At 37.1% G+C, this 57,671-nt stretch carries 52 protein-coding genes (1 of these 52 only partly in view); 26 read left to right on the forward strand and 26 right to left on the reverse strand.

Translation table 11 applies throughout. The features are described from left to right. Nucleotides 1-1,826, reverse strand: partial view of a DNA topoisomerase IV subunit B gene (locus tag IC610_RS05845; RefSeq protein ID WP_056080892.1) — the 5' portion only. The gene continues 73 nt to the left of window position 1, outside the view; the window shows 1,826 of its 1,899 coding nt (coding positions 1-1,826); its start codon is at nt 1,824-1,826; its stop codon lies off the left edge, out of view. Between the two features lie 247 nt (nt 1,827-2,073). After that, complete coding sequence (locus tag IC610_RS05850) at nt 2,074-2,841, reverse strand: TIGR00266 family protein (RefSeq protein ID WP_191735629.1); 768 nt, start codon at nt 2,839-2,841, stop codon at nt 2,074-2,076. Between the two features lie 87 nt (nt 2,842-2,928). Between IC610_RS05850 and IC610_RS05855 the strand changes: the two genes are divergently transcribed. Further along, complete coding sequence (locus tag IC610_RS05855; protein WP_191735630.1) at nt 2,929-4,077, forward strand: methionine aminotransferase; 1,149 nt, start codon at nt 2,929-2,931, stop codon at nt 4,075-4,077. Nucleotides 4,078-4,153: 76 nt separating this feature from the next. Here IC610_RS05855 and IC610_RS05860 read toward each other — a convergent pair whose 3' ends face one another. Further along, nucleotides 4,154-4,918 (reverse strand): SDR family NAD(P)-dependent oxidoreductase, encoded by a 765-nt coding sequence (locus tag IC610_RS05860; protein WP_191735631.1) that lies wholly within the window; start codon nt 4,916-4,918, stop codon nt 4,154-4,156. 91 nt (nt 4,919-5,009) lie between these two features. Next, nucleotides 5,010-5,957: a helix-turn-helix domain-containing protein gene (locus tag IC610_RS05865; protein WP_191735632.1), complete on the reverse strand. Its 948-nt coding sequence runs from the start codon at nt 5,955-5,957 to the stop codon at nt 5,010-5,012. Nucleotides 5,958-6,229: 272 nt separating this feature from the next. Here IC610_RS05865 and IC610_RS05870 point away from each other — a divergent pair, with 272 nt between their 5' ends. Next, nucleotides 6,230-7,105, forward strand: a complete 876-nt coding sequence (locus IC610_RS05870; protein WP_191735633.1) for a hypothetical protein — start codon at nt 6,230-6,232, stop codon at nt 7,103-7,105. 76 nt (nt 7,106-7,181) lie between these two features. On the opposite strand, the gene ychF is transcribed toward IC610_RS05870, so the two are convergent. Further along, a complete protein-coding gene (gene ychF, locus IC610_RS05875) occupies nt 7,182-8,273 on the reverse strand; it encodes a redox-regulated ATPase YchF (RefSeq protein ID WP_191735634.1) in 1,092 nt (363 codons plus the stop codon). Between the two features lie 184 nt (nt 8,274-8,457). After that, complete coding sequence (locus tag IC610_RS05880) at nt 8,458-9,009, reverse strand: ferritin (protein WP_056080917.1); 552 nt, start codon at nt 9,007-9,009, stop codon at nt 8,458-8,460. A 357-nt stretch (nt 9,010-9,366) separates the two neighbouring features. On the opposite strand from IC610_RS05880, the gene IC610_RS05885 reads away from it, so the two are divergent. Continuing rightward, complete coding sequence (locus IC610_RS05885) at nt 9,367-10,560, forward strand: dicarboxylate/amino acid:cation symporter (RefSeq protein WP_191735635.1); 1,194 nt, start codon at nt 9,367-9,369, stop codon at nt 10,558-10,560. A 311-nt stretch (nt 10,561-10,871) separates the two neighbouring features. Here the strand turns inward: IC610_RS05885 and IC610_RS05890 are convergent, their stop codons facing one another. Both IC610_RS05890 and IC610_RS05895 read right to left on the reverse strand, forming a co-directional pair. Next, nucleotides 10,872-11,261: a DUF779 domain-containing protein gene (locus tag IC610_RS05890; protein WP_191735636.1), complete on the reverse strand. Its 390-nt coding sequence runs from the start codon at nt 11,259-11,261 to the stop codon at nt 10,872-10,874. A 415-nt stretch (nt 11,262-11,676) separates the two neighbouring features. Beyond that, nucleotides 11,677-13,206: an aldehyde dehydrogenase family protein gene (locus IC610_RS05895; protein WP_191735637.1), complete on the reverse strand. Its 1,530-nt coding sequence runs from the start codon at nt 13,204-13,206 to the stop codon at nt 11,677-11,679. Between the two features lie 183 nt (nt 13,207-13,389). Here IC610_RS05895 and IC610_RS05900 point away from each other — a divergent pair, with 183 nt between their 5' ends. Further along, the gene (locus IC610_RS05900; protein WP_191735638.1) at nt 13,390-14,310 is read left to right on the forward strand and encodes an AraC family transcriptional regulator; all 921 of its coding nucleotides are present in this window, start codon (nt 13,390-13,392) and stop codon (nt 14,308-14,310) included. A 158-nt stretch (nt 14,311-14,468) separates the two neighbouring features. Beyond that, complete coding sequence (locus IC610_RS05905) at nt 14,469-18,275, forward strand: fibronectin type III domain-containing protein (RefSeq protein WP_191735639.1); 3,807 nt, start codon at nt 14,469-14,471, stop codon at nt 18,273-18,275. 228 nt (nt 18,276-18,503) lie between these two features. Here IC610_RS05905 and hemL read toward each other — a convergent pair whose 3' ends face one another. The 4 genes from hemL to IC610_RS05925 all read right to left on the reverse strand — a co-directional run bounded on the left by hemL (nt 18,504) and on the right by IC610_RS05925 (nt 22,398). Beyond that, entirely contained in the window at nt 18,504-19,778 is a 1,275-nt protein-coding gene (hemL, locus tag IC610_RS05910) for a glutamate-1-semialdehyde 2,1-aminomutase (RefSeq protein WP_191735640.1), read from the reverse strand. A 76-nt stretch (nt 19,779-19,854) separates the two neighbouring features. Beyond that, nucleotides 19,855-20,904, reverse strand: a complete 1,050-nt coding sequence (locus tag IC610_RS05915) for a glucosaminidase domain-containing protein (RefSeq protein ID WP_191735641.1) — start codon at nt 20,902-20,904, stop codon at nt 19,855-19,857. Nucleotides 20,905-20,972: 68 nt separating this feature from the next. Then, nucleotides 20,973-21,875, reverse strand: coding sequence for a 1-aminocyclopropane-1-carboxylate deaminase/D-cysteine desulfhydrase (locus IC610_RS05920; protein ID WP_191735642.1), 903 nt, complete (start codon nt 21,873-21,875; stop codon nt 20,973-20,975). Between the two features lie 196 nt (nt 21,876-22,071). Continuing rightward, complete coding sequence (locus IC610_RS05925; RefSeq protein ID WP_191736220.1) at nt 22,072-22,398, reverse strand: hypothetical protein; 327 nt, start codon at nt 22,396-22,398, stop codon at nt 22,072-22,074. Nucleotides 22,399-22,441: 43 nt separating this feature from the next. Here IC610_RS05925 and IC610_RS05930 point away from each other — a divergent pair, with 43 nt between their 5' ends. Then, nucleotides 22,442-22,621: a DUF5522 domain-containing protein gene (locus tag IC610_RS05930; protein WP_056080947.1), complete on the forward strand. Its 180-nt coding sequence runs from the start codon at nt 22,442-22,444 to the stop codon at nt 22,619-22,621. Between the two features lie 5 nt (nt 22,622-22,626). Next, entirely contained in the window at nt 22,627-23,157 is a 531-nt protein-coding gene (locus IC610_RS05935; protein WP_191735643.1) for a DUF4136 domain-containing protein, read from the forward strand. 94 nt (nt 23,158-23,251) lie between these two features. On the opposite strand, the gene IC610_RS05940 is transcribed toward IC610_RS05935, so the two are convergent. Together IC610_RS05940 and IC610_RS05945 are read right to left on the reverse strand one after the other, a co-directional pair. Further along, a complete protein-coding gene (locus tag IC610_RS05940) occupies nt 23,252-24,064 on the reverse strand; it encodes a T9SS type A sorting domain-containing protein (RefSeq protein ID WP_191735644.1) in 813 nt (270 codons plus the stop codon). Between the two features lie 210 nt (nt 24,065-24,274). Continuing rightward, nucleotides 24,275-25,183, reverse strand: coding sequence for an SPFH domain-containing protein (locus IC610_RS05945; RefSeq protein ID WP_056032003.1), 909 nt, complete (start codon nt 25,181-25,183; stop codon nt 24,275-24,277). 233 nt (nt 25,184-25,416) lie between these two features. On the opposite strand from IC610_RS05945, the gene IC610_RS05950 reads away from it, so the two are divergent. The 3 genes from IC610_RS05950 to IC610_RS05960 are packed head-to-tail and all read left to right on the forward strand — an operon-like array spanning nt 25,417 to nt 31,677. Further along, on the forward strand, nt 25,417-28,263 hold the full coding sequence (locus IC610_RS05950; protein WP_191735645.1) for a S8 family serine peptidase: 2,847 nt from the start codon (nt 25,417-25,419) through the stop codon (nt 28,261-28,263). Between the two features lie 6 nt (nt 28,264-28,269). Next, nucleotides 28,270-30,084, forward strand: a complete 1,815-nt coding sequence (locus tag IC610_RS05955) for an amidohydrolase family protein (RefSeq protein ID WP_191735646.1) — start codon at nt 28,270-28,272, stop codon at nt 30,082-30,084. A 3-nt stretch (nt 30,085-30,087) separates the two neighbouring features. Beyond that, entirely contained in the window at nt 30,088-31,677 is a 1,590-nt protein-coding gene (locus tag IC610_RS05960; RefSeq protein WP_191735647.1) for a hypothetical protein, read from the forward strand. A 1-nt stretch (nt 31,678) separates the two neighbouring features. Here the strand turns inward: IC610_RS05960 and IC610_RS05965 are convergent, their stop codons facing one another. Further along, entirely contained in the window at nt 31,679-33,034 is a 1,356-nt protein-coding gene (locus tag IC610_RS05965; protein WP_191736222.1) for a deoxyguanosinetriphosphate triphosphohydrolase, read from the reverse strand. 70 nt (nt 33,035-33,104) lie between these two features. On the opposite strand from IC610_RS05965, the gene IC610_RS05970 reads away from it, so the two are divergent. The 10 genes from IC610_RS05970 to IC610_RS06015 all read left to right on the forward strand — a co-directional run bounded on the left by IC610_RS05970 (nt 33,105) and on the right by IC610_RS06015 (nt 40,860). Further along, a complete protein-coding gene (locus tag IC610_RS05970; protein WP_191735648.1) occupies nt 33,105-33,839 on the forward strand; it encodes a DNA-formamidopyrimidine glycosylase family protein in 735 nt (244 codons plus the stop codon). A gap of 698 nt (nt 33,840-34,537) precedes the next feature. Further along, nucleotides 34,538-35,038, forward strand: coding sequence for a MepB family protein (locus IC610_RS05975; protein ID WP_191735649.1), 501 nt, complete (start codon nt 34,538-34,540; stop codon nt 35,036-35,038). 39 nt (nt 35,039-35,077) lie between these two features. Beyond that, nucleotides 35,078-35,785 carry an AAA family ATPase gene (locus tag IC610_RS05980; protein WP_191735650.1) on the forward strand — a complete coding sequence of 236 codons (708 nt, stop codon included), beginning with the start codon at nt 35,078-35,080 and terminating at the stop codon, nt 35,783-35,785. A gap of 158 nt (nt 35,786-35,943) precedes the next feature. Next, complete coding sequence (locus tag IC610_RS05985; RefSeq protein WP_191735651.1) at nt 35,944-36,651, forward strand: DUF2071 domain-containing protein; 708 nt, start codon at nt 35,944-35,946, stop codon at nt 36,649-36,651. A 141-nt stretch (nt 36,652-36,792) separates the two neighbouring features. Then, complete coding sequence (locus tag IC610_RS05990; protein WP_191735652.1) at nt 36,793-37,443, forward strand: DUF4919 domain-containing protein; 651 nt, start codon at nt 36,793-36,795, stop codon at nt 37,441-37,443. Between the two features lie 82 nt (nt 37,444-37,525). Then, complete coding sequence (locus IC610_RS05995; protein ID WP_191735653.1) at nt 37,526-38,023, forward strand: DUF6678 family protein; 498 nt, start codon at nt 37,526-37,528, stop codon at nt 38,021-38,023. Nucleotides 38,024-38,105: 82 nt separating this feature from the next. After that, nucleotides 38,106-38,423 (forward strand): hypothetical protein, encoded by a 318-nt coding sequence (locus tag IC610_RS06000; RefSeq protein WP_191735654.1) that lies wholly within the window; start codon nt 38,106-38,108, stop codon nt 38,421-38,423. A 210-nt stretch (nt 38,424-38,633) separates the two neighbouring features. Next, nucleotides 38,634-39,194: a hypothetical protein gene (locus IC610_RS06005; RefSeq protein WP_191735655.1), complete on the forward strand. Its 561-nt coding sequence runs from the start codon at nt 38,634-38,636 to the stop codon at nt 39,192-39,194. A 213-nt stretch (nt 39,195-39,407) separates the two neighbouring features. Beyond that, nucleotides 39,408-39,776: a hypothetical protein gene (locus tag IC610_RS06010; RefSeq protein WP_191735656.1), complete on the forward strand. Its 369-nt coding sequence runs from the start codon at nt 39,408-39,410 to the stop codon at nt 39,774-39,776. A gap of 352 nt (nt 39,777-40,128) precedes the next feature. After that, a complete protein-coding gene (locus IC610_RS06015; RefSeq protein WP_191735657.1) occupies nt 40,129-40,860 on the forward strand; it encodes a hypothetical protein in 732 nt (243 codons plus the stop codon). A 538-nt stretch (nt 40,861-41,398) separates the two neighbouring features. On the opposite strand, the gene IC610_RS06020 is transcribed toward IC610_RS06015, so the two are convergent. Next, nucleotides 41,399-44,401: a LamG-like jellyroll fold domain-containing protein gene (locus tag IC610_RS06020; RefSeq protein ID WP_191735658.1), complete on the reverse strand. Its 3,003-nt coding sequence runs from the start codon at nt 44,399-44,401 to the stop codon at nt 41,399-41,401. 496 nt (nt 44,402-44,897) lie between these two features. Here IC610_RS06020 and IC610_RS06025 point away from each other — a divergent pair, with 496 nt between their 5' ends. The 5 genes from IC610_RS06025 (at nt 44,898) to IC610_RS06045 (ending at nt 47,766) form a co-directional block, all read left to right on the forward strand. Beyond that, a complete protein-coding gene (locus tag IC610_RS06025; RefSeq protein WP_228462854.1) occupies nt 44,898-45,674 on the forward strand; it encodes a LuxR C-terminal-related transcriptional regulator in 777 nt (258 codons plus the stop codon). A gap of 350 nt (nt 45,675-46,024) precedes the next feature. Beyond that, complete coding sequence (locus IC610_RS06030) at nt 46,025-46,597, forward strand: hypothetical protein (protein ID WP_191735659.1); 573 nt, start codon at nt 46,025-46,027, stop codon at nt 46,595-46,597. A gap of 7 nt (nt 46,598-46,604) precedes the next feature. Further along, nucleotides 46,605-46,868 carry a hypothetical protein gene (locus IC610_RS06035; protein WP_191735660.1) on the forward strand — a complete coding sequence of 88 codons (264 nt, stop codon included), beginning with the start codon at nt 46,605-46,607 and terminating at the stop codon, nt 46,866-46,868. Beyond that, complete coding sequence (locus IC610_RS06040; protein ID WP_191735661.1) at nt 46,865-47,077, forward strand: hypothetical protein; 213 nt, start codon at nt 46,865-46,867, stop codon at nt 47,075-47,077. The genes IC610_RS06035 and IC610_RS06040 overlap by 4 nt, the downstream gene beginning before the upstream one ends. A gap of 26 nt (nt 47,078-47,103) precedes the next feature. Beyond that, complete coding sequence (locus IC610_RS06045) at nt 47,104-47,766, forward strand: hypothetical protein (protein WP_191735662.1); 663 nt, start codon at nt 47,104-47,106, stop codon at nt 47,764-47,766. A 209-nt stretch (nt 47,767-47,975) separates the two neighbouring features. On the opposite strand, the gene gcvP is transcribed toward IC610_RS06045, so the two are convergent. Continuing rightward, nucleotides 47,976-50,834 carry an aminomethyl-transferring glycine dehydrogenase gene (gene gcvP / locus IC610_RS06050; RefSeq protein WP_191735663.1) on the reverse strand — a complete coding sequence of 953 codons (2,859 nt, stop codon included), beginning with the start codon at nt 50,832-50,834 and terminating at the stop codon, nt 47,976-47,978. A gap of 459 nt (nt 50,835-51,293) precedes the next feature. On the opposite strand from gcvP, the gene IC610_RS06055 reads away from it, so the two are divergent. After that, nucleotides 51,294-51,449: a hypothetical protein gene (locus IC610_RS06055; RefSeq protein WP_191735664.1), complete on the forward strand. Its 156-nt coding sequence runs from the start codon at nt 51,294-51,296 to the stop codon at nt 51,447-51,449. A gap of 48 nt (nt 51,450-51,497) precedes the next feature. On the opposite strand, the gene IC610_RS06060 is transcribed toward IC610_RS06055, so the two are convergent. The 9 genes from IC610_RS06060 to IC610_RS06100 form a co-directional block, all read right to left on the reverse strand. Then, nucleotides 51,498-52,145 carry a DnaJ domain-containing protein gene (locus IC610_RS06060; protein ID WP_056080995.1) on the reverse strand — a complete coding sequence of 216 codons (648 nt, stop codon included), beginning with the start codon at nt 52,143-52,145 and terminating at the stop codon, nt 51,498-51,500. A gap of 382 nt (nt 52,146-52,527) precedes the next feature. Beyond that, nucleotides 52,528-52,797, reverse strand: coding sequence for a hypothetical protein (locus IC610_RS06065; RefSeq protein ID WP_191735665.1), 270 nt, complete (start codon nt 52,795-52,797; stop codon nt 52,528-52,530). 194 nt (nt 52,798-52,991) lie between these two features. Further along, nucleotides 52,992-53,330 carry a hypothetical protein gene (locus tag IC610_RS06070; RefSeq protein ID WP_191735666.1) on the reverse strand — a complete coding sequence of 113 codons (339 nt, stop codon included), beginning with the start codon at nt 53,328-53,330 and terminating at the stop codon, nt 52,992-52,994. 12 nt (nt 53,331-53,342) lie between these two features. Beyond that, nucleotides 53,343-53,897 (reverse strand): RNA polymerase sigma factor, encoded by a 555-nt coding sequence (locus tag IC610_RS06075; RefSeq protein WP_128414330.1) that lies wholly within the window; start codon nt 53,895-53,897, stop codon nt 53,343-53,345. 352 nt (nt 53,898-54,249) lie between these two features. Next, nucleotides 54,250-54,693: an SRPBCC family protein gene (locus IC610_RS06080; protein ID WP_191735667.1), complete on the reverse strand. Its 444-nt coding sequence runs from the start codon at nt 54,691-54,693 to the stop codon at nt 54,250-54,252. A gap of 93 nt (nt 54,694-54,786) precedes the next feature. Then, a complete protein-coding gene (locus IC610_RS06085) occupies nt 54,787-55,215 on the reverse strand; it encodes an SRPBCC family protein (RefSeq protein WP_191735668.1) in 429 nt (142 codons plus the stop codon). 35 nt (nt 55,216-55,250) lie between these two features. Further along, nucleotides 55,251-56,084: an SDR family oxidoreductase gene (locus IC610_RS06090; protein ID WP_191735669.1), complete on the reverse strand. Its 834-nt coding sequence runs from the start codon at nt 56,082-56,084 to the stop codon at nt 55,251-55,253. Between the two features lie 316 nt (nt 56,085-56,400). Then, nucleotides 56,401-57,264, reverse strand: a complete 864-nt coding sequence (locus IC610_RS06095) for a VOC family protein (RefSeq protein WP_191735670.1) — start codon at nt 57,262-57,264, stop codon at nt 56,401-56,403. 157 nt (nt 57,265-57,421) lie between these two features. After that, nucleotides 57,422-57,658, reverse strand: a complete 237-nt coding sequence (locus IC610_RS06100; protein WP_228462855.1) for a DNA-directed RNA polymerase subunit alpha C-terminal domain-containing protein — start codon at nt 57,656-57,658, stop codon at nt 57,422-57,424. Nucleotides 57,659-57,671 lie beyond the last annotated feature (13 nt).

The raw sequence follows: 57,671 nt of genomic DNA on the forward strand, positions 1-57,671 counted from the left end.
AAAGTCTGTCTGTCGGGTGTATTTTTTCCCATGTAAAATTCCAGAAGCTGATCAATTGTCTGATCTTTGCCGAGTACAACAGGCTCCAGACGGATATCTTTTCCGATAAAATTTTTAAATTCATCAGGTGAAATTTCTCCTAAACCTTTAAATCTCGTTATTTCCGGATTCTTTCCTAATTCGTTCAGTGCTTTTACCCTTTCCAGTTCAGAATAACAGTATCTCGTTTCTTTTTTGTTACGCACTCTGAAAAGTGGAGTCTGAAGAATGTATAAATGTCCGTTTTTAATGACATCAGGGAAAAACTGAAGGAAAAAAGTAATCATCAGCAGTCTGATGTGCATTCCGTCTACATCGGCATCGGTAGCAATAATCACCTGGTTGTATCTGAGGTCTTCAAGACTTTCTTCAATATTTAAAGCAGCCTGAAGAAGGTTAAATTCTTCATTTTCGTACACTACTTTTTTGGTCAGACCGTAGCAGTTTAAGGGCTTTCCTTTCAATGAAAATACTGCCTGAGTTTCTACATCTCTAGATTTTGTAATCGATCCGGAAGCAGAATCACCTTCGGTAATAAAGATTTGAGTTTCGGCTTTTCTTTCGGCTTTCTGGTCGTTGTAATGCTGTCTGCAGTCGCGGAGTTTTTTGTTGTGAAGCGAAACTTTTTTCGCCCTTTCACGTGCAAGCTTCTGAATTCCTGAAAGTTCTTTTCTCTCTCTTTCAGAAATTAAAATTTTGCGTTGAAGCGCTTCTGCAATTTCAGGATTTTTATGAAGATAATTATCAAGTTTATTTTTTAAATAATTGATAACGAAAGTCTTAATCGTCTCCAGTTCTTTACCGTCCTTGTCCTGCCCCATCGTAGCAGATCCCAGTTTGGTTTTGGTCTGAGACTCGAAAACAGGATTTCCAACATTGATGTACACCGCTCCGATAATGGCTTTACGGATGTCTGTAGCTTCAAAATTTTTATTGAAAAACTCACGGATTGTTTTCACATAAGCTTCTTTAAAAGCGTTCAAATGCGTTCCACCTTGCGAAGTATATTGTCCGTTAACAAATGAAAAATAAGTTTCAGACTGAGATTTATCTGAATGGGTAATTGCCAGTTCCATATCTTCATCTTTGATATGAATGATCGGATATACGATTTCGCCGTCAATTTCCTCTTCCAGTAAGTCTTTCAAACCGTTTTGAGATTCGTAGACTTCTCCGTTAAAGTATATTTTTAAACCTAAATTAAGATAAGTATAATTCCTAAGCATTTTTGCAACATATTCATTTCTGAATTTGAAGTTGATAAAAATACTTTCATCCGGCAGAAAAGTAATTTCTGTACCGTTTCTTTCAGAAGTTTCGGCTTCGTCGTGAAGAATATCAAGTCTTCCTTCGCGGAATTCGGCGATTCTCATTTTGCCTTCTCTTACCGATTTCACTTTGAAATAAGTCGATAAAAAGTTAACAGCTTTTGTACCCACACCATTTAACCCGATTGATTTTTTGAAGGCGCCGTCATCATATTTTCCACCGGTATTCATGATGGAAACTACATCAACAATTTTCCCCAAAGGAATTCCACGGCCGTAATCACGTACGGTAACAGTGCCATCCTTGATTTTTACATCAATTCTTTTCCCGGCCTTCATTCTGAATTCATCGATGGAATTATCTAGAACTTCTTTCAGCAAAATATAGATACCATCGTCCACAGATGAGCCGTCCCCCAGCTTCCCGATGTACATTCCGGGTCTTAGGCGCACGTGCTCTCTGGGCTCGAGAGTCCGGATATTTCCTTCGTTATAATTCGACTGTAAATCTTGTGACATATATAAAAATCAGTAAACAGACAAAAATACGACATTGACGAAAAAAATCCGAATTTTTAAGTCATAATTTTCTATGATTTGTAAAAAATAATAAAAAAGGGTTATGTTTAAATTAAATTTAAAAACTCTGCTGAAATTAGCTGTAAGAATTTCTCGTGAATAATTAAAACAGATAAAAAATTTGAAACTAAGCAAAAAAAGACGCAACTTTCAGTTACGCCTTCACATATTTTTTCTGATAAAATATTTACTCTAAAATACTTCCCAGACTGCCTAAAATACCGCCTTCTTCTTTGCGGCCGCTTCCGAACTGCAAAATTTTTCCGGCAAGACGTGAAATGGGTAAAGTTTGAATCCAGACTTTCCCCGGACCTTTCAGCTGTGCAAAAAACAATCCTTCACCACCGAAAAGCGTATTTTTTACGCCACCTACAAACTGAATATCGTAATCCACATTTTTTGTAAAGGCGACGATGCAGCCTGTGTCAATTTTCAGGATTTCGCCAGGCAGAAGTTCTTTTTCCATCACATGACCGCCACTGTGCACGAAAGTCATCCCATCCCCTTCCAGTTTCTGCATAATGAAACCTTCACCACCGAAAAGTCCGGTTCCCAGTTTTTTCTGAAACTCAATACCTACCGAAACCCCTTTGGCTGCGCAGAGAAAAGCATCTTTCTGACAGATCACTTTTCCACCGAGAGCGCTCAGATCCAACGGAATGATTTTCCCTGAGTACGGTGCTGCAAAAGTCACCTGCTTTTTGGTCTTGTCAATGTTGGTAAATACGGTCATAAAAAGGTTTTCACCGGTCAGCATTCTCTTTCCGGCAGAAAAAAGTTTTCCCATCAAACCTTTCTCATTTCCGTCACCAAACATGGTTTCCATTTTTATCCCTTCCGTCATCATCATAAAACTGCCGGGTTCTGCGATAACGCTTTCCTGAGGATCAAGCTCAATTTCTACACACTGCATTTCTTCGCCGTGAATTCTGTAGTCAATTTCGTGATTGTTCATGTTTAATTTTATTCTTATTTGGTTAAATTTTTCTCTCTTTTATTTAAAAATGCCCTAATTTTAGATATTCAAATTAAAAATTGCCCGATGATACAACTTCCTTTATCTAAACTTTCCAATGTTGGAACCACCATTTTCAGCCAGATGACACAGCTTGCCAATGAAAACCAGGCAATTAATCTCTCGCAGGGCTTCCCGGATTTTCCGGCTGATCCTGAACTGCTCAGTCTGGTGGATCAATACATCAAAAAAGGATTTAATCAGTATGCACCGATGGGCGGAATGTTACCTTTAAAAGAAGAAATTGCAAAAAAAATAGAGAAATCCCATCAGGCAGTTTACCATCCGGACACAGAAATAACCGTTACTGCCGGCGGAACTCAGGCCATTTTCACAGCCATTGGAACTTTAGTAAAAGATGGTGACGAAGTAATTATTTTTGAACCCGCTTACGATTGCTACGAACCAACTGTAGAGCTTTTCGGAGGAATTGTAAAGAGATTTAAAATGACAGCTCCCGATTATTCCATAGACTGGAATGAGGTGAAAAAACTGGTTTCCGATAAAACAAAACTGATTATTTTAAACAATCCCAACAATCCGGCAGGTAAGATTTTGAATGAAAAAGATCTTCAGGAACTGATTTCTATCGTCAGGGGAACCTCGATTTTTATTCTGAGCGATGAAGTATATGAAAATATTGTTTTTGACGGCAGACAACATCTGAGCGTTTGTAAATATCCTGAACTCAAGGAAAGAAGTTTTCTCGTCGCTTCATTTGGAAAACTTTTCCATGTCACAGGCTGGAAAATCGGATATTGTGCTGCTCCGAAAAATTTGACAGATGAATTCCGAAAAGTACATCAGTTCAATGTTTTTTCTGTCAACACACCCATTCAATTAGCCTTTGCTGATTACATGAGAAATGAGGAAAATTATTTAAACCTCAGTCAGTTTTTTCAGCAAAAAAGAGATTTAATCCGAAACGGACTTTCGGGAACTTCATTTGAACTTTTGGATTGTGAAGGAACCTATTTTCAGGCTGTGAAATATGATAAAATTTCAGATAAAAAAGATATTGATTTTGCGCATGAACTGACTATAAATCATAAGGTCGCCACGGTTCCGTTCTCGTCATTTTATAAAGATAAACTGAATGAAAATGTGATCAGACTTTGCTTTGCCAAAAAAGATGAGACTTTGGAAAAGGCTTTGGAGAATTTAAGTAAAATTTAAAATAAAAATCCCGCAGATTAAGCAGATAAAAATCTGCTCAATTTGTTTAATCTGCGGGGAAATTTAAATCTTTGATCTAAAAGAACATTCCTCCTGAAACTTCAATTCTCTGAGCCGTGATCCATCTTGCTTCTTCCGTGCAAAGGAAAGCGACTACTCCACCAATATCATCTGGCAAGCCGGCTCTTCCCAGAGCAGTATTATTAGAAACCATCGCATTCACATTTTCATCGTCTCTTGTTCTTCCACCACCGAAATCGGTCTCAATAGCACCCGGAGCAACTGCATTGACTTTAATTTTTCTTGCTCCCAATTCCTTCGCCATATATTTACTCAACTGATCAACTGCCGCTTTCATAGAGCCATAAACTGACGACCCCGGCATTGCAAATCTCGCCAGACCTGACGAAAGATTGATGATTCCGCCACCATCATTCATGAATGGTAAAAATTTCTGAGTCAAAAAGAAAACACCTTTGAAATGAATGTCTACCATATCATCCAGCTGCTCTTCTGTAACATCTGCAATCGGCTGATACAAAGCAGTTCCGGCGTTGTTGATTAAGAAATCAATGTTTCTGCTCCCAGTATTTTCTTCAAGATGATCTCCCACGTTTTGGATGAATTCATCAAATGATTTTACGTCTTTCGTATTCAGCTGAAAAGCAATCGCTTTTCTTCCTAACTTTTGAATTTCAGCAACGGTTTTGTCGGCTTCTTCTTTATTTGAATTGTAGGTAATGATAACGTCCAGACCTTTTTCTGCAATTTTTAATGCAGAATTTTTTCCTAATCCGCGGCTTCCGCCTGTTACTAAAGCAACTTTTGTACTTGTTTCCATTTTTTTATTGATTGTTTTTGATGTTACAAAATTGAGACAATTTCAGGCAGAAATTTTTGTCTTAATCAAACCTAAATTTGCAAAATTCAAATCACATGCGAAATTCCAGCGGGGCAAGTGACGTTTTCTTTTTAAAGAAATTTGAAAAATGGGCAATTTCTTCGAAACCTAAAGCGTAGGCAATCTCAGAAATACTCCAATGGGTTTGTTTTAAAAGGATTTTAGCTTCCTGAATTACCCTTTCGGCTATAATTTCGGTAGTGGTTTTTCCTGTACTTTCTTTCAGTTTCTTATTTAAATAATTAACGTGAACGGCCAGTCTGTCGGCAAAATCTTTCGCAGATTTCAAATGAAGTCTTTGTTCTGAGGTTTCGATCGGAAACTGTCTTTCGAGCAGTTCCAGAAACAGAGAAACCACTCTCATTGAAGAATCATTTGAGGTTGAAAGCTTTGATGAAGGTTGTAATTTTTGTCCGTAATGAATCAGTTCCACCACGTAATTTCTTATTAAATCATATTTAAAAATATAATCAGATTCAATTTCACTTTTAATTTTATTAAATAAAATCTGAATTTCATCAGCCAAAATATCATCAATTTCAAAAACAGGAATGTTTCCTGGCTGGAAAATCGGTAATTCCTGAAGACTGGCGTGTGAAAGGTTTTTAAGGAAAAAATCTTCTGTAAAAACACAGAAAGTTCCAGCCTGATCATCATCTTCCGGTACATAATGATAAGGAACCTTTGGTGTTGCGAAAAGCAGGGCATTTTTCTGAATGGAAATCACTTTGTCTGCATATTCGGCTCTGTTTTTTCCGCGGATCAGACTTATTTTGTAATATTTCCTCCTGTTGTAAGGCATTTCACAAGTCGTACGGAGCCGTTCGATTGTCTGCGCAATATCAAAAACATTGAAGTGACCGATGTCCTTCTGCAGACCTTTTGGAATAAGGGCTGTCACATCTTTTCCCATTTTTACGGCAATTTCTCTGTAAAAATCTTCGAGGGAAGCGTAAGAAGTATGTGCGGATTTTTCCATGATTGAGATTTGTAAAAATCAAATGTAGTGATTTTGATAATATAAGCATCATTTATTATCAAAATGCATTTTCAATCCTTTATTCTGAGAAGGATGATGTGAGTTAGTTAATTTTATTTTGTCAGGAAAAATATTCCCTGATTATTTGAGTTACTTATTTCATTGTCTACAACTTGCTATAAAATTGCTTGATTCAATCAAAAATGCCCCTTTTGGGGGATTTTAAGATCATCTGTTTAATTCTAATTTTATACAATAAAAAATTAATAACTATGAAAACTTTTACCAAAGCATTACTTATTGCTGCATTATCTGCAGGCTGGATTTCAGCATTTGCGCAATTGAATTTTAAAGATGAAAAGCTGAAACTCTTAGATGAATTAATATCCATTTCTAAAAATGATATCAAAAGTGTCCTGAAGGAAAAGGGATATAGCTTAAAAGAATCAGCGGATATGAATGGTTCATCTATGTATCGGTTTGCCAACTCATCAAACAAACAGAATATAGCATTAGCATATATCAACAAAAATAAGCCATACGGAATCACATTGGAAACACAAAACAGTATCTCAGGAGCGGAATCTGAGCTTAAAGAAAATCGTTTTCAAAAGGTTGATAATTCTGATAATGAATATAAAAAAGAAGGTTATAAAAATTTCTACCGTGTATATTCAGATAAAGAAGAAAATTCAATCATGATGCTGACGCAGGAATATTACGAAACAATCCCTTCAAAAAGCGACAGACCTGTTACTTACAGTAAAATGAAAGATTTATTAGGACTCAACAATCAATCCGTGAAAAAATCTCTGAGTAATAAAAAATACTACTATCAGCAAGACATGGACGAAAAAGATGGAAGACTAAATTATGAATACTTTTCTGATCAGGATTTTGATCTGGATGTTAAAATCGCCTTTGATGCAGGAAATTCTGTCGGGATTGAAGTTGATGGAATCACAAAAGAAGAATACAACGCTTTTGAATCATGGGCAAAAACAAATAATTTTATTAAAGGGGAGTCGAGCGGATTAACCACAAAACAGGTTATCTGGAAAAGTAAGGATATGATGGCTGTTTTTAGGTATGCGATAGGATATGGTGATAACACACCCATAAGTATCGGATTGTACAATTTCAATTAAAAATCCGTAAACAAAAAACGCTTCCAAAAGCAATTGCGGAAGCGTTTTCTATATAACTAACTTTTACTAGGTCTTCTTAAACATTGAATCTGAAATGCATAATATCGCCGTCTTTTACGATATATTCTTTTCCTTCAACTCCTAATTTTCCGGCTTCCTTGATTTTCGCTTCAGAACCGTACGTCATGTAGTCATCATACTTGATTACTTCTGCACGGATGAATCCTTTCTCGAAATCTGTGTGGATTACTCCCGCAGCCTGAGGTGCCGTCCAGCCCTGTCCGATTGTCCAGGCTCTGACTTCTTTTACACCAGCTGTGAAATAAGTCTGAAGTTTTAATAAATCATAAGCTTTTCTGATCAGACGGTTTACGCCAGGTTCAGTTAAACCTAATTCGTCAAGGAAGATTTCTCTTTCTTCGAAAGTTTCCAACTCGTTGATATCTGCTTCGATCTGTGCTGCCAATACAACAACCTCAGCATTTTCAGCTTTAGCCATTTCTTCAATTTTAGCGATCCAGTCGTTTCCGTTTTTGATTGAATTTTCGTCTACGTTACAAACATAAAGAACCGGTTTGTTGGTCAACAGCTGAACTTCACCGATCACAGCTTTCATACTGTCATCACTGGCAAATTCTCTCGCGTTTTTCCCATCCTCCAAATGTTTCTGAAGATTCTGAAGCGTTTCGTACGCCAACAAATCTTCTTTTTTACCGGATTTGATGAATTTTTTAGCCTTTTCAACAGCTTTTGCAACCGTCTCCATATCTTTTAACTGAAGCTCGATGTCAATAATTTCTTTGTCACGCATAGGATCCACAGAACCTTCAACGTGAACAATATTTCCGTTGTCGAAACATCTCAAAACATGAATAATCGCTTCACATTCTCTGATGTTTGCCAAAAACTGATTTCCAAGACCTTCACCTTTGCTTGCACCCTTCACCAAACCTGCGATGTCAACAATCTCTACCACTGCAGGAATTACTTTCTCAGGGCTGATGATTTTTTCAAGCTCGAAAAGTCTTTGATCCGGCACAGAAACCGTTCCCAAATTGGGCTCGATAGTACAGAAAGGATAGTTTGCTGATTGCGCTTTTGCATTGCTCAGACAGTTAAAAAGAGTTGATTTACCTACATTTGGCAAGCCTACGATTCCACATTTCATAACGAAATTTTATTTTAAATTATTTAAAATTTAAGATTAAGAATTTAAAATATTCATTGAACATTGAATTTAAAACCTTGAATTTTAAGTGTGCAAAGATAAAGAAATAATACAGAGAATCATAACAAAAAAAATCTGCCAAAAACTGACAGATTTCCGTGAAATAATATTATCACATTATGTTTTATGGGTTTGGCCCTGTAGCGTCCTGCGCCAGCTCGGCATCATCCGGAAGCGTTTCCAAAGTCTTGTCAAGCGTGAATAATGATTCGTCACTTGCTCTGTCTCCACCAGCGATTTTTAATTTATCGATCAGATTCATTGCAAATGTTTCTTCCTCGATCTGTTCTTTTACAAACCACTGAAGGAAATTCCACGATGCCCAGTCTTTCTCATCAAATGCGATATTTACGAGATTATAGATTGCTGTTGTGTTGTCTACTTCATGCTGAAAAACAAGATCAAAACAGTTGGTAAGGCTCGTTGGCTCAGCACCCGGAGATTCCAGTGCTGTAATTTTAGGTTTACCTCCTCTGCTGAGGACGTATTGCATAAATTTTACTGCGTGATCTCTTTCTTCCTGCGCATGACGGAAAAGGAAATTTGATATTCCACCATACCCTTTGTCGGCTGCCCAGATTCCGTATGAAAAATAAACTCTTGACTGTAAATCTTCTGTATTCATCTGGTCACTTAAGGCCTGCTCGAGTCTTGGTGAAAGTCTGTTGGTATTCATAATTGTATATTTTTTAGTGATGCCTAAAGAGATACAAAAATAGTTCCGTGAAAGTGTTTTAAAGCGAAAAGGCTTAATTTATAGTTATTCTAAAAAGTAGTTCTGTTGATCCATCTTTAATTACATCAAAATTTCTGCAGATTGATACCACAAAGTTTTTCACTTAAGTTGTTTTAGTTTTCGCGAATTGCAAAGCTTAACTAAAAGAGATTTTAAAATAATTATGGAAAATCAATTTTACAAATCTACTTTTTCACTCTTTATTGTGAAGACTGAAAAGATTTCATTTTAAATTTAAATGTAGACAATCCAGAAGAATAGATTTTATTGAATTATATTTGAATAAAATCACCAGAAATGCAACAGGTCTTAAAAAATTATTCGGGAATTCTGCTTTTACTTTTCGGAATTACGGTCGGCAGCATCATCGGAATTGTTGCACCCAATATTGTGGATTACCTCAAACCATTAGGTGATATTTTTCTGAATTTACTTTTTGTAAGCGTTGTTCCTCTGGTATTTTTCGCGGTTGCCAATTCCATCGCTTCCCTTGAACAACAGTCGAAATTTGGTAGAATTATGCTGATCATGGGTTTTACCTTTCTCTTTTTCATAATTACAGCAGCGGTTTTCACGATCATTGTTGTTTATCTTTTTCCGGTTTCGGGAGTTTCCGGAAGTAAGGAGATTGTGGAGGAAGCCATCGATAACGACAGTTGGGGAAACAGAATTGTAAGTTTTTTTACTGTGGGAGAATTCACCCAGCTATTCTCAAGACAGAATATGCTCGCACTTCTTATTTTCTCGTTTATGACTGGATTTTCGGCAAGGAAAGCCGGCGAAAAAGGACAGCCATTCAGATCGTTTATCGCATCTGGATATGAAGTGATGAAAGAATTGCTGTTGATGATTATGAAAATTGCACCGATTGGTTTGGGTGCTTACTTCGCATACCAGGTCGCAACACTGGGACCTCAGCTTTTCGGATTTTATGCGAAACCGCTGGGACTTTATTACATTGCAGGAATTGTTTATTTCCTGATATTCTTTTCCCTTTACGCTTTCATGGCAAAAGGTCAGAATGGAGTGAAAAGTTTCTGGACAAACGCCATTTATCCAACATTAACAGCCTTAAGTACCTGCAGTAGTTTTGCCACGATGCCCGCAAATTTACAGGCTGCGTCGAAAATCGGAGTTCCTTCCAACATCGCCAATCTGGTAATTCCTATTGGCACCACTTTGCATAAAAACGGTTCGTCGATGTCATCCATCATTAAAATTTATGTTGCTTTTTTAATTATAGGAAGAGACTTTTTTGATCCTATGAATTTACTTTTAGCTTTAGGAATAACAGTCTTTGTAAGCATTGTTGCAGGAGGCATTCCCAATGGTGGGTATATTGGCGAAATGCTGATGATTTCTGTCTACCAATTGCCACAGGAGGCAATTCCGGCAGTGATGATTATCGGGACGCTGGTAGATCCATTGGCATCTGTGTTGAATGCAGTGGGACAGCTGGTGGCGTCGATGTTTGTGAGTAGGTTTGTTTAAAATGCGAATCGCACGAATTTTTGACGAATCTGACTAATAGATGAGCGATGGATGCATGTATTAAAACAAATTCCACGAATGTTTTGCACGAATTATCTGTGAAAATCTGTGAAGTCTGTGCGAAAAAAATCAGCGCACGGACTTCACAGATTTTCACGGATTATATTCAAATTGAGTGTGAAAATTTTATTGAACCACGTTACGGTTGTGATGAGGAGTTTTCGGCTTATTCAAAATGACTGTAATTTGTGGTTATGATACATAAATCTTCGAGATAGTATCTGTGCAATTCGTGGGAAAACAATCCATTGCTATTCACTCCGCTTTACTTCTTCCAGATTCTGCAGTTCTTCTGGTGTGAAAAGTCTGTAATGCACTTTGAATGTTTTTCCCAAAGGTGTTTCCAGAGAAAATCCGCCGGGCCCGAAGCCTTCCAGTACATCTAAGGTGAAATGCGAGTACTGCCAGTATTCGAAGAGATCGCGGTCGATCCAGAATTCGTGGCCGTTGATGGTGCCGATCATGGCATCGTTCATTCTCGGGAAATAGCCTCCTTTTTCAAAACATTGTGGCTGAGTGCCTTCGCAACAACCTCCGGCCTGGTAAAACATGAGATCACCGTGTTTTTTTTCCAGTTCCCAGATCAGTTCGAGGGCTTTTTCTGTAACTGAAAGTCGCGCTATTTTATTCTGCGTTTCCATTTTTAATTTTAATTAAAGTTAAAAAAAAGTCCGGCGAAATTTGTCGCCGAACTTCAACCAAGTCTATAATTTAAGCTGCAGTGATGCTGCACGTCTGAAAAATTATTTCAGTTTAAAAATCTTGCCAAGATTTAAAATCATAACAAGGCTTGAATATTAAATATTTCACTGTTCTTTTAAAAAATAGAAATCAATGCTTTTCCGTTTTAAAAATAATAGTGAAAAGAAGATTTCCTCCCGCGTGAGGGATAGGAAGGGCGGCGAGGAACGAGCCGGTACGCAGCAAAGCGGAGTACCGAAACGAAGTGGAGCCCTGCATAGCCCGACCCGCTTGCATTGGTGGGGGAACGCTGGCAGGGTTCCGAACCCTGCCAGCGTTGTGGGTTGGCCATGCAAAGGGGCACGCCCAAATGATCTAAAAGAAACCTAATTTGTTTTTATTGTAAGAAATCAACATATTTTTTGTCTGACGATAGTGGTCGAGCATCATTTTGTGATTTTCCCTTCCGATTCCGGACTGCTTGTATCCTCCGAAAGGAGCACCTGCAGGGTATGCATGATATTGGTTTACCCAAACTCTGCCTGCTTCAATGTGGCGAGGAATGTTGTACAGCTGATGCGCATCTCTTGTCCAAACTCCTGCTCCTAAACCATAAATGGTGTCGTTGGCAATTTTCAGAGCTTCTTCTTCGTCTTTGAAGGTGGTAAATGCCAGAACAGGACCGAAAATCTCTTCCTGGAAGATTCTCATTCTGTTGTTTCCTTTGAAAATGGTCGGCTGGATGTAGTATCCTTCTTCCAGACCTTCTCCTACTTTGTTGACATCTCCTCCTACAAGCACTTCTGCCCCTTCTTCTTTCCCTAATTTAATGTAAGAGAGAATTTTATCTTTCTGAATCTGCGAAGCCTGAGCTCCCATCATTGTTGTTTTATCCAGCGGATTTCCGACTTTAATAGATTTTACTCTTTCAATTACCTTTTCGATGAAGGCATCTGCAATATCTTCCTGTACCAGAAGTCTTGACGGGGCGGTACAGATTTCACCCTGATTTAAAGCAAATAAAACTGCTCCTTCAATCGCTTTATCCAAAAACTCATCATCAGCATCCATCACGGAACTGAAGAAGATGTTTGGAGATTTCCCACCTAATTCTAAGGTTACCGGAATGATGTTTTCTGTTGCGTACTGCATTACCAGACGACCCGTTACTGTAGAACCGGTAAATGCCGCCTTATTCACTTTAGGATTGGTGACCAAAGCCCTTCCCAATTCTGCTCCGAAACCGTTGACGATGTTCACAACGCCCGCAGGAAGAAGATCGCCAATTAATTCCATTAAAACCAAAATTGAAATTGGTGTACTTTCAGCCGGCTTCAAAACCACACAGTTTCCCGCAGCCAAGGCCGGAGCCAGTTTCCAGACTGCCATTAAAATCGGGAAGTTCCACGGAATAATTTGTGCGATTACACCAAGCGGCTCATGAACGATAAGTGATACGGTATCTTTATCCAGTTCGTTATGTGATCCTTCTTCTGCTCTGATTACTGATGCAAAATATCTGAAATGATCAACCGCCAGAGGAATATCTGCAGCCAAAGTTTCTCTTACAGCCTTACCGTTGTCAATGGTTTCAACCGTAGCGAGGTATTCTAAATTCTCCTCAATTCTGTCTGCAATTTTGTTTAAAATAATACTTCTTTCCGTTGAAGAAGTGTTCTTCCACGTTTTAAATGCTTCGGTAGCTGCATTAACGGCCACTTCCAGATCTTCTTTTGAAGAATGTGCGGCCTTGGTAAAATTCTTACCGTTTACCGGCGAAACCACGTCAAAATATTTTCCGTTTACAGGCGACGTAAACTGACCGTTGATATAATTGTCATACTGACTTTTGAATTCCGGCCACTGTAATAATGTTTCTGATTGATTTTGTGTTGATGTACTCATTTTTATGTAAGATTTTAAATTTCTGTTTAGCCAAGTTACACTGATGAATTTTATCTGAATAGCAAAATCGTGCAAAAAAACTGTAAAATCATGCAACGAATAAAATTTTATGCTTTACTTAACATTTGCCTTAATTATTAAATTTTTATCTTTGAAACAGAGCACACACCAAAAATCATGATAATGAACGATCATAAATACTTATTGCAAGAGCCTGAACTGAAAGAAGAAAACAAGCTGATAACACTGGTTGAAAATCAGACAAAATTCAATCTGAGGAATTGTGAGTTCAGTATTTATGAAACCCACAAATCTGCTTTTAATGTAAAACTGCATTTTGATACAATTGCTTTCACGGCAATGCTCAGAGGCAAAAAGCATTTAAAACTGGAGAGCAAAAATCAGTATTTTGATTACTTCCCGGGAGAAAGTGTGCTGGTTTCGCCTGGAGAAACGATGGTGATTGATTTCCCCGAAGCCGATGAAACGCCTTCACAGTGTATTTCTTTAAGTTTAAATTCTGAGTTTATTGAAGATTCTTTAAATCATTTAAACTATCACCTTCCGAAAACAGATGAAACCTCAAACTGGAATTTAGATTTAAATGAATATTTTCTGTTTAATAATCAGTCTTTAGCTTCAGCAACCAACAATATTATGAGAATTGCGATGGACGACAATTCGCAGAAAGATATTATGGCAGATTTTGCTTTGAAAGAACTGCTCATCCGTTTAATGCAGACGCAGGCTCGCGGAATGGTTGAGAAAAATGTGGCTAAAAATAAATCGAGAATTGGATTTGCCGTAGATTATATCAGAAAAAATCTTCACCAGAAGCTTTCGGTGGATGCTATTGCTAAACTGGCGTATGTGAGTAAATCTAATTTCTTCAGGATGTTTAAAGATGAACTTGGAACTTCGCCTAATGATTTTATTCTGCAGGAAAGAATCAGCAAAGCAAAAGAACTTTTGGCCACTCAGAACAGCATTAAAGAGACTGCTTTCCAAACTGGTTTTTCTGATGCAAATTACTTTAACAGAGTATTTAAGCAACTCGTTGGTGACACACCTAAAAATTATCAAAAAAAATTTACTTTTCTCTAAATGTTATTTTCTGAATAACAAATAAATTAATTACGTACTAAATTCCAAATAATTAACAGCCATTTAAGAATAATTCTTCAAGGGTAAAGAAAGTGTTCAATTTTCTAATTGATTATTTTTGTTTTGATAAATAATAATTCAAAAATAATCGTACAATCATGAAGAAATTTTTTACTTCATTTATTTTTCTGTGGCTGGTATCACAGTTGGGAATTATGAGTCATCTAAAAGCTCAGACACCTGCTACGATACCTTACACGCAGAATTTTAACTCAGCAAACGATTTTACGTTTGTGAATGGTACCCAAACCAACAAATGGGCATATGGAACTGCAACTGGAAATACAGGAAGTTCTATCTATATCTCCAATGATAACGGTACGGCAAACGCTTATACTGTAAATTCTACTTCAGTTGTTCAGGCTTACCGTGAAATTACTGTACCAGCAAATACTACTATTGCCACATTATCTTTCGACTGGAAAGGTATAGGTGAAGGTTTTACAACTACCAACTATGATTATCTGAGAGTCTGGCTGGTACCTGCGACTTTTACTCCTGTTGCAGGGACACAGATCACAGCGGGAGCAGGGAGAATCCAGTTGGGTGGAAATATGAACAATCAGGCGACGTGGCTGAATTATTTAAATTCAGGTTTAAATTTAAGCAGTTTCGCAGGTTCTACGATGCGACTTGTTTTCGAATGGAGAAACGATTTTTCATCCGGTACTCAGCCTCCGGTTGCCATCGATAATGTTAATCTTTCGATTCCTTCATGTGTGATGCCAACTGCTTTGGCAGTGAACAATATCACACCAAATGGAGCAACCATCAGCTGGACAGCACCTACACCAGCGCCTGCAAACGGCTATCAGTATTATGTTACTACAACCAATACTGCTCCGGTTGCTACAACACCTCCTTCAGGTACTTCTGCTTCAACGTCAACGATTCTAGGCAGTTTGAATCCAAATACTACATACTACTTTTGGGTTCGTTCAGTATGCGGTACAAGTGATCTAAGCATATGGACACCCGGACCGTCATTTACAACGCCTCAAATTCCTGCAACAATTCCTTATACTCAGAATTTCACAGGGGGAAATGATTTCGCATTTGTAAACGGAACTCAGACCAACCAATGGGCATACGGATCTGCAACAGGAAACACAGGAAATTCAATTTACATTTCCAATAACAACGGTACTGCGAATGCTTACACAATTGGTTCTACATCAGTAGTACAGGCATTCCGTGATATCACTGTACCGGCAGGTACTACAATTGCCAATTTATCTTTTGACTGGAAAGGTATTGGCGAAGGGTTCACAACAACCAACTATGACTATCTCAGAGTATGGTTGGTGCCAATAACATTCGTTCCTGTAGCTGGAACACAGATTACCGCTGGAACAGGAAGAGTTCAGGTAGGCGGTAACATGAACAATCAGGCAACATGGGCTAATTATTTAAATTCAAATTTAAATATCACCTCTTTTGCAGGATCAACAATGCGTCTAGTTTTTGAATGGAGAAATGACAGCAGCGGTGGAACTCAGCCTCCAATGGCTATTGATAATGTAAATATATCAATCCCATCCTGTGTTATTCCTACTGCTTTGGCCGTAATTACAGTGACAGCAAACGGTGCTACAATAAGCTGGACTGCCCCAACTCCGGCGCCGGCAAACGGATACCAGTATTATGTAACGACTACAAATACTGCCCCTACTCAGACAACGCCTCCAACAGGCAACACAAATGCGACTTCAGTAACTTTGGGAAGTTTAACACCGAATACAACTTATTACTTCTGGGTACGTTCACGTTGCAATACTACCGATTACAGCTTGTGGACTGCAGGACCTTCATTTACAACAACGCAGATTCCTGCGACAATTCCTTACATTCAGGATTTCTCGGGTGCGGTTGATTTTGGATTTACCAACGGAACTCAGACCAACAAATGGGTTTCCGGTTCAGCAACAGGAAATACAGGTAATTCTATCTATATTTCCAACAACGGAACCGCGAATGCATACACCATCAGTTCAACATCTGTGGTACATGCCTACAGAGATATTGCAGTACCTGCGGGAACTACAGAAGCTCAGTTTGGTTTCGACTGGAAAGCAGGCGGAGAAAGCACTTATGACTATTTAAGAGTTTGGTTGGTGCCAGCTTCTTATCAGCCGGTGGCAGGAACTCAGATTACTGCAGGAACAGGAAGAATTCAGATTGGAGCAAACTATAATCTGCAGACTGCATGGCAGAATTTCCTTAATCCAGCCTTAAACATCGGCAGTTTTGCAGGATCTACAATGCGTGTAGTATTTGAATGGAGAAATGACGGAAGTGGCGGAGTACAGCCGCCGGTAGCTGTTGACAATGTAAAATTACTGGTTTGTAACAATGCAACACCAACAGTAACTGTAGGAACAATCACTCAGAATTCAGCAGTTTTAAACTGGAATCAGGATATCAACGGAGCAACTTACGAGATCAGATACAGACCTTTAGGAAGCACAGCGTGGCAGACTCAGTCTGTTGGTGCAGCTCCATATCCTGCAGCAACGAATACTTTTACATTAACCAATTTACTTCCTGCGACCGAGTATGAAGTGGAAATTGCTGCAGTATGTAAAAATGTACCTGGTGTTTATTCACACAATACATTTATTACAAGATGTGATCCTACTCCACCGAACGTTACAGTGACCAATATCACCTCAACTTCTGCATTAGTTACCTGGAATCCTCTGGCAGTAAATGGTACGTACCAACTGCAGTGGAGAGAAGTGGGAACAGCAGTGTGGAACACGCCGACAATTCCTCAGCCGCCTGCAAACTCTTATGTTCTTGACGGATTAAGTTCTTATAAAACTTACGAAGTTATGGTAAGAAACACATGTATTGGAGAGACAACTCCAAACCCGTGGTCAAATGCGCAGGTATTTACAACGGTCAGAGTTTGCGAAATTCCGCCTCCGGGATTAACGATTACTCAGCTTAACCCAACTTCGGCAGAAGTAACCTGGGAAGCTTACACAGGAACCGGAGCTACCAACAGTTATGTTTTAAGATACAGAAAAGTTGGAATTCCGAGCTGGACAAATATCACTGTTAATAATACGACAACATACACGATTACCGGATTAGTGGAATTAACAAAATATGAAATGCAGGTTGCAAACGTTTGTACCGGAACTCCTGGAAACTTTACACCGTTGTATTATTTTACGACTCCAACGGTAGTATACTGCCAAATGTCTTCAACAAATTCTACAACAGAATACATCAATAAAGTAAGCGTAACGCCTTATCAGAGTGCAGCAAAAGAAAATGCTTCAGGACCTTCAAACTATACAGATTTCACAGGAGATACTACAAAGTATATTACTTTAATTCAGGGATCTCAGGGGAATGTTGTTAAAGTTGATAAAACTTCTGCATCCGGTTCAAATACAGGTGTTGCTGTATGGATTGATTTCAACAGAAACGGATATTTTGATGTGAATGAAAAAATCCTTTCTAACGGTCCGAACAGTCAGACTTCTGTAAGTGCTGCATTTACCGTACCTGAAGATACTTTTGTGAGCAGTACAGATTACAAATATGTAGTAATGAGAGTGGCAATGCAGAAAGATGGTGTTCCTGTAAACTGTACGAGCTTTGCAGATGGTGAAGTTGAAGATTACACGGTAAGAATTCAAAAGAAACCGATTGTAAATGCTTTAGACCAGACTGAAATTATTTTATATCCAAACCCTGTAAAGACAGTGCTTAATATAAAAAATATCAGTGTAAAAGCTAACTATAAAATTTACAGTACTTCAGGACAGCTTGTTTCTTCAGGAGTAATTGTCAACAATAAAATTGATGTATCAAGACTGATCAACGGTCTTTACGTTATTGAAGTTGTCGATGGGAATACCACTGTTCAGAAAAAATTCATTAAAGAATAATCATTATTCAATCTAAATAAAATAGCCGCCGTAAAAAGCGGCTATTTTTTTGCACAAAAAAAGATGAAGACAACCGACTTCATCCTACTTCATTTATGAATTTCAGTTTAAATCTTCAGTTTTATGAACGGTTTAAATACAATAGCCGCCGTAAAAAGCGGCTATTTTTTTGCACAAAAAAAGATGAAGCCAACCGACTTCATCTTTTTTTATATCTGAATTTCAGTATCAAAAAGTTCTTACTGCATCCAGTGTCATATTGATTTCTTCATCTCGAATAGCATCACTGATAAAATAAGTTTCATACCCACTCGGCGGAAGATAAATTCCGTTTTCAAGCATGTGATGGAAGAATTTGTTAAATGTGTAATGATTTGCTTTCTGTGCATCATCAAAATCTGAAACCTTATCTGTATCAAAGAAAACCGACATCATCGATCCTTTTCTGTTGATCGTATGGTGAATTCCCTTTTCAGTTAAAATCTTACCTATTTCAATATCTAAAACTTCAGTAGTTTCTTCAAGTCTGTTGAAAAATTCGAAGTCATTTTTGATAAGCTGAAGCGTTTTCAAACCAGCTCTCATCGCCAATGGATTTCCGCTCAAAGTTCCGGCCTGATAAACGCCGCCTTTTGGTGCAAGATGATCCATAATTTCGTTTCTTCCTGCAAAAGCACCAACCGGCAGTCCGCCTCCAATTACTTTTCCGTAAGTCACCAAATCAGCTTTTACATTAAATAATTCCTGTGCACCGCCAAAAGCCAGTCTGAAACCAGTCATCACTTCATCAAATATCAGTAAAGATCCGTTTTCGTCACACAGAATTCTCAGTTTCTGGAGAAAATCATTTTCAGGCAATACACAACCCATATTTCCGGCAACCGGCTCGATGATGATTCCTGCAATTTCACCAGGATTTTGTTTAAATAATTCTTCAACCTGTTCAAAATCATTATATCTCGCCAGCAAAGTATCTTTTGCTGTTCCTGCAGTAACTCCAGGTGAATTTGGGTTGCCAAAAGTTGCAGCACCACTCCCCGCTTTTATTAAAAATGAATCTGAGTGACCGTGATAGCAGCCTTCAAATTTCACAATTTTATCTCTTCCCGTAAAGCCTCTTGCCAGTCTTACGGCACTCATACACGCTTCCGTTCCTGAAGAAACCATTCTGATCTGGTCAATATTCGGAACATTTTCTGTGATGAATTTTGCGATTTCTGTTTCCAATTCTGTGGGCGCACCGAAAGAAAATCCTTTCTCAGCCTGAATTTTGAGTTCCTCTAAAACTTCCGGATGCGTATGCCCTAAAATAGCCGGTCCCCACGAGTTGATGTAATCTACGTAAACATTGTCGTCGGCATCTGTAAGGTAAGCTCCTTTTGCAGATTTCATAAAAACAGGAACGCCGCCAACAGATTTGAAGGCACGTACAGGCGAATTGACTCCGCCGGGAATATATTGGTAAGCTTCATCAAATAAAGCTGAACTTCTCTGGTATCTCATTGATTGTTGGGTGATAGATGTTTGTGTGTTAGATGCTGGGTGTAGGATGTTGTATGTTAAAAACGCTCCCTTAAAACTAATTTCTAGGCTTTTTTGCAATCAGATAAATCAGCTGACCGGCAGAAGGTTTCTGGCCTTCATCCATTCTGTTTTTTGCGTAAAGTTTATTGAGTTTAATTCCGAATTTCTGGGCAATGTCGTGCATATCTTCGGAATATTCAGCTTTGTAGATTGCTGTGTTTCCATCTGAATTTTTAGATTCAAGAAAGATAATTTCGTTTTTATTTAATTGATTGGTTTCCAATTCATTCCATTTCATCAGTTTTTCTTCACTGATTTTAAATTTACCGGCTATAAACTGAATATCTGTATCTTCAGGAATCACTACATATTTCAAACCTCCGTTCGGATGGCTTTTGATTAAAATAGAATTCAGAATTTCTGATTTGGTTTTTACACGTTCCTTTTTGGGAGCTTCAGCGTAAACTTTTTTAGGAGCCGGTGCAGGCTTTGAAACTTTTTTCTTTTCAACCGCCTTAGAAGATTCCAGACTTGCCATATATGCCTGATCATCTTTCAATCCGGGATACATTTTAAGAATAGCAAAATTAACTTCTTTAGAATTCACCTGATCAAATTCGTACAATCTGTACTTTTCAATTTTGCTGATGAGAATGCCTGCATATCTTGGGTTTGTGGCGTAACCTGCTTTTTTAAGACCATGGGCCCACGCTTTGTAATCTTTCATATCGAGATTAAAAAGATTGGCGTAATACTTTCTGGTGGCTAAAAAAACTGAGTGATCTTCATAAGACTGCCTTGGGTCATCATACACTCTGAAACACTCATTTGGAGCGTCATCGGTATGTTTCATCGTCTTGCCGGTCCATTCTTCCTTACACTTTATTCCAAAATGATTTTTTCCTTCCTGAGCAAGCCGGCTCTGTCCGCCACCCGTTTCCAAAAGCCCCTGTGCAAGCGTGATTGAGGCAGGAATTTTATATTTTTCCATTTCCTCTACTGCGTATTGGGCAAATTTCTGGATGTACTGGTCATCATTCGCCCAGGTTTGGGCTGAGAATTCAGATAAAACTAAAAGGCTTACGACGGTGAAAAGTCTTTTCATCTTACTATTTTTAATGTTTAAAAGAAATATGGAACACAAAATGTGTTTCCATTTTTTCAAATTTAAATTTATATAATCAAATTTCTGTTCTGTTTCTGCAGAAGCAAGTTTGCTCCTTCAATTCCCTGCAAACCACCGGTGTGAAAACAGAGAATTTTGCTTCCCTCCGGAAAATAACCTGCATCAATCATTTCAAAAACTTTCTGCATCATTTTTCCTGTATAGATCGGTTCCAGCGGGATTTCATATTTTGCTTTAAAGTCGTTGATAAAACGTACGTTTTCGTCGTTTATTTTACCATAACCTCCAAAAGCAGCATCGGTTAGATGAAAATTTCTTTTTGATGTTAATTTTGAAATCTTTTCTTCCAAAGAATCATCTTCAACTACTTTAAAACCTATAACTTCCTGATTGTCTTCACAAAACTCTGAAAGTCCTGCAAGGGTTCCTCCGGTTCCGACTGCTGTGCAAAGATAATCAAAATCTTTTGTATCGTTATTGAGCATCATTTTAATGCCCTGTACAGCGTTTCTGTTGGTTCCGCCCTCGGGAATAATCAGTGCTTCTGGAAATTCCTGTTTTAAAAATTCTGTAAGTTTTTCTTTGTGGCGGTATTCTTCACGGGTAACGAATTTCAGATTCATCCCGTTTCTTTTTGCATAAACCAAGGTAGGATTCTCCTTCCATTTTTTCCCGATTTCCTCTCCCCGGATAATGCCTAAAGTTTTTAAATTAAACTGATTCCCAAGAGCAGAAACTGCTGAAATATGATTAGAAAAGGCTCCCCCAAAAGTGATGATTAGAGGATTTTCAGGTTTCAGATCTAAATAATTATTTATATTAAAAAAAAGTTTCCAGTGTTTGTTTCCGGAGATTTCGGGATGAATGAGATCTTCCCTTTTCATAAAGAGCTTCACCTTTTTTTCTATCGGAATTTCTACTATCGGAATCTGTATTTCGGGAACTTTCATTAATGCAAATTTCCTTAATTTTTTTTTTAAAATTAAAATGACCTTACTTTTTAAACATCGTACAAAGATCAGCACTACTTTGTCATTCGGCAGCAATCTAAACTTCTATATTTTAAGTTACCTGAGATTTTTATTTAATGACAGACAAAACTCTCAAAGAAATTAGCTTATCATTATTTATCAATGTGAATTACGATTAAATATACTTCCAGAAACCCCAGAATTTTCTTTTTTTCAGATAATTCATATCACACTCCATGGCATAGGCTTCACGCTCAAAAGATATTCTCCGGTACGCTTTATGGCTGTTTTTTAATTTGAAAAGCCAGAAGTAGTACTCAAGCAGATAAGCAATGTAAAAGAAAATAATAAGCAACTCCAATTGCTGTCGCAAATGAATTTTTTCATGGTTGATCAGTATTTTATTTTTCTTATCTTCGGGATTCCTAATAAAAATAAATGGAAAAAGTGTTATGCCACTTATTTTCAAGCGTTTTAAAGGTTTTTGGCACACAATTATCATAATTACAAATATATAGGTTTTTTGAATTTTAGCATTTAACTTTATGGCTCTATTTGACATCAAAGAGAATGAAGACTTTTATTATAACGAACAGGGATATAAAGTTTTTACAGAAAAATTTCATCTGAAGCGCGGCTACTGCTGCAAAAGCGGATGTAGACACTGCCCTTACGGATACGATAAAAAGACAGACACATTTATAAAGATCAATAAAAAAAAATAATAGAAATGAAAAGATATATTCTTATTGTACTCGCAGCGAGTTTAGGACTTTCATCTTGCAGTCCGTTCCAGGTAAGATCAGATTATGCTCAGACTGCTACTTTCAGTAACTACAGAACGTACAAACTGAGAATTGATGATTTAAAAATAAACGATATCGATAAAGACAGAGTTTTAAATGAATTATCGAAACAGCTGCAGGCAAAAGGTTTACAGTCGGGCGAAAATCCTGACGTAATAATCAATGTAAAGGCGAATCATAAAAAAATCACCGATATCAACACCACGAATCCTTACGGAGGAATGTGGGGCTGGGGCGGCGGTTTCGGTTGGGGAATCGGGATGAACAGAACCTGGACCAGCAACTACAACGAAGGGGCCATCATCGTGGATATGGTTGATGCCAAAACGCAAAAACTGGTTTGGCAGGGAATCGGAAGCGGAATTTCCGTTGACAGACCTAAAGCTAAGCAGAAGCAAATCCCTAAAATTATGATGGAAATTATGGCAAACTATCCTCCGGGAATGAAGAAATAATATTAAACTTTTATTTGTTTAATGAAAAAAGCTGGTCATCTGACCAGCTTTTTTTGTTTATAAACATGAACCTGACACCAAAAAGATTTCAATTCTATTTTTTTATAAATTTTTCTGAAAGAACTGTTGTAGACTTATCAATAAATTTGATTTTAAGATAATACATTCCTGCAGAAAGCTCAGAAACTGATATTTTTGACTGAGGAGCAGTAACAGTTTTTACTAATCTGCCTGATGCATCAAAGATTGTAATATCATTTACTTTTTGAGCTTCAGAGATCTCAACATAATCGCTTGCAGGGTTTGGATAAACTTTAAATGAAGTCAAATCTGCATCCTGAACATTTAGATTTGATTTTGGCTCCCAAACTGCATCATCCCAATAGTGTCCCGCCCAGGTAGATCCCGGATTTCTGATGGCGAGTCTTGCATTGGCAGGAACAGTTGTAGGAACATCCAATGTTCTTTCAGCCGAGCTGTCGTATGTACTGTTGGTAATCGTAAGTGATTCCAATGTAACAAAAGAATTAATATCATTCGCATCTGTCAAGTAGCCAAAATCCAGCTTTCCCGGTCCGGAATTCACTCTCACTTTAAATTTAAAATGATGAGTTCCTGCATTTATGTTGCTTAAAATAGGCATTATCACAATAGAAACCGCACCTGAACCATAACCGGTCTGATACACATTTGATCCTCCTGAAGCTGGTGTCGTGTGTGAAATAATCTGGTTTCCTGTGGAAGTACGCAGGCTGTTCCAGCAGTTGGGTACTATTCCGAAGGCACAGCACGAAAGTGTATCGAAGTTTTCAGAAAAGCTGTCAATTGCATTACATTGAGCATTGAGCTGAACTATGCTTCCAAGACTTAAAAAAGTCATAATCGAAAAAGATAAATTTTTAATCATTCTAAATAAAAATAGTTAGACAAATTTAATTTAATGTTTGAATCTGTTTAACCGATTACACATGATATTTATCAATTGGAAAATAATTAATTTTGAACACAAAAAAGACGGACCATTTTAAAAAGTCCGTCTTATACAATTTGCTAAAAATTTCCCCTTTATCCGAAATTTTAATATTCTATAATGTGTTCAGAATTTTCCAAATTCTGATTATTTTTTAGGTGGAAGATTTAAATCATCCAGATTTTGAGTAGCAGCCATCGAAACCACCAAGTCATTCAACATTGAACTCGCTGCAGTTGGTGAATTGGGCAACAGAACAAGATTACTTCTGTTATTTGCTCCAATGGATTGAAGTGTATCATAATGCTGCGTTACCACGATTAATGCAGAAGCTTCCTGTGGTTTTATATTCACAGAATTCAACATATGAACAGATTCCTGAAGACCTTTTGCTATCTCTCTTCTTTGGTCTGCAATACCCTGACCCTGAAGCTTTTTAGATTCTGCCTCGGCTTTTGCCACAGCTACAATTCTGATTCTCTGAGCTTCAGATTCATACTCGGCGGCGGTTTTTTCTCTTTCCGCGGCGTTGATTCTGTTCATCGCATGTTTTACCTGCTCATCAGGATCAATGTCGGTTACCAAAGCTTTGATAATGTCATATCCATAACTCTGCATTGCCTCCTGCAGTTCACTTTTTACCGCAATGGCTATATCATCTTTTCTTACAAAAACATCATCTAATTTTGTTTTTGGAACTTCGGCTCGCACAACATCAAATACATAGGAAGTAATTTGGTTTTCAGGATTTTCGAGACGGTAATAAGCATCTTTCACATTTTCTCTGATCACCTGATACTGTACAGAAACTTTCATTTTAATAAATACATTATCCAAAGTTTTGGTGTCAATAATAACATCCAATTGCTGGATTCTCAGATTCAGACGTTTTGCAATCTGATCAAGAAAAGGGATTTTCAGATGCAGGCCTGCGTGGCTTACCTTTAAGAATTTGCCCAGTCTTTCTACAACCGCTGCAGATTCCTGCTTTACAGTGAAGAACGAAGCAAATAAAGTGATCAGTCCAAAAAAGACCAAAATACCTAAGTAAATCATAAATTATTTTTTATCAGTTAGTTTTTAAATATACAAAAAATTAATTTTTTCTTCGAATTTTAAGCAACATACTTTATTTTTTTATACATTTACTAAAACAATAACCAAAAACTAAACATCGAGCAACTGTACAATTTCATGTCCTTATGAAAATTGAATTTTCGGCATCTGAGACCGAAAAAGCCTGTAGAATCTAAACTTCCTTACAAAAAAAACTAAACACCAAACCACTTATGTCTTTCCAGTTAAACATTCTGGATGAAGCATACGAAAGATTTACCGATGCCACCCGGAAAATAGAAACCATTAAAAAAGGGATTCAGGAAAACCGTAACGGAGAAAAATCACTCACAGAATTACAGTCTGATCCACACGCTCTGGCCCGAAGGGTTGCAGCAGAACATACTTCAATTCCTGATGCATTGGAGAGAATTAATGGTGTCCCCAACTTTCAGGACATCCATATTCTCAATAAAATCTTTAAAATTGCTGAATCTGTAGGAAGAATCACCATCAAAACCCGATACGGAAACACAGGCTACGGAACAGGATTTCTGATTGCACCGGGAATTTTGATTACCAATAATCACGTCTTTCAGGATCAGGATACTGCCAAAAATTCTACCGTTCAGTTTTTCTATGAAATGGACGGTGATAAAACCTCAAAACGTACGCTCTCCTTCAATTTCGAACCCGAGAAATTCTTTATTACCTCATCTTTCAAGACCACACCGGAAAATCCGCTTAACGGTTTGGATTTTACAATTGTTGCCGTATCAGAAAGATCGGATGAAGGCAAAAGTATTTCTGAAGTGCCTTTTACATCACTGAATGAAAATTTAGGTAAAATCATTGACGGAGAAAGCTGTGTCATCATCCAGCATCCCAAAGGCGATTACAAGAAAATCGTAATGAAAGACATCCGGATGCTGACTTTGAAAGATGACTTTCTCATTTACGAATCCGACACCCTTCCCGGCTCGTCTGGTGCGGTGGTGATTGGTTTGGGAACGGGTGAAATTGTAGCACTTCACCACAGCAGTGTACCGAGAAAAAATGCACAGGGACAGATTCTGAGAAAAGATGGCGGCGTCTACAGCAGTGGCGATCCCGATGAATCAATCGACTGGATGGGAAATGAAGGAGTAAGAATAAGTTCTATCATTAAATGCATCAGAAAATTTAAACTTCCTCAACATATGGAAGCTTTCAGAGAATCAGTGCTCAGAAGTTCTTTCACCAGACAGGAAAAAGAAACTGAATCTGACCTTGAAGAAAAAAAACAGCCAAATCCTGAAAACACCATGAAAAATTCAGAAAATAACATCGTCAATCAAAGTGTAAATATTCTGCAAAGTCCTTCTGTAGATTCAGATGCTGCGCTGCAATATTTTGAAATTGAACTGGTCAATATTCAGACGATGCAGGATGACTGGGTGGATAATTATCAGAAATTAATCCCTGAAATCGTAAGTAACGAACCTGTTTTTCCGTTTTCAACTTCCGCTTCACAGAAAAGTATTTATTATGTGACAGTACGGTCTTCAGAAAATCCATGGGAAATTTCAGCAAAACTGGAAGCGTTGCCTCAGATAAAAAATGCCACGCCAGACCTTCCGATGGAAACTGATATGCAGTTTCCAAGCAGCAGCAATATTCATGTCACCGAATCTGATATTCTCGAAACCATGAAAACAAGCAATGTCGTGGAGCGTGAAGATGATTTTAAAACCAAATGGAATTCTTCCCATTATTTTGATATCAAAACCGATACGAAAGAAGAAAGACAGAGAGGCTGGAACCGTATTGCAGTGGGTCTTACCACAAACAATGGAACTGTTGATTTCCTGAATGATACCGAAACTGATGCCGAAACCATTTTAGAAAAAATAATAAAAGCTGAGAAAGGAAATCTTGAAGAGGTGAAAAAGCGGCTGAAAAATTTAAAACTCATCCAACTCGACACCGGCTACACCGATCATTCCAAAGTAAAAGGAAGATTTAATTATGAAAATGATGAAGATTTTATCGACGGTTCAGATGCAAGAGACGAAATGATTAAAGGACTTCTGAAACATCCCGGCCACGGAACCCGCACTGCAAGCATCATCTGCGGAGGTAAAATGAATTACAAAAGCGACGGAAACTATGGCATTTTAACTGATAAAAATAAAGAACAGCTCATAGAAGTCATCCCTTACCGAATTGCAGAATCAGTTGTATTGATCGGAAGGGGCAAGAATCTGGTGGATGCCGTTAATCAGGCGGTGAATACAGGCGCAGACATTCTTTTCATGTGCATGGGAAGTTATCCGAGACTGATGATTGCTGAAACCGCAAAATCTGCTTACGAAAACGGAATTATCTGGTGCTGTGCCGCCGGAAATGAAGTGGAAACCATCGTTGCTCCGGCTCTTTATCCCGGAACGATTGCCGTAGCTGCCATCAACCCAAATCAAAAACCGTGGCGTGGTAGCAGTTATGGAAAAGCAGTTGATATTGCTGCACCCGGTGAAGACGTTTACGTTCCGTCGATGGATAAGGAGAAAAATGAAATCATGGCTTACGGAAGCGGAACAAGTTACGCAACACCACACGTAGCCGCTGCCGCCGCACTTTGGAAAGCCAAAAATTTTGATGAAATCTATAGAAAATACCAGTTCCCGTGGCAGATTGTGGAAGCATTCAGAACCTGTCTGAAAAATTCGGTTTTCAAGCCGGACAGCTGGGATACCGACAACTATGGAGCAGGAATTTTGGATATTTCAAATCTATTAAGACAGAAACTTCCGGAAGCGAAGGATTTACAGCATGCCTACACCAATTTCAGACAGACGGAATGGGATTTGGGAATTCGTGAAGGTGTTCATTTTCTCTGGAAAACTTTAATCAGAAAAGTGACTCCGGGCAAACAGTTTGAAAGTGAAATGAGCGAAATGATGATGACAGAAAGAGGTAGAATTGCTGTTTCTGCCATCACGGGAAATACCGTTTCGAGTGTGTTTGAATCTGATTCCGGAAACTCTGCACATGATTCTGAAAAGATCTTAAAAATGTATTTTGACAGCTACAAAAACTAAAACACCATGACTTCATATTTTGATTTACATCTGCATCCCATTTTCAAAAATCATATCTGCAATTACGATGAGACACTTCCGAAGGTGAACAAAAGCATAAAAGATTATACCCAACCCATCAGAATGGCCAACGTTATTACCAATGTTCTGGACGACCTTCTGCTTCATATTCTTAAAAGTCAGTGCTCTGTAACCCAGTGCGACAAAGGAAATCTGAAATTTGCCGTTGCAGGAATATGCAATCTGGAATATGGTTTTGCCGACAGCAAAGGTCTGTTTGGAGGAATTTTAAAAAGCAATTTTTCAAATCCTCTGGACAAAAAATATTTTGATAAGGTGCGAAACGGCGAAGTTTCCTACTACCGTCTGATGCTGATGGAACTGAGCGTTTTCCGTTTTCTGCATGATCAGAATGTGATCAATTTTGCCTCAAGAAATTCCCCAAAACGGAATAACGGTAAGATGGAAATCTGCTTCAGCCTCGAAGGCAGCCACAACATCAGCAAATATCTCGTCGGAAATGCCTCGAAACTGGATTTTGAAAAAGATCGTGTCATAGATGAAGAATCTGGGAAAATGCTTTCGCAGGACGAGTTGTGGAAAGAACTCGTTCCCGCAAACAACGGAAATTGCGGCAACAGCGATCCATACAGAAATACCGATCCCGACTGCCTTCCGCACCACAGCCAGAATCCTGCAGAAAATTTTGAATATTTCTACCACAGCCTCTCAAAATCGGGAATGGATCTTTTTTATCTCACCGTTACGCATTTAACCCACATCAAAGAACAGGTTTTGGCGACTCATGCTTTTGGCATGAAGATGTTGAAACACCCATCTTTCTTTCCTTTCGGCAATGGTTTTACCAATCTGGGCTATCAGATGCTTCAGAAATGTTTCACCATGACTAATCATTTGGGAGAAGCACGTCCCGTTTTAATTGATATCAAACATTTAGGTCTGAAATCGAGACAGGATTTATATGAATGGAGAAAAAAGTTCTTAACGACAAAATTTCCAAAAGGCACTCCGGATTATACTAAAATCCCTTTGATTGCCTCACACATCGGCGTTACAGGTTACAGCGTAAACGAATGGAAAAATGCTTTGGAAACTGATAAATGCAAGGTCTTTCATTACAATGGAGCACGGGCAGTATCGGTTGAAACCAAAAGAAAACCTTCCGGAAAATGGGGATCTGCCATCAACAATGATTTCAGTTTTAATCCGTGGTCTATTAATTTAATGGATGAAGATATCATTGAAATTTTAAAAAGTGGCGGAATTTTAGGCGTAAGTCTTGACGTAAGAATTCTCGGTTTTCAGTCGAAAGTGGGTTTAAACATGGCGGGAGACGAAGAATATCTGAGTACACCGGATTTTCAGACGCACTTCCCGCAGATTTCAGTGAAGAGTCTCCGTACCGAAACCATGGAATCTATGATGGAACAGGAAAGCTGGCTTGTTCCCACAAAAGAAGAACGGCATCCACTGGTTTTCTGTTTTAATATCATTCACATTATTCAGGTCGGTATTGTACGGGTCGGAATAAGCGAACCCTGGAAAAACATCTGCATCGGAAGTGATTTTGACGGTTTGATTGAACCTTTAAAAATCTGTCCTGACGCATCATCTCTGGATGAGCTTGAAGCCAATCTCCACAAATGGCTATTGATTGCCGAAAAATCCTACGTAGAACAGAACGGAGGAAAAGCTGTTCTCGCCGATAAACCTCAGAAAGAAATCAATAAAATCATCACCGGAATTATGGGGCAAAACGGAATTGATTTTTCAGAAAAATGGAAAAATAATTTTCAGTAAACCATGGAAAAGAAAACGGATTTCAAAAAGTGGAGTATAATTTTGGGAGTAATTTTCCTGCTGATTTTATTGGCGGTATTTATACTTATTCCCTGCCCTACTTCCTCACAGAAATTCTTTTTCAGGGTTCTGTTGGCTTTGGCCGCTGCGGCTTTTGCTGCAACGATTCCGGGCAGTTTTAATTTCAATAATAAAATTGTTTCTGCCAGCGGAGCCATAGCCATTTTCGCTGTCGTTTTTCTTTTGAATCCTTCAGGCTGGAAAGATTCCGACTGTGACCTCAGAAATATGAAAGCAACAGTTTTTGTTGACGGAAAACCTACCCAGGACGTTCAGATTATCATTCCCGACATCGGACAAAAGTTTCTGACAGATGAATTTGGAAATGCAAACATCGAGTTTTCAAATTCTCAGATTAAGTATCCTTCAAATGTTATCTTCCGTTTTAAAAACGAAGTCGACAGCACATTTATTATTGATCGTTTTGAAAAGAAGATGACTTTTAATCTGATTTCCAACAGAAAAATAAAATCTGATTTCAGCGGAAATAATATGAATTTCGAATACAATGACATTAACATCAATCTTTCACTGACAGATTTAGCCCAAAAATCAAACGAAGCATTAGAGGATCCATCCATCATTCAGGACGATTTTGACTTTGTGAATTATCATTTCAGACAAAATAAAGATACAATTGAAATTTACCCCAGTTCAAAACTGGTTGATGAAATCAGAAAGAAGAAAATCATCACAGGAAAGCATGCTTACGAAGGTTTTATAGATTATTTTAATGTTTATTTTCCTCAGTTTGATATCAAAATCACCAACAATTCTGATGATGCAATTTTTTTCGACAGAATCGCTTTAAAAATTGTTGAAAGCGTTCCAAATAATGCTCCCGTCATCATACCCGGAATACAGGATAAATTTACACTGAATAATGTTGGTTTCGGAGCTGCTAAAAATTTAAAGATTAAATTCAGTACAGTTCCAAACGGACAAAAACCCGACTGGAATCTGCCGTTTGAATCAACAGTTAATGTGGCAGAACTTCAGCCTGGAGGAAGAATTGATCTGGATCAGAAATTTATAAACAATGTGATGCTGAAAAATATCGACAGCCGTTATTTTGAAGAAAATCAGGAAGAATACAGTAAGTTTTATAACAGTGAAAATCTTCTTCAAACCGCCAGACTTAAAAACAAAGATTTTGTAGACAAAGGCGCAAATGTATTTGGAACCGTAACTTATCTTGATGATAAAAATAAATCTCAGGAAATCCGCTTCAGTACTCCGATTGACATTTACCGTGAAGGTTACGGCGCCGGATTTGAATTCTCTGCCAATTACAATGCAGAACTCAGATCACTGGGAAAAAATTACGCTCTTGACATCCCGATTTCAAACGCTTTAAAACCTAAAGACTTCGACAGAATATCACTGCTTTTAGGTGCAAAACAGTCGGGAACCCACACGTTTAAAATTGTATTTTCCTATCACAACAGGACGATCGAACTGCCCTATGTTTTCAAACTCGACCTTTTCAATATCTATGGAAACCGTGAAAATATGAAGAAAATAAAACTTTAAGTTACATTGTCATCCCGATATCAATTCCTTTGATTTTTCTGTATAAATCTGTCGCATAATTGTCTGTCATCCCAGAAACAAAATCGATCACGCCCAAAACTTTCTGATAATCTGAACCCTCTCCGTACACAAACTGTTGCGGAAGAAGTTTTAAGGCCATTTTATCATAAGATTTAATCTCGTTTTTAGATTTTAAAACTGAAGGAATAAAATGATCCAGAAGTTCATACATTACATTGTAGCCGGCATTTTCGATTTCAACAACCGCTTTATGATTGTAAATTTTGTCAATGGAAAACGTTTCAATATCCTTCAACGTATTTTTCTCTGATTTATAAATATCGAGCAGGGCTTTATCTAAACTTCCGTCGAGAATTTTACTGAAATTGGCTTTATAAATTTCAATGGACTGATTGATTAAGGCATTAATCACCTTAGCTCTCAGATAGCTAATTCTTTCGTTTTCGTTTGAAATCAAAGACAGTTTATCTTTTACTTTTTTGATGTCATTTGTCTCTGATTTCACCAATTCGAAGAACAGATTTTCACAGTCGGCGGTCGATACAATTCCCAAACGGTGCGCATCTTCCATATCAATGATGTTGTAGCAGATATCGTCTGCCGCTTCTACAAGCCAAACGAAAGGATGTCTTTTGAAAATATACGGCTCATCATTTTCCTGCACGAGTTGCGTTGCCTCTGCGATTTTCAGAAAAGTATCTTTCTCATTCTGAAAAAAACCGAATTTTTTACGGTGCAGAATCTTTTTATCTCTGGCAATCGCTTCACACGGATATTTTGCAATGGCCGACAAAGTAGAATAAGTCAGTTGTGTTCCACCCAAATCCTTACCCTGCTGCTGATGTGTGAGAACACGGATGGCATTGGCATTTCCTTCAAAATTAACGAGATCTGCCCATTCTTTTGCACTGAATTTATCTTTAATCTGATTTTCATTTTTATCGAAATAGCTCGCAATTGCATCTTCTCCTGAATGTCCGAATGCAGGATTTCCGACATCATGACAGAGACAAGCCGCAGCAATTACGTTGCTGAGATTATGAGTATAGAAACTTTTTGAATCTTCGGTCAATACCGATTCGAAATTTTTTACGATAAAATCTCCGATAATACTTCCCAAACTTCGTCCTACGGAGGAAACTTCAAGTGAATGCGTCAATCTGTTGTGCACAAAAACACTTCCGGGAAGCGGAAAAACCTGAGTTTTATTCTGAAGTCTTCGGAACGCGGAAGAAAAGATAATTCTGTCGAAATCTCTCTGAAAATCGGTGCGGGAGGCCGCTGTGTTTGGATTGTTGCCTGTACGCTGACTGGTAAAAATCTCATTCAAATTCATCATTTTTCAAAATTAAAGTAAATTTTATTTTTAAAGGAATAATATTTGACTTTTTACACAAAAACAAGCTATGCCCGAAGGTCCAACCATAATTTTGATGAAAGAAGATCTGCAGAAGTTTGCAGGTGAAAAGGTGACAGAAATTGAAGGAAGCGAAGTCCCTGAAAATTCAAAAGTAAAAGGAGAGATACTGCGTGAAATAAAAACCTTCGGCAAGCAGACCTATCTTATTTTTGATAAAATTATTTTTAAAGTTCATCTGATGATGTTCGGTTCTTACAGTTTATTTAAGCGAAAAGATATTGACACATTAAAACTTGGATTAAAATTCAAAGATGACGGAATGTATTTTTACACCTGCGTAGTAAAGGTTGTTGGTGAAAAGGATCTGTCAAAAATCGACTGGGAAGCAGACATCATGAGCAAAAAATGGAGTGATGAAAAAGCAATTGATAAAATGCAGCAACATCCTGAAATGATGATCTGTGATGCCTTGATGAATCAGGATATTTTTGCAGGTGTAGGAAATATCATTAAAAATGAAGCACTTTTCCGCGCAGGAATTCATCCTGAAACTCTGATTAAAAATCTAACTGAAGCAAAACTCAAAACAATCATTAAAGAAACCAAAAATTATGGTTTGGAGTTTGTCAAATACAAACGCACTGACACTTTAGGAAAGACATTTCAGGTTTACCACAGAAAAAAATGTCCTGAATGTGGCGAAGAAATTACCAAAAGGGAAACCGGAAAAAGTAAAAGAATGAGTTTTTTCTGTGAGAATGACCAGAAACTTTTTAAGTAGATAATATCTGATGTAAAACGTCTATTTCTGATATTAAGTTTTATTCAAAATTTCCATTTTTTTCAATGCAAGGCATACTATTTTAGTAATACTTCAATTGACAACTCCGCAACAGGTACTGCATAATAATTACTGATTTGACATTTTTTTAGTGATTTAATAATTAAATTTAAATACTAAAAACAAAATACCGTTATGATTCATCAATTTAAAAACATGTTAAATAGCCGTTAATAGGGTTTAAAAGAGTGATAAACATCATATACGAGGGTTTGCAGATTCTAAATTTTGCCGTAAATTTGCATTACAGAATTCACAACAAAATTTAAATAAAATAAAAATTCAATAATTATGATCGCATATATCGGAATCGCAACTTGTGCAGTATTAGTATCATCTTATTTTGCAACTGCTAAGAAAGAAGGAAACTAATTTTATAAACAGTTAGCCTATAGAAAAAATTTACTTTTGAAATTTCATTTGAAATTCATTCATTCAACTACATTATTTTTTACAATTGATCAAACTTTTAAGGTTTGATTTTTTTTTGCCCGAAAATTTTAAACGTTTGAATTATGATGATTCAACTTTGTAAAACATTTTCCATTAAAAGATATGAGAAAAGAAACTGTAAAGCTTTTTGATAAAAATTCTATTTTTAATTTACTTTTACAAAGTCTGCATAATCCAAAAAAATAATGAATTTACCATTTGAAAAATTGCACAGTTTAGTTTTTTCACATCTTAATCTAGATATTTCAAACGTTCATGAAGATTTGGAATGTCATGAATATTCCGGTTTCAATTTTTTATTGGACCAATGGACTGTAAAATTCAGGAAATCCAAAATTACACCTACAAAAACAGGACAATTTGTGACCTTGTGGAAGAGGAACTTCAAAACTAAAGAGACAGAGCCATTTACCCCAAATGATCCATTTTCATTCTTCATCATCCTGACTGAAACACCAGAAAATTCAGGATTTTTCTTTTTTACAAAAGAGGCTTTAATTCAAAATCACATTCTTGCAAGCCAGATCAAACCTGGGAAACGCGGGTTCAGAGTTTATCCAACCTGGGATCATCCTGAAAATAAACAGGCAGTGAAAACACAAAACTGGCAAGCGCTTTTTTTCATTGATTTTGCAGATAAAAACCACCTTTCTAAATTTGATTCTATTCTATATTCCCAAATGTAAAGACAGAAACCTATTATCTTTGCCAAAAATAAATTTAAAATGAATCTGTACGACCTCATCATTCAGGACAAAGAAAAAATTACGCTCGGCGATGTTTTCCTTGAACCTCAAACTAAGGAACAGTTTGTACAGTTGATAAAAGAACAGACCTACGCCAAAGAACTGATGGAATACGGGCTTCCCGTGAACAACAAAATCCTTCTCGAAGGCAGTTCAGGCTGCGGCAAAACAATGACTGCAAAGGCAATTGCGAATGCATTGGGAAAAAATATCATCATTCTCAACCTCAGCAATATTGTTTCCTCAAGAATCGGAGAAACTTCCCAAAATATCAAAATGATTTTCGACAAAGCTGCAAGAGAACGTTCTGTTCTATTCCTTGACGAGCTCGACCAAATCGGAAAAGCCAGAGGAAGCGATGACAAAGACGTCGGTGAAATGAGAAGACTGGTGAACACCCTCATTCAGCTCATCGATTATTATCCCGAAAATGCATTGTTGCTTTGCGCCACCAACCATGCAGAAATCATTGATACCGCGATCATAAGACGCTTTCAACTGAAAATAAAATACGAAATGCCATCCAAAGAATTCCTGAATTCTTTTTACGACAGTATTCTTGCAAAATTCCCCCATGATTTAAGGAATATTGAAAAGAAGTATGGGATTTCTTTTGCGGAAGCGAAGGATTATGCTTTTACGGTTGTAAAAGGGAGATTGATTGAGAAGTTGGAGAATTTAAAATAAAACTGCGATTTTTAAAGAATTTAAGCTGAAGTGAAAACTTTGGCTTTTTTCATTTGGGTTTGAAATAAAAATTGTTTGTGATAGGAAATTTATCTACTTTTAACGCAGTTAGTTTGGATACATTAATCCAAAAATTATTGCCAAAAACAAACACAGCAATGAAAATTCCGACAATACATGGATATATAGACAGAAGAATTCTGATCAACTTTACAGCTGATCCAAAGACGGTTGAGAAAATCATTCCGTTTCCTTTTAGACCAAAAATTTATAAGGAAAAAGCTATTGTTGGAATTTGTCTCATCAGACTGAAAAATATTAAACCAAAAGGCCTGCCGGACTTTATTGGTATTAACTCTGAAAACGGCGCACACAGAATTGCAGTTGAGTGGGATGAAAACGGTGAAACTAAGACAGGAGTATATATTCCGCGCAGAGATACCTCACTGAAATTAAACACTCTGATTGGCGGACGAATATTTCCAGGCAAACATTATTACGCAAAATTCAATGTACAGGAGCATAATGGAAAATATCATATTGACTTTAAAAGCGCTGATGGAACCGAAATTTCAATTGATGCCACCGAGACAAAGCAATTTAATGGGAAATCAATTTTCGGAACATTAGATAACGCCTCAGAATTTTTTGAAAATGGTGATCTTGGCTACTCGCCAAACAATAACAAATTTGAGGGGCTGAGATTAAATGCGTATCAATGGGAAGTCCGTCCACTTGACGTAATAAATGTGAGATCAAGTTTTTTTGAAAATGAAGAAATTTTTCCAAACGGTTCAGTTAACTTTGATAATGCACTATTGATGACAAATATTGAACACGAATGGAAAAGCGAAACAGACAAATAATAAAGCTACAATATTACTTACAACTGTTTTAAACAGCTTCTATTGAACATTTATAAAATATTAACTATTAGAAATTCTACTGAAATTTATTGGTAAAATCTTACCTTCGCCAATACACAAACCGTTAAACCACACGCATTAATGAAGAAAATAATACTTATAGCGTTTTTAAATTTTTTATTTACATTTTCTTATGGACAGATAAATACGGAATTGATTAAGAAAAACGTAACTGAAAATCCTGAAGAAAATTTTTATAAACTGTTAGAAATTTTCAAATCAAATCCTTCTGAAATGACACAGGAGCAACTAAATCAACTTTACTACGGAAGTAAATTTGTGAAAATTGATTACACTATTGGAAACTACAATAGCGAATCAGGAACATTTTGGAAACCTGCCCAAAAAAAATTATCCAAAAATAAGGCAGAAATCATTGTGAAAGAAGCAGAATCAAAATATTTACAAAATCCTCTGAACAAAAGTCTGTTGGATGATATGATTAATATCTACAAAGCATTAGACGAAAACCAAAAAGCAGATTTATGTTCCAAACAGAAAGATTTAATAATACAAACTGTAAAAAAAAGTGGAGACGGAAAAAGCGAAGAAACGGCAATTTGTGTTTTAACGCCAGGAGAAGTTTTACAACAGCTTGATAAACTAATACAGTCAGGACCAAAAGCACAATTTAAGCAAAATATTAAACAACTTTCAGATGGAAGCATTTTAACAATTTATAAGATTGGAAATAGAGAAGTATTTGTAAAATTAGTAGGTGGATTTCTGTGAAAAACGACTTCTGCTGACAAGTCCAAAATGTCGGTAGTAAACTTTGATCAATAAATGATGAAAAAAAAAGTCAATAAAAGAAATGAAGAAAACTGAGAAACAAAAACCGTATTTTGACATTTTTGGAGATCCAAATCTTTCTGAGAGAGAAAAGTATAAATATTACACTCAACACGATATTTATTCATTACAATTAAAAGAGAACGTAAGAAAAGTTGGTAAAGAGAAAGGATTGAGTTCTGTAATAAATGAAACAAGATGGCTGGAATTACAAAGCTCAATCGTGAAATTACCTTTTGCACCTCCGTACATTGAAAAATTAATTCTTGAAAATAAAACTTTTAAAGAAGTGCAGATAAGTGATGCTCCAAGCTGGTTAAGTGATTGGAACCCATTTTATCAGGAAGGAATGTCTTTGTTTTTTGCAATTGAATATATAAAAATAAGGCCTTTTTATTTTAAATATAACGGCCGTTTAACGGTCGCGACAATATCTGACGAAGGCGTACAGTTTGCACAACTCTTAAACGAATTACACATCCCGTACGAAGATGACAACGGAACTTTTACAATATACTGATACAGATAACACCTGTCATCCCGCTCAGCAAAAGTCTCCCGACTGCCGACTACTCTATTAAATACAGAATATAAATACTGAAATGATACCAACTTACAGATGCGGAACGAGAAAAGCAATTGATGAGTTAGCTGCAGAACTAAATCTGCGCATTGAAAATTGGATGCAGGATTGGCCAATTGAAGTTGTATCACCTGCTGACATCGATGTTTATATAGACCACTATCATAAACTGACTGACGATGATAAAAAATTCGTGCTCATGCAGGGAATATTGGATACGACAGAGTATCAGCCAACAGAAGAACTCTTTTTAAAATATTGCAGTCAGGTAAACCAAATTTTAGAAGCAGATTTTCATCTTCACGCATATACAATATTTTTATTACACCTGCCCTGAAGAAGAAATCATTGAGAATTGCTTTAGGCTAACATCAATGATGAGAGAGATTTATAAAAGACATGCAAATCTTACATAATAAGTTTGGTCTACAAAGTAAAACAACAAATTTTTGAGAATGAATAATCATAATCTATTAAATGATCTTTCTCTACATACCATGACAAATTTATTTAATCACCCACTCAAATTAAATAGAAAAGCAAGCAGATGGGAATAAACACTATCGGCATCGCAATCAGTTCAAAAATTAATCATCTTAATGACATTGCAGACAGGCTCAACATCATCATTGACGGTCCCACCAGTGAAGTTTATTTTGAAGAAGCCATATCAGACAGCATACTAGAAGATGATATTTACCTTACAAAACTTGAAAATGGAACTTTGATTACCACAGGTAGAAATTTTCCTTTCTTTGGAGAAGATTTTTCCATTTTATCAGAACACAGTACAAAATTTTTAAAATTTGCTTACGGAGATACCTCCGGACAATACTATTTTGAATATTATGAAAATGGAAACTTTCTGAGATCAAAATATGTCTCTGAAGGTCAGATTAAGACAGTGGAAGGAAATTCTTTACCCATGGAATTTGCCGGTTTTTCTGATGATGAGTTGATTTTAGAGATTATGAGTCAAACCTGTGGCGAAGATATTTTCACAATTAAGCCGAATCAAAAATCATTAAAATACAGGTATATCTCTGGTAAACCCGTTACAAAAGCAGTTGTAAAACCTGTCGCAATATCTGTTGCTGTTGAAGACTAAAAAAACAATAACGCATCAGCTAAAAACAGAATTATTTTCTTGCTTGTAACAGTCAGTATATTCTTGGGAATTTCTAATATTATCACTTCAACAGTTGTGCTGAATAAACCGTTTTATCTTCAGATAACAAATCTCATATGTTTATTTATTTTTGCACTGATGGGATATTTTCTGCTGAAAAGAAAAAACTGGATGAGAATTTTGGTCATTGTGATGTATTTTATTTCTCTTCCTTTCAATGTTCTGGCATTAAAAATCAATGTTCTGCTTCTTAATAATATTCTTCAATTCTTATTAAGCACCATTATAACTGTTATATTATTCGGCAAGAATATAAAAAAAATATATACCCAAAGACAAATTATCAATCCGGAAACAAACTTTGAGAAGATTTCTCTAAAAGAAATTTCGTTTTTACTGTTGGGAGTTGTTTTATTTCAAATTGGTGCAGCAGATATTATTATTATGTTTGATTTATTGAATACGGGATTTTTGACAGGTATTCTTTCCGGAATTTTAATTGTCTCAGGAATTTCCATTCTGATAATTACACTTAAAAATAATTACCCCCGTTCGAGTTGAAGCGAATCTTAAGATTAAAGGTTTAAAAAAATGACCTGATAAAAAACGCCGGCAATTATTAACTGACCGGCGTTTTTTGTTTCCATGCGATCTCTGAAGGCACTACCATCTACGCGGGCGAGCGTCCCGCTGTTGACCCACGTTAAGAAACGCAACCTCACTTTCCAATCATTAACAATCATCAACACAAAAAACTCCGCTGCGCAAACATAGGAGTCTCCCGACTTTGAGCTCATCTCAAAAAAACCTCGCCCACGCGAGGTTTCTCCTTTAAAAAAAACTCCTGACAAATAATTCAAATCCAAAAATATTTTTATATTTGTTATGCTAACAATTTAAACACAAATGACTTATGGCATCAACATCCGAAACCGGACATGCAAAAAACATTGCAAATTTCCAGACGTTAATCGAATTCGTTAAAGGCTACGGAGCAGCCTACAATCCGTCAAAACAAAGCATTCAGTTGCCCGCATTACTCGCGCTCAAGGCTTCCGCAGATTCAGAAATGGCAAATACTTTGTCAAAAAAGAACATTTACAAAAACAAAGTAGACGAAAGACAGTTGGCGTTCAGCAATATCGGGACGCTGGCCTCAAGATTAGTCAATGCTCTGGAAATAACAGATGCACCTGCAGGAAGCATCAAAAATGCAAAATCTTTCCGACAGAAAATATTGGGTAAACGTGCCACACCAACCAAAGATTCCACGGATCCCAATGCCCCTGATCCCAAAACCAATTCTGTAAGTCAGAAGTCTTTTGACCAGATCATTGAGCATTTATCCGGACTGAAATCTGTTCTCGAAACAGAGCCCAGTTACGCACCCAATGAAACAGAACTGCAGGTAGCAACAATTACAGCAAAAATTCAGGATTTACGTGACAAAACAACTGCCGTCAATACAGCACTTGCCGAACTCAGCACTTCCAGAATCAGCAGAAATAAAATTCTGTACACCGAAGAAAACAGCATTTATGAAACAGCCACCGCTGTCAAAAAATACATCAAATCTGTATTCGGAGCCACAAGTCCGGAATTTAAACAGGTGTCGGGACTGAAGATTAAAGGTTTAAAAAAATAACCTGACAAAAAACGCCGGCCATTATTAACTGACCGGCGTTTTTTATTTCCACGCTTTCTCTAAAAGCACCGCCACTCCTCCCAAAAGAAATGTAGCTCCATCCGAAAGCAATCATATTTTATCCAAAAGAAATTTCATTCCACTCTTTAGCAATCTTGCTCCACCCAAAAACAATCGTACTCCAACCAAAAGAAATACCGTTCCTCCCACAAGCAATTATACTCCGACCAAAAGAAATATCGCCCCACCCAAAAGAAATCACGTTACCGTAAAATACTTTTTCCTTTCCGCAAAAAGTAAAGAAATATCTTCAAAAAACAGCCAACCGTACACCGCAACATTCCACTCTCACAACGCATAACTTTCTTTCCATAAAAGTATTGACCTTATCACTCAACCATGCACCATTCCCCTCCTCTGTAGGGTTGGATTCGACCAAAGGGAGAAGACGGGGTGGTTTCCCATAAAAAAATCCTTCCAATAAATTGAAAGGATTCTTCTAATGAATATGAAATTAACTAAGTGTGCTCTTACCTTTTTATTGAATAATAATTTTAAAGTTGCTGTTCAGTTGGTCTCCCGAAACATTCAGAATATAATTCCCTGAAACTTTCTTCCCTGCAACATTCAGGTTGAAAACTCCGTTTCCGTTAGCTTTCACCTCTTCTTTAAGGATCACTTTTCCAGACATATCAATAACCGTAGCCGTAAGACTGGATTTTTTGTACTCAGGAAGTTTAATGTTAATCTGATCTTTTACAGGATTTGGATAAACCGATCCTACATTTTTACTGATGCTGAATTCCGCATTAGCCAACACTGCCTGACTGTACAAAGCATTAATCTCAGTTTGTGTTAAAGCATAATTATACATTTTCAATTCATCAAATGCACCTTTGTAAGGAGCCGAAGCATTCGCTGTAGACTGGAACTCAAGTTCTCCGATGTTTCCGATAACAAAATCACTTGCTTCACCAATTCCGCCAACAGCAGTTTCATCAGTTTCCGTCATGAAAACACCGTTTCTGTAAATTCTGATCTTGTGAGCGGTAATATCTCTCTGAAGAACCACATGCACCCATGTTCCGTTGAAATAGTTGGCAATAGGTGAAGTAATTTCTTTTTTAGTCACATCATCATCGATGGCAAATCTCAATTGACCACCTTTCATTTCTACGTTAAAACGTTTCCCGGTTGCACCCGTAGCAGTATTTTTTGTAATTGAACCTTTACACAAAACATAAAGACTCGTTGCCGATGAAGTAGGAATCATACTTGCCGGAGCTTTCATCCAGTATGAAACAGTAAATGAATTGGTATTAAACATAATCTGATCCTGATGCGGAATACTCGCGATGTATGGTGTATTCGGCGAAGTCGCCAGATCAAGTGCAAAGTTTTCTTTCCCCGGAACTCTTACGCTTGCATTATCGTAAGCTACATTTAAAGTTCCATTGTTGGCATAAGTGGTTACATCGGCAATCTGCTCACCATCGCCCGGTGTTTCAGAGAAAGGCCAGTTTCCTACAAGACTTGGTGTCAGTGCACGGAAATTCCAGATATCTCCTGTTACAGAACCAAGAGTATTGGAAGAATCGATTCTCCAGTAATAGTCAGTTGCTGTATTTAGATTATTCAGCTGATACGAAGGTGTGGCAGAGTAAGGAACAGTTGCCACATTCGTTAAATTCTGCGGATCTGTTCCGAAATGCACTGTGTAGCTGGTTGTATTTGTGCTTCCTGTCCATTTCAAAAGAATACCACCGTTTGCAAAGTCTACATTTAAATTATTGTTGGCAGGAGTTGGTGTAACTGCTTTGGTTGGAGCTGAAGGAACAGGTGGAGTTGTAACTGATGCATTGGCTGTATAAACCGAAGAATCTGTAGCATTTACCGCTTTTACTCTGTAATAATACTGAGTATTTGGTGTTAAACCTGTCTCATTATAACTTGTAGTATTTGCCGGCAATGTAGCAATTACGGTCCATGCAGTTCCGTTTGGTGAACGTTCCAGAACATAATTGGTTTCGTTGGTTGCATTATCACTCCAGTTTACTGTCAGTGAGCTGGCAGCAGGAGTTCCGGACGTCAATGCATTGGTAAAATTCACTGCAGTTGGCGGATTCACAAAATCCGGAGCTACGGTGTTAGGTAAACCATTAATATAAACTTCAATATTTAAATAAGGTGCGTTCGTAGTGCTTACATTTAATGCATCTGCAACGTTGGGATTCAGTCCGTTTGCAGTTTCCCATGCATCAGGCATTCCGTCGTTATCCGTATCTAAAGGAGCCGGAGCACCGTAGATATGACCTGCACCACCGTTTGTAAATCCAAACTGAGAAGCTAAATCCGTTTGTACATAAACGTAAGTTGCTGTAGTTCCTTTAGACTGTAAATCCGAAACCATCAAACCATCCACCTGATCCCGTTTTGGATAAGATGCTCCTACACCTGCGATGATATTATCAAAAGCACCCTGAGCTGTTAATGTCGGGTTCTTCATCGGATAATCATAAGATGTCGGCTGAATTGCAGTAGCATCTCCGACAGGATATCCCGTTAAATCCTGAGGAACCAAAGTTCCGTCTAAAACTCCGTTTTTATTGTTATCAAAATAATTTCCGGAACCGTACAAATTAAAATTGGCATTCCCAACACTGAAAGGTGTAGTTACTGAACTGCTCGTATTTGGCCCTCCGATAAAATAATTGTTAATGATATTCACATACGAAGCTCCGGCAGAATCTCCACCCATGATGTAGGCTTCTCCGGATTGCGTGTGACCGTAGGTATTCCCATAATTCCCCCAGTTGTAAACGACATTGTTTACAAACTCGTTGATTCCCTTTACCTTGTTGTTACGGGTTTTATTGCAGATGTACAAATTCCCGATCAAACTGATCTTGCCTCCTGCTGAAGGTTGCATTAAACCTCCCGCAGAGTGATTGTGACGGTGTAATCCCTGACCGATAATAGAATTTTGAATTGTAATATTATCCGGACTGTTGCCGTTGTTGTCCCAGTTGATAGAGAAAACTTCGTCAGTTCCCCAGGTGAAAGTCATGTGGTCCAGAATAATATTGGCACCGTTGGAAATTCCCGATGCATCCTGATTCTGAGCTGTCCCGCCATAACGGAGACGCATGTATCTTGCAATGGTATTATTCGATCCTGAGAAAGAAACTCTCGGTCCTAAAAATAAAATTCCTTCTCCGGGAGCGGTTTGTCCGGCAATGGTTGTATTGGCAGCAACCGCAACAACTGATTGCAAGTTCACAATTCCTCCCACTTTAAAGATTACAAAACGGCCTGGCTGACTTACCGCATCACGAAAAGAACCCGCGCCACTGTCATTTAAATTCGTAACCAAATAAATCTGAGGATTGGCAGCGCCTCTCGCTCCGGTAGTAAATCTTCCGAAACCTGTAGCTTCGGGAAAAGCCAAAGTCTGAGCATCGAGACTGATGGCGGACAGTGTCAAGCCGCAAACCAGCAGTGACTTTAACGCATGTTTAACGAGTAGAGAATTTTTGTTCATATTATATTAATTTTGTTTGAACCAATCTACCCAGATTGACAAATATGAGCATCCTGCACAGTCCTGCTACCTTATTAAAAATCAAATATTTACGTTTTAAATCATATTATTTACACTAAGTTAAGAAGGCTTTAATGAGTTGGGAATCATTGGGAAAATGATGGGAAAGTATTTTTTTTAAAATTAAAATTTAAGTTTATCATTTAAATATGAGCTAATGATTGGTAATCTAGCGTATTTTCTTAATTATAATTAAATTCATTCTCAACTATTTAATTAAATATGAAAAAATAATCTTAAAATGAAATTCAAACAAAATAAATTCTACATTTGTTTAAAACTATAACCATTTTACTCACAAACAAATACTGCTTCTGACAAAGTATTTTCACATCTTAATTTCCGCACTCGATATATTTATTATAGAGGATATACGATTGTTAAGATTTGAATTTCATCAGTCACAGATGTTTAATATCTATAAACACAAATTACCATGGAAAAATCTAAAACATCCCTGTATCAAGCTGCTACAGAAGTTTGGGGAAAAGTAATCAAAACCAATACACCGTATACAAAAGATTTGGAGTTGACGCTGGAACTTCATAAAAGACTATTAAATATGTCCCAGGCGGGCCGTCATTATTACATGATATTTAATATAAGCCAAATGGAATTGGAATTCATAAGCCCAGGCATAAAAGATGTTCTTGGATATGAACCACAAGAAATCAATGCATTGTTTTTTCTGGACCAGATACATGCGGATGACAAGCCTTATTTTTTAAATTTTGAGAATAAACTGACCGAGTTTTTCGACAAATTACCATTGGAAAAAAGAGGCAGTTACAAATTCCAGCATGATTACAGGATAAAAACTAAAACCGACAATTACATTCGTCTGCTTCATCAGATTGTTCCCATTGATTTTGATGAAAACAATTATTTCAGAAGTCTAGTTTTGCACACAGACATTACTCATATCAAAAAAGAGGGTACACCTTGTTTTTCTATTATTGGATTTGATGATGAACCCTCTTATTACAATGTAGAAGTTACAGAAAAGCTAACCAAGTCTTTTGACCTATTTACAAAAAGAGAAAAAGAAATTCTGAAATGCATCGTTGAAGGGAAAAACAGTAAAACTATCGCTGATGAATTATTCATAAGTTTAAATACTGTTAATAATCACCGGAAAAACATTCTTAGTAAAGCTGAAGTTCACAATCCTTTGGACTTACTTAGCAAATCGATAAAAGAGGGATGGATTTGAAAATTGAAAATAGCTAGTGATGGCTATTTTTTTTGGTTTGTAGGTTGATTAGCTTTACAATACTTAGTTAAATTATTTATCAAAAAAATAACGCGAAAAAAATCTTGGTATATACACCTCAAATCAGTAAGATTGGCGAAGGTTTGTTTCGCATATAAAAAAGTTTTGTGCAATACCGTCTGACACACTGCAACAGTTAAAACACCTTTGTCTAAGAAAAACTGATTATCATTTTTGTACTGTTGATAGTATTAGATTTTTGCTCAACCAGCGAAGCCGAAAACTGTGTATAGAAAGAGTAGGCAATTTTTAAAAGTGTTTGTCAGCACTATAAAAGCGATTCAAATATTATGGAAAATATTGAAGTAAAAGAATTGATTGCAGTACAAAAAATCCCAAAAATTGTTGATGAGATTAAAAAGCTTGTCAATAAGCCAGCTGATATTGATTCAGCCCTTATTGAATTAGGGATAAGTCCATTTCTTCTTAATCTCTACTTGGCAACCCCGAGAAATTTATCATTTTTAAATATAGGTATTGAAAAAGCACTCTATGTTCCTAGACAAGTTACGACTGATAAAGGAGGAAGAAAATCTCTCTATTTCTTAGAGCAAGGGGAGGCTGTAATAGCTGGAGCATATTTTACAGTAGAAGGTATACTAATCAGACGTGTCACTCGTTTGTCTGGAGCTTCTGAAATCGCAAAGACTGGGGATAAATATAAACTTGAAATATTGTCTTTAGATGAGACAATAATTTTATCCGCAGAAGGATTACTCGAAATTGAAGACGACACAAAAGGAATAGGCAGTTTATCAAAACTAACACAGACTAGTGACAGCCAGATAGTTTCAAGGAATACCAATATAGAACCACTTAAATCAATTTGGGTTGCTTGGAGTTTCATTGATATTGAAAAGTAACATTTCTATGAAAGAGACAATTAAAAAGAATGTTATAGCATATATTGCTTCATTTGCAAATCTTCCTGTTCAAAATGTGGAGGATGAAAATGTATTAAAATCAAATCCTTTAAACTTAGATGATGTAAAACTTGGTTTTCTTGCCATAGCACTAAGAGCATATTTAAAAAGTTTAAATCCAAATCAAACAATTCTTGTTTCTCAACTACGAAAAAATGGATTTACCGTTAAGAAGACTTATGAGCTAGTAATTGAAAAATATGATTTATGAAAAAACTATCCTTCTTAATTATTTTAATGACATTTAATATGATTACTTATGCCCAAGATTCAACCATAATAAGAATTCAAGATTGGTTGACAAAAAACAATATCAGTATAAGAAAAACATTTGATGGGTCAAAAAATGAAAATAAACCGCAGGATTTTCTTTTCAGGAAAATCATAAATCCAAAGATGATTTTTTCAACATTGATTTAGCTGTAAAAATATCTCAAGTAGAAATTTTGAAGAACAAGAAGTCATCATTAATTATATATCCAAAATTAGAATGGCATAAATCAACCGACTCAACTGACTTAAAAAACAAATTAGACGGAGGTTTTAATTTTGAGTTCATTCCATTTGGTTTGAAAGCACCTGATTTACCCGCTGGTTTGCCAAATGAAGGACTTAAGCTATCGCCATGGATTCAAGGTACAACAACTTTCAGAAAAAATTTTATTAGTAATGCGTTTGAAACCAAACTATCAGCCCAACTTTCCTTGGTAAGCAATTACAAATATTATCCTGGTTCTAATATCCGTGATAAGAAAGGGAATTTTAGAATGAGGTATTATCCTTATGTGGGTATCGAGTATTATAATATTCCTGACTTCATTATTAAAGGAAATTCTGAAACTTTCTCAACATACTTTTTAAGACTATTTGGCGAAGTTTGGATTACACCTCAAACTTTACAAATAACAATTGACGGTACTTACAGACATATTTTTTCAGGAAAAACATCGATTAGGAAAGATTTACCAATCTTAGCAACTTCACTTTACTTCTATCCAGGTAGACAGGAAAACTTTGCAATAGGCTATGAATATTTACACGGATATTCTTCTGATAATACTTTTAATATAGTGCAAATATCATCACTAAAACTTGGTTTTAAATTCTAATGGTACAGCACACAACAGTGCATTGGCGTTATGGCGGCTGACGACTGTAGGCTCAATAGTAGTAATACTACTGGGCTTTTATACTATATTCGGCTGACGGAATTCTGTTGCCGCCACAACGCCAATGCTTCAACGTTAAATCAATTTTCCATCAAAAAAAATCCCTCTCAAAACTGAAAGGGATTTTCTATATCTAAAAAAGTTTCTAATTACATATAAGCTTCAATCGGCTCACAAGTACAAACCAAGTTTCTGTCTCCGTAAGCTTCGTCAACTCTTGAAACTGAGGCAAAGAATTTGTGCTCTCTAACCCAGTTTAATGGATAAGCTGCTTTTTCTCTGCTGTATGGTTTATCCCATGAGTCAGAAATTACCAATTGCTCAGTGTGAGGAGCGTTTTTCAATACGTTGTTTGCATGATCAGCTTCACCGTTGGCAATCTCATCGATTTCATGTTTGATGGCGATAAGAGCTTCTGCAAAACGGTCGATTTCAGATTTGCTTTCAGATTCTGTAGGCTCAATCATCAAAGTTCCTGCAACCGGGAAAGAAACCGTAGGTGCGTGGAAACCGTAATCCATCAGTCTTTTTGCAACATCAGCCACTTCAATTCCTAAAGATTTAAACTGACGGAAATCTACGATACACTCGTGCGCTACTCTACCTTCTGTATTTGAATATAAAATAGGGAAATGCTCCGCTAAGATTTCTTTTAAATAGTTTGCATTTAAAATCGCGTGCTCAGTTGCTTTTTTCAAACCTGAAGTTCCCAACATTTTGATGTACGCGTAAGAAATATTTAAGATCAATCCAGAACCGTAAGGCGCTGCAGAAATTCCTTCGATTGCTTCTTTTGAACCTACTTTAATGTTGGCATTGGTTGGCAAGAAAGGAACCAAATGTTTCGCAACACAGATCGGACCAACTCCAGGGCCTCCGCCTCCGTGAGGAATAGCAAAAGTTTTGTGAAGATTTAGGTGACAAACGTCTGCTCCGATGTTTCCTGGACTTGTATATCCAACCTGAGCGTTCATGTTGGCACCATCCATATAAACCTGTCCACCATGATCGTGAACCAACTGAGTAATTTCTTTAATATTGGCATCAAAGAATCCGTAAGTTGACGGATATGTAATCATTACACAAGAAAGGTTTTCAGAGTGCTGTTCCGTTTTTGCTTTGAAGTCTTCAAAATCAATTTCTCCGCTTTCAAGGTTTTTAACGACAACAATTTTCATTCCTGCCATTGCTGCAGAAGCCGGATTGGTTCCGTGTGCAGACTGAGGAATCAACACCACATTTCTGTGACCCTCACCTCTTGAGATGTGATATTCTCTGATCACCATCAATCCTGCATATTCTCCCTGAGCTCCAGAGTTGGGCTGAAGTGAAGTTCCTGCAAAACCAGTAATTTCAGAAAGATCTTTCTCTAATTCTCTGATCATTTCCTGATAACCGCCTGCCTGATTTACCGGTACAAATGGGTGAATACTTCCCCATTCTGCCCATGAAAGCGGCAACATCTGAGTCGCAGCGTTCAGTTTCATGGTACAAGAACCAAGAGAAATCATTGAATGAGTTAATGATAAATCTTTTCTTTCAAGACGTTTGATGTAACGCATCAATTCTGTCTCTGTATGGTATTTGTTGAATACTTCTTCCGTTAAGATTTCATCTTTTCTAAGATTTTCTTCAGGAATGCTGTATCCTTCTTTTATTTCTAATTTAAAAGTCTGCTTGTCTTTGAACTGAGCGAAAGAAGCCATCAAAACATTCAGTTTTTCAAGCGTTGTACTTTCGTTGATCGCAATGCTGATAACGCCTTCTGTGAAATAGTTCAGGTTTAATTTATGATCAAGCATCATTCTCATTAATCTTGCTTTCTCATCTTCAGCCATCACGATTTTTACCGTATCAAAAATCGGCTCTTCAACCGTCTGATAACCTAAAGCTTTCAATCCGCCTTTCAAAGCATTGGCTTTAAAGTGAATTTGGTCAGCAATGTAGTTTAATCCCTTCGGACCGTGATAAACAGCGTACATTCCGGCCATAACCGCTAAAAGAACCTGAGCAGTACAGATGTTTGAAGTCGCTCTTTCTCTTTTGATGTGCTGCTCTCTCGTCTGTAAAGCCATTCTCAGTGCACGTTTTCCGTACATATCCTGAGAAACCCCGATAATTCTTCCCGGAATATCTCTTTTGTAATCTTCTTTACATGAGAAAAATGCTGCGTGAGGACCACCATAACCCAATGGAATACCGAATCTCTGCGAAGTTCCAACCGCACAGTCAGCGCCCATTGATGCAGGAGATTTCAATTTAACCAAAGCCATAGGATCACAAGCAACAACAACCTGTAAGTCTAATTTTTTGTATTCAGCGATATCCTCTGTATAGTCTAAAACGATTCCGTTTTTTCCTGGATATTGCAGTAAAACTCCGTAATATGATTCGTCGAACTGGTGCGCTTTGTGATCACCTTCAACGATTTCGATTGCTAAACCTTCAGCTTTTGTTTTTAAAACAGAAACGGTTTGAGGTAAAACCAAATCAGAGATAAAGAACTTATTGGCTCCTGCTTTTTTCTGATCTTTAGTTCTGTTGTTGAAGAACATGTGCATCGCTTCTGCAGCCGCCGTAGATTCATCCAACAAAGATGCATTTGCCAAAGCAAAACCTGTCAGATCGCACACAACAGTCTGATAATTAAGCAAAGCTTCTAATCTTCCCTGCGCGATTTCTGCCTGGTAAGGCGTGTACGCTGTGTACCAGCTTGGGTTTTCAAAGATATTTCTCTGAATCGCCGATGGCAACAGGGTATTGTGATATCCAAAACCGATATAGCTTGTATAGTCAGTGTTCTTAGCCGCCAGTTCTTTCGAATGGTTCAGCATCTGATATTCTGAAAGCGGTTCTGAAATGTTCAGATCATTTTCTAAACGGATTGATGATGGAATGGTTTGAGAAATCAATTCTTCGATACTTGAAACGCCAACTTTTTCCAACATTGCCTGCTTATCGGCTTCGTTTAGGGAAATGTGACGGCTCACAAACTGCTCTGTATTCATTTTTATATATTAGATTTTGTTTGAAAAAAAAGATTCGTAAAATTACGATTTTTAAAATGATTTCACAACCTAAGTCGCTGTCAGAGATTGGCTTTTTGCAATTGGCTTTAAAATCGAAGTTTTTAATCTTTCAAATGACCGGTTGTGAATGATAATCCGGAATTTATTTAAATCTTCTATCGGAACGATTTGAGTTTATTAAGTTGTTGATAGAAGCCTAATTTGAATACTAAAGACATTTGGGTTTTGCTTATTAGCGGTTCTTAAGTTTCACAAAGCCGTTTGACATCGTCGAATTTTCGATCTAACTTATAAAGCTGAAGGTTTTTTTGTGATTAATTAATGAAATCATCTATAAATTTTCCCACACAATATTGTCTCAAATCCTTTACTAATCAGCTATTAAAGAAATTTTAAATTTTATTAATTATATTTATTCTAAATTAATATATTTGCAGTATGAATAACATTACTCCGTTTAAAGTTCCGCCATTGACTCCGGTATTTTCTTTCACGAATGAAGAAATGTTCTGTGGCGACAAAAAATCTTGCTGTAAAAAATTCAAGAAAGGTAAACGATGCAAAAAATGTCCGGGAAATAAAAAGCTGGCTTAATTGGGTTGGAGTGTTTTAGTGTCTGAGAGTTTTTGGATTTCTTAAATCTTAAATAAAATTGCTGATCCAGAAATAGATAGCAATTGCTAAAATAATGATTCCCCAAATCAGCAACATAATCTTTGGATAACCTCGTCGGTTGATAACTGTTCTGGGTTGTGGCTTAAATAATTCCTCCGCTCTGTCTCTGAACTTTTCTCCGTCAGATTCAAAAACTTCTGTTATCGTAATTCCCTGAACAACAGTTTTGTGCAAAAGCGAATTGGTCGCATGCAGCAACAACTGAAATTTTCCGTTTTTAAATTCTGTGATCTTAAAAATTCTTTCTCCATACGCCTTTTCCAAACCAAACGGTAAAACTTTCACCACATCAGCATTCTGTGTCTGCCATGTGATGATGATTTCCTCACCTTTTTTCGCATGAATTTTATTCGCCGAAAAAGTTTTAATTGAAGGCGGAACGGTGTATCTGAAACTTTTCTGAAGACTTTCTAAATTCTGGTCGTAAGTAATCCTTCTTCCTTTATCGCTCAGCGTTTCGTACGCTTCCTGAATTTCTTTAAAACGTTCGGCAAAAAAATCATCATTTTGATTTTTATCAGGATGGTATTTTAATGAAAGTTTTCTGTAGGATTTTTTGATGTCTTCATCTGAAGCATCACGAGAAATCCCGAGAAAATAGTAGTAGTCTTTCATTTAGGCTAACAAAAATAAGGATTTTGTTCTTGCGGGCAAAAATAATGATGCCACGAATGCACGAATTTTATCAAAACGAACGTATTATTTTAACGAAAAGGTCGGCAAAATATTTTTTAGGTTTTTTGTGCATTTCTCGTTCGCAAAGACGCTCTAATCAGCAAATGACAGCAGTGTTAGTTAGTTTTTATTTTTAGTGAACGATTATCGTATTTGTCATTCTGTTAGAAATCTAAGGTACTTTTTATCTTCGATGTCAAGATTCCTCCGGAATAACAAACGTTGTGTTGATTTAAATTTAAAGAATTTCGTGCATTCGTGGCAAAAAAATTCCGACACATTTTTTGCGCCGGAATAACAATTTCATTTAGTTACTTTCTGATTATGCTTCTGCAAAATCTTCTTTTCTCACATCTTTTCTGCAACATCTTGAAGCAAATTCTTTCTTAAACTTTCCTTTCAATTCCTGATACTGCTCCTCATCCATTTCTCTGATCTTATCTGCCAATCCGAAAGGTGATTTTTCTTTGATTCCATACTCATTGAAAATACCTCTTACAAATCTTTTTCTTTCAATTACTTTTTTGGCAACCACTGCAACTCCGGCAACGGCTAGTGCTCCTAGAACACCTTTTAATACTGAATTTTTCATTTTCTTAAATTTTAAATTTTACTACTTTCTGTTTTTTTATAGAGACGAATTCGTTTTAGTTTTTACTTTACTACTTCTTTCAAATTCATCAAAATTAATTTCGCAAATCCTTCGACAGCTCAGGATGACATCAATTGTGTTGTTAATGAAGAAATTTTCCTCCATTTAGGGTTGGGGAAAGAAAATTCCTGAACCTATTCGTTATTTCTGTTGAAAAATCCGCTGGAACATTTCTGTCTCCAGACTTCTTTGAATTTTTCCTTCTCCTCGTCAGACATTCCTTCCATCTTATGTTGCAGATGTTTCTCTTTCATATCTCTCATTCCTCTCCCGAATTTTCCGTGAAAGCCACCAAAAAGAATTTTACTCAATACCAGTATTCCCATCGCCTGCCAGTAACTGATAGTTTTCACACCAATTACTTCGGGTAAAATGCAGTTCCAAAGCCACATTACAATCAGCGCAACAGCAAGGAAAATCAAGGGCGGACATAAAATTAGAAGTGCCCAGCTTTTTTTATATTTATTGTTCATTTTGTTTTATTTCTAATTATTTAAATCTTCGTACAACTGTCTCAATCTGTTTCTCAAATGCTTTACTGCATAATTTTTACGGCTGATGATCGTTTTGATATTTTCACCTTGTTCATCAGCGATTTCCTGTAAAGTTTTATCATTGAGTTCGTTTTCCATGTAAACCAGTTTCTGTTTTTCAGGAAGTTCTTCTAAGGCTTCAAACAGTTTTTTCCAAATTTCATCCTGAAACATTTTCACATCGGGTCCCGCACTGTCGTCGAGCAACAGAATATCTTTTATCGAAAACGATCCGTCTTCATCTTCATAGACAAAATCTTCAAGGTTTTCGGTTTTCTTTTTTCTGTATTTATCGATGATTTTGTTGGAAGTAACACGATATAACCATCCGCCGACATTTACAATTTCAGAAAGATTGGTCAAACTGCTGAACTGATACCACACCTCCTGCAGAATATCTTCCGCATCTTCGGTATTTTTCACTTTCGGGCGAATGAAAGACATCAGTTTTCCACCGTAGTTTGACACGGTCTGCGAAATAATGTTTTCCTTTTCCTTCTGTGGCATTGTTATTTTCTCGGCAATCTCCATATTGCTATGACGATTGTTGTTTTTGTTTTACTTTAATGAATGTAAAGATTTTTTTTGACATTTAAGTTTTTCGTTTGTTAATCGTGTTTTTGTACCAGGATTTTTTTCAGGAGCTATTTCCAGCTATCCACTATATCTTTTTTGCATTGGTCTCCACTTTGTTCCGTCCAACGCAAAAAAGGATGCCGTTTCTATCTGGGCTATGACACGACTTCGCAAAAACATTTTTTTAGATATCAACATAAAACTTCTAAATAAAACAAAAAACCCTGCAAGCGTTTGAAACGCTGGCAGGGTTGTGTAATTGAACTGTAATTAAAAATATATTTTACTTCGCTTCTGAAAGATTTTTCACCACTTCCAGACCTTTGGTAAAACCATTCTGCATGTGCTCTTCCCAATCTTTTTCGGTCTGAACTTCCACATGAAGTTTGGTTTTGCCATCATAGTCAATGAGAATATATTTTTCAAAACATCCGCTCCATTGCTTGATTTCCATGCTTTCGGTGTCTTCCACTCCATTTTCATCAATCATTCCGAGATGTTTAAAAATCATCTGATCAGGTTCTTCAATACTGTCGATGGTAGAAACCATTCCTGCACCTTTGGGATTTACGAAATAAGTTTTGCCACCAACTTTCCAGTCGGTTTTCATTTGCGATCCCGGACCGAAAAATTGGGTCCATTCGCTGTAGGTTTCTTTTCCAAATAACACATCCCAAACTTTTTGCTTGGGTGCGTCAATCACGGTTTCGTAAGATAGTGTTTCCATATTTTTTTAATTTTAAGCAGGTTTCTCAGTTCAGGTTTAAAAATCGCACAAATTTTCCCATTAACTAAAGGAGAAATCTTGCTAATCGACTGATCACAGTTGATTTTCAGACAGATGCTTCACATTCTGAATTGCCATTGGGATCTTCTCTTCAAAGAAACTTTTAAATTCCTCTGAAGTGTTGATTTCCAATCTTAATTTGGTAGAATAATCAGTCTCTTCAAGAAAGTAAGATTCTGTAGCATCACCCCAGTCCATCGGAGTTTCGATACCGCTGTAGATTTCTCCTAAATGTAGAAAAACCATTTCTTTCTGAGGTATATTTTTCACCACTCTGCTGAACATTCCGTTGTTATCAGGATCTAAAAACTGTACTTTGCTGTCTTCTTCCAAAGTTCCGATGTAGAAAGATCCTTCATGAAAGGCCGACGTCCATTGCCTGTAAGAAAACTCGTCCCACAGTACGCTCCAGACCTTTTCAGGAGCGGCATCTATTGTTATTTCAAATTTTAAAAGTTCCATGTTTTGAAGTTTAGGTTTGGTTTAGATTCAATGATTTATCCTCCTACAAAATCTCCGCCGTTAATGTGAATAATTTCTCCGGTGATAAAACTTGAATCTTCTGATGCAAGGAAAACATAAGCCGGCGCTACTTCAGAGGGCTGACCTGCCCTTTTCAGAGGAGTATCTTTTCCGAAAGATGCAATATCTTCAAATGTTTCTTTCACTAATGGCGTCCAGATTGGGCCCGGGGCAACGCCATTCACAAGAATTTTCTTTTCTGCTAAATTGACGGAAAGCGATCGGATAAACGTCGCGATTGCACCTTTTGTCGAGGAGTAGTCGATAAGGTGATCGCTGCCACGATAGGCCGTAACAGACGTTGTGCAGATAATTCTCCCGCCCTTATTCATTAGTTCTAAACAATCTCTGGTGAAAGAAATCATGGAAATAATATTAACATCAAACGTTTTTGCAATTTGGTCATCCGCTATTTTTTCAAAATCCGTTTTCGGAAACTGAATTCCTGCATTATTAACTAAGATGTCTAAAGTTTTCCATTGTTTTTTAACCCGTTCAAGACATTTTGTTCTGAATGCTTTTTTAGAAATATCACCTTTCATCAGAAGGCACTGCTGGCCTTCTTTTTCAACGAGTTTCTGAGTTTCCCTGGCGTCCTTGTCGTTTTCCTGATAGATAATGGCAACATCAGCACCCTCGCGGGCGAAGTGAACTGCTACCGCCTGACCAATTCCGCTGTCTCCACCTGAAATGATGGCTTTTTTATTAAGTAATTTTTTACTTCCGAGATAATTTTTACGGATAATCTCCGGATGAAGTCCATTTTTCGGGACTTTTGATAATGATTTTGACTTGTTCTGCGTCTTCATAGGCAAATCTTTTTTCCACTGATAACAACAAACAGCAAGCCGAAACGGGGTGAGGGATTCAAGATTCAAGATTCAAGATTCAAGATTCAAGATTCAAGATTCAAGATTCAAGATTTGAAATTTGAGATTTGAGATTTGAGATTTGAGATTTAAAGAAGTAAATATTTTATTCTGTGGAATCATTCAAGTATTACTTATTCATCATCGCTTGAAACTTTCTTCAATATCCGATACCCGAATTGGAATCTTCTATCTAAATTTTGTAAAAGATAACGCGCTCCCGAATCCCGAACTCTAAACCAGAAACCCGCATTTCTCAACTCATATAAGCCAGCTCCAAATCCTTAATTACGATTTTCTGCATTTTCATCATCGCCTGAACGACTTTGTGTGCTTTTTCCTGATCAGAATCATTCATCAGCTGAATCAATTTTTTGGGAACAATCTGCCAGCTTACGCCAAACGGATCTTTCAGCCAGCCACACATGCTTTCTCTGCCACCATTTTGGGTTAAAGAGTTCCACAAGTGATCGGTTTCCTCCTGATCATCGGTCATCACAACGATTGAAATTCCTTCATTAAAATCAAATTTATGGTCATAAGAATTGTCCATACAGAAAAAACTGTAGCCGTCTATTTCAAAATGAGCGTGCTGTACATTCTCCGGAACTTCATGATTTTCATCACCAACACCTTCTCCATACTTTAAAACTCCTCCAACCTTGGAATTTGGGAAAATTTCAGTGTACAATTCCATCGCTTCCATAGCTTTTCCGTTGTTTTGATGAATGAACATCAATGTTGGAATCAGTTTCTGATCGCCCTGTTTTTCGCCCAGATACAGTTGCCACGTAGTTCCAAACTGATCTCTAACCCAGCCATATTTTTTGCTCCATGGATATTCTCCAAGGTCCATCAGAACGATTCCGCCATCGGATAACTGATTCCAGTAATTCTGAACCTCATCTTCAGTTTCACACAATATCATAAAAGAGATTGAAGCGTTTCTTTCAAACTGCGGACCGCCATTTAAAAGCATTAATTTCTGCCCGAAGAGTTCAATATTCATTACCACGGGAGTATCAGCAGTGACTGTTCCGCTGAAAACTTTACAGTAAAATTCTGCAGCTTCTTTTGCGTCTTCATTGTGCCAGAGACACGGGAAAATATCGTTGTTCATATTATTTATTTTTTCTAACTCATTATTAGACGTCGAATTGCACGCGCCCCGACCTGAATGGAGCTCTTTTTGTAAGCCAGGGAAAAAGCAAGGCACAAAAAAGCGGGAATGGGGGGCGGATAAAGGCGCCCTAAAAATAACAATTTTAGCCGACAGATTAAGGTTTGAAGGAGAAATGATGATGATTCATATATACCTTCAGCTTTTTGACTGAATTTTTCCCGAATCCATGAAATTGTAATATTTCTTTTTCGGTATAATCTGAAAGTTTTTCCAGAGAATCTATTTTTTCTTTTTGCAATGCTCTTCTCGCAGGCATAGCAACCACTCCCTTCAAAAAATCTCCTGAAACTTCATGACAGTCACTACAAAAAGGTTTTAAATATTTTGCCATAATTATCAGATTG

Source organism: Chryseobacterium caseinilyticum (assembly GCF_014837145.1).
In the GTDB taxonomy this organism is placed as follows: domain Bacteria; phylum Bacteroidota; class Bacteroidia; order Flavobacteriales; family Weeksellaceae; genus Chryseobacterium; species Chryseobacterium caseinilyticum.

Bases quoted from the DNA above. Each gene is read 5' to 3' on its own strand.
- IC610_RS05850 (WP_191735629.1), bottom strand. From the start codon at position 2,841: ATGAACAATCACGAAATTGACTACAGAATTCACGGCGAAGAAATGCAG.
- IC610_RS05855 (WP_191735630.1), top strand. From the start codon at position 2,929: ATGATACAACTTCCTTTATCTAAACTTTCCAATGTTGGAACCACCATT.
- IC610_RS05860 (WP_191735631.1), bottom strand. From the start codon at position 4,918: ATGGAAACAAGTACAAAAGTTGCTTTAGTAACAGGCGGAAGCCGCGGA.
- IC610_RS05865 (WP_191735632.1), bottom strand. From the start codon at position 5,957: ATGGAAAAATCCGCACATACTTCTTACGCTTCCCTCGAAGATTTTTAC.
- IC610_RS05870 (WP_191735633.1), top strand. From the start codon at position 6,230: ATGAAAACTTTTACCAAAGCATTACTTATTGCTGCATTATCTGCAGGC.
- ychF (WP_191735634.1), bottom strand. From the start codon at position 8,273: ATGAAATGTGGAATCGTAGGCTTGCCAAATGTAGGTAAATCAACTCTT.
- IC610_RS05880 (WP_056080917.1), bottom strand. From the start codon at position 9,009: ATGAATACCAACAGACTTTCACCAAGACTCGAGCAGGCCTTAAGTGAC.
- IC610_RS05885 (WP_191735635.1), top strand. From the start codon at position 9,367: ATGCAACAGGTCTTAAAAAATTATTCGGGAATTCTGCTTTTACTTTTC.
- IC610_RS05890 (WP_191735636.1), bottom strand. From the start codon at position 11,261: ATGGAAACGCAGAATAAAATAGCGCGACTTTCAGTTACAGAAAAAGCC.
- IC610_RS05895 (WP_191735637.1), bottom strand. From the start codon at position 13,206: ATGAGTACATCAACACAAAATCAATCAGAAACATTATTACAGTGGCCG.
- IC610_RS05900 (WP_191735638.1), top strand. From the start codon at position 13,390: ATGAACGATCATAAATACTTATTGCAAGAGCCTGAACTGAAAGAAGAA.
- IC610_RS05905 (WP_191735639.1), top strand. From the start codon at position 14,469: ATGAAGAAATTTTTTACTTCATTTATTTTTCTGTGGCTGGTATCACAG.
- hemL (WP_191735640.1), bottom strand. From the start codon at position 19,778: ATGAGATACCAGAGAAGTTCAGCTTTATTTGATGAAGCTTACCAATAT.
- IC610_RS05915 (WP_191735641.1), bottom strand. From the start codon at position 20,904: ATGAAAAGACTTTTCACCGTCGTAAGCCTTTTAGTTTTATCTGAATTC.
- IC610_RS05920 (WP_191735642.1), bottom strand. From the start codon at position 21,875: ATGAAAGTTCCCGAAATACAGATTCCGATAGTAGAAATTCCGATAGAA.
- IC610_RS05925 (WP_191736220.1), bottom strand. From the start codon at position 22,398: ATGATAATTGTGTGCCAAAAACCTTTAAAACGCTTGAAAATAAGTGGC.
- IC610_RS05930 (WP_056080947.1), top strand. From the start codon at position 22,442: ATGGCTCTATTTGACATCAAAGAGAATGAAGACTTTTATTATAACGAA.
- IC610_RS05935 (WP_191735643.1), top strand. From the start codon at position 22,627: ATGAAAAGATATATTCTTATTGTACTCGCAGCGAGTTTAGGACTTTCA.
- IC610_RS05940 (WP_191735644.1), bottom strand. From the start codon at position 24,064: ATGATTAAAAATTTATCTTTTTCGATTATGACTTTTTTAAGTCTTGGA.
- IC610_RS05945 (WP_056032003.1), bottom strand. From the start codon at position 25,183: ATGATTTACTTAGGTATTTTGGTCTTTTTTGGACTGATCACTTTATTT.
- IC610_RS05950 (WP_191735645.1), top strand. From the start codon at position 25,417: ATGTCTTTCCAGTTAAACATTCTGGATGAAGCATACGAAAGATTTACC.
- IC610_RS05955 (WP_191735646.1), top strand. From the start codon at position 28,270: ATGACTTCATATTTTGATTTACATCTGCATCCCATTTTCAAAAATCAT.
- IC610_RS05960 (WP_191735647.1), top strand. From the start codon at position 30,088: ATGGAAAAGAAAACGGATTTCAAAAAGTGGAGTATAATTTTGGGAGTA.
- IC610_RS05965 (WP_191736222.1), bottom strand. From the start codon at position 33,034: ATGAATTTGAATGAGATTTTTACCAGTCAGCGTACAGGCAACAATCCA.
- IC610_RS05970 (WP_191735648.1), top strand. From the start codon at position 33,105: ATGCCCGAAGGTCCAACCATAATTTTGATGAAAGAAGATCTGCAGAAG.
- IC610_RS05975 (WP_191735649.1), top strand. From the start codon at position 34,538: ATGAATTTACCATTTGAAAAATTGCACAGTTTAGTTTTTTCACATCTT.
- IC610_RS05980 (WP_191735650.1), top strand. From the start codon at position 35,078: ATGAATCTGTACGACCTCATCATTCAGGACAAAGAAAAAATTACGCTC.
- IC610_RS05985 (WP_191735651.1), top strand. From the start codon at position 35,944: ATGAAAATTCCGACAATACATGGATATATAGACAGAAGAATTCTGATC.
- IC610_RS05990 (WP_191735652.1), top strand. From the start codon at position 36,793: ATGAAGAAAATAATACTTATAGCGTTTTTAAATTTTTTATTTACATTT.
- IC610_RS05995 (WP_191735653.1), top strand. From the start codon at position 37,526: ATGAAGAAAACTGAGAAACAAAAACCGTATTTTGACATTTTTGGAGAT.
- IC610_RS06000 (WP_191735654.1), top strand. From the start codon at position 38,106: ATGATACCAACTTACAGATGCGGAACGAGAAAAGCAATTGATGAGTTA.
- IC610_RS06005 (WP_191735655.1), top strand. From the start codon at position 38,634: ATGGGAATAAACACTATCGGCATCGCAATCAGTTCAAAAATTAATCAT.
- IC610_RS06010 (WP_191735656.1), top strand. From the start codon at position 39,408: ATGTATTTTATTTCTCTTCCTTTCAATGTTCTGGCATTAAAAATCAAT.
- IC610_RS06015 (WP_191735657.1), top strand. From the start codon at position 40,129: ATGGCATCAACATCCGAAACCGGACATGCAAAAAACATTGCAAATTTC.
- IC610_RS06020 (WP_191735658.1), bottom strand. From the start codon at position 44,401: ATGAACAAAAATTCTCTACTCGTTAAACATGCGTTAAAGTCACTGCTG.
- IC610_RS06025 (WP_228462854.1), top strand. From the start codon at position 44,898: ATGGAAAAATCTAAAACATCCCTGTATCAAGCTGCTACAGAAGTTTGG.
- IC610_RS06030 (WP_191735659.1), top strand. From the start codon at position 46,025: ATGGAAAATATTGAAGTAAAAGAATTGATTGCAGTACAAAAAATCCCA.
- IC610_RS06035 (WP_191735660.1), top strand. From the start codon at position 46,605: ATGAAAGAGACAATTAAAAAGAATGTTATAGCATATATTGCTTCATTT.
- IC610_RS06040 (WP_191735661.1), top strand. From the start codon at position 46,865: ATGAAAAAACTATCCTTCTTAATTATTTTAATGACATTTAATATGATT.
- gcvP (WP_191735663.1), bottom strand. From the start codon at position 50,834: ATGAATACAGAGCAGTTTGTGAGCCGTCACATTTCCCTAAACGAAGCC.
- IC610_RS06055 (WP_191735664.1), top strand. From the start codon at position 51,294: ATGAATAACATTACTCCGTTTAAAGTTCCGCCATTGACTCCGGTATTT.
- IC610_RS06060 (WP_056080995.1), bottom strand. From the start codon at position 52,145: ATGAAAGACTACTACTATTTTCTCGGGATTTCTCGTGATGCTTCAGAT.
- IC610_RS06065 (WP_191735665.1), bottom strand. From the start codon at position 52,797: ATGAAAAATTCAGTATTAAAAGGTGTTCTAGGAGCACTAGCCGTTGCC.
- IC610_RS06070 (WP_191735666.1), bottom strand. From the start codon at position 53,330: ATGAACAATAAATATAAAAAAAGCTGGGCACTTCTAATTTTATGTCCG.
- IC610_RS06075 (WP_128414330.1), bottom strand. From the start codon at position 53,897: ATGCCACAGAAGGAAAAGGAAAACATTATTTCGCAGACCGTGTCAAAC.
- IC610_RS06080 (WP_191735667.1), bottom strand. From the start codon at position 54,693: ATGGAAACACTATCTTACGAAACCGTGATTGACGCACCCAAGCAAAAA.
- IC610_RS06085 (WP_191735668.1), bottom strand. From the start codon at position 55,215: ATGGAACTTTTAAAATTTGAAATAACAATAGATGCCGCTCCTGAAAAG.
- IC610_RS06090 (WP_191735669.1), bottom strand. From the start codon at position 56,084: ATGAAGACGCAGAACAAGTCAAAATCATTATCAAAAGTCCCGAAAAAT.
- IC610_RS06095 (WP_191735670.1), bottom strand. From the start codon at position 57,264: ATGAACAACGATATTTTCCCGTGTCTCTGGCACAATGAAGACGCAAAA.
- IC610_RS06100 (WP_228462855.1), bottom strand. From the start codon at position 57,658: ATGGCAAAATATTTAAAACCTTTTTGTAGTGACTGTCATGAAGTTTCA.